The sequence below is a fragment of the Ferrovibrio sp. genome (assembly GCF_019636075.1).
Taxonomy (GTDB): Bacteria; Pseudomonadota; Alphaproteobacteria; order Ferrovibrionales; family Ferrovibrionaceae; genus Ferrovibrio.
On the sequence record NZ_JAHBYG010000028.1, the window covers coordinates 1 to 54975 of the forward strand.

At 62.6% G+C, this 54975-nt stretch carries 47 protein-coding genes and 1 pseudogene; 24 read left to right on the plus strand and 24 right to left on the minus strand.

What is annotated here, in order from left to right; all coding sequences use genetic code 11:
- Positions 1 to 97: 97 nt before the first annotated feature.
- The 3 genes from KF827_RS12415 to KF827_RS12425 all read left to right on the plus strand — a co-directional run bounded on the left by KF827_RS12415 (position 98) and on the right by KF827_RS12425 (position 2477).
- Positions 98 to 1315, plus strand: a complete 1218-nt coding sequence (locus KF827_RS12415) for an MFS transporter (protein WP_291005744.1) — start codon at positions 98 to 100, stop codon at positions 1313 to 1315.
- A 5-nt stretch (positions 1316 to 1320) separates the two neighbouring features.
- Positions 1321 to 1713, plus strand: a complete 393-nt coding sequence (locus tag KF827_RS12420) for a hypothetical protein (protein ID WP_291005749.1) — start codon at positions 1321 to 1323, stop codon at positions 1711 to 1713.
- A 122-nt stretch (positions 1714 to 1835) separates the two neighbouring features.
- Complete coding sequence (locus tag KF827_RS12425; protein ID WP_291005753.1) at positions 1836 to 2477, plus strand: response regulator transcription factor; 642 nt, start codon at positions 1836 to 1838, stop codon at positions 2475 to 2477.
- Positions 2478 to 2508: 31 nt separating this feature from the next.
- Here KF827_RS12425 and KF827_RS12430 read toward each other — a convergent pair whose 3' ends face one another.
- Positions 2509 to 6363 (minus strand): PAS-domain containing protein, encoded by a 3855-nt coding sequence (locus KF827_RS12430; protein WP_291005756.1) that lies wholly within the window; start codon positions 6361 to 6363, stop codon positions 2509 to 2511.
- 121 nt (positions 6364 to 6484) lie between these two features.
- Between KF827_RS12430 and mtgA the strand changes: the two genes are divergently transcribed.
- The 3 genes from mtgA to KF827_RS12445 all read left to right on the plus strand — a co-directional run bounded on the left by mtgA (position 6485) and on the right by KF827_RS12445 (position 9901).
- Positions 6485 to 7159, plus strand: coding sequence for a monofunctional biosynthetic peptidoglycan transglycosylase (mtgA, locus tag KF827_RS12435; protein ID WP_291005759.1), 675 nt, complete (start codon positions 6485 to 6487; stop codon positions 7157 to 7159).
- Positions 7160 to 7235: 76 nt separating this feature from the next.
- A complete protein-coding gene (locus tag KF827_RS12440; protein ID WP_291005762.1) occupies positions 7236 to 8750 on the plus strand; it encodes a malonyl-CoA synthase in 1515 nt (504 codons plus the stop codon).
- Between the two features lie 8 nt (positions 8751 to 8758).
- Positions 8759 to 9901, plus strand: a complete 1143-nt coding sequence (locus tag KF827_RS12445) for an aminotransferase (protein WP_291005765.1) — start codon at positions 8759 to 8761, stop codon at positions 9899 to 9901.
- Between the two features lies 1 nt (position 9902).
- Here the strand turns inward: KF827_RS12445 and KF827_RS12450 are convergent, their stop codons facing one another.
- Entirely contained in the window at positions 9903 to 10814 is a 912-nt protein-coding gene (locus tag KF827_RS12450) for a 2-dehydropantoate 2-reductase (protein WP_291005768.1), read from the minus strand.
- A gap of 2 nt (positions 10815 to 10816) precedes the next feature.
- Positions 10817 to 11461 (minus strand): TIGR02466 family protein, encoded by a 645-nt coding sequence (locus KF827_RS12455; RefSeq protein ID WP_291005772.1) that lies wholly within the window; start codon positions 11459 to 11461, stop codon positions 10817 to 10819.
- Between the two features lie 90 nt (positions 11462 to 11551).
- Between KF827_RS12455 and KF827_RS12460 the strand changes: the two genes are divergently transcribed.
- Together KF827_RS12460 and KF827_RS12465 are read left to right on the plus strand one after the other, a co-directional pair.
- Entirely contained in the window at positions 11552 to 12325 is a 774-nt protein-coding gene (locus KF827_RS12460) for a DUF4197 domain-containing protein (protein ID WP_291005777.1), read from the plus strand.
- 34 nt (positions 12326 to 12359) lie between these two features.
- Positions 12360 to 13565 carry an acyl-CoA dehydrogenase family protein gene (locus tag KF827_RS12465; RefSeq protein WP_291005780.1) on the plus strand — a complete coding sequence of 402 codons (1206 nt, stop codon included), beginning with the start codon at positions 12360 to 12362 and terminating at the stop codon, positions 13563 to 13565.
- A gap of 127 nt (positions 13566 to 13692) precedes the next feature.
- On the opposite strand, the gene KF827_RS12470 is transcribed toward KF827_RS12465, so the two are convergent.
- Both KF827_RS12470 and ccrA read right to left on the minus strand, forming a co-directional pair.
- Positions 13693 to 15390 carry an acyl-CoA dehydrogenase family protein gene (locus KF827_RS12470; protein ID WP_291005783.1) on the minus strand — a complete coding sequence of 566 codons (1698 nt, stop codon included), beginning with the start codon at positions 15388 to 15390 and terminating at the stop codon, positions 13693 to 13695.
- Positions 15391 to 15469: 79 nt separating this feature from the next.
- Entirely contained in the window at positions 15470 to 16783 is a 1314-nt protein-coding gene (gene ccrA, locus KF827_RS12475; protein WP_291005786.1) for a crotonyl-CoA carboxylase/reductase, read from the minus strand.
- Between the two features lie 204 nt (positions 16784 to 16987).
- On the opposite strand from ccrA, the gene KF827_RS12480 reads away from it, so the two are divergent.
- The 3 genes from KF827_RS12480 to KF827_RS12490 all read left to right on the plus strand — a co-directional run bounded on the left by KF827_RS12480 (position 16988) and on the right by KF827_RS12490 (position 21027).
- Positions 16988 to 19033 carry a protein meaA gene (locus KF827_RS12480; RefSeq protein WP_291005790.1) on the plus strand — a complete coding sequence of 682 codons (2046 nt, stop codon included), beginning with the start codon at positions 16988 to 16990 and terminating at the stop codon, positions 19031 to 19033.
- A gap of 211 nt (positions 19034 to 19244) precedes the next feature.
- Positions 19245 to 19544 (plus strand): hypothetical protein, encoded by a 300-nt coding sequence (locus KF827_RS12485; RefSeq protein WP_291005792.1) that lies wholly within the window; start codon positions 19245 to 19247, stop codon positions 19542 to 19544.
- A gap of 1 nt (position 19545) precedes the next feature.
- The gene (locus KF827_RS12490; RefSeq protein ID WP_291005795.1) at positions 19546 to 21027 is read left to right on the plus strand and encodes an AAA family ATPase; all 1482 of its coding nucleotides are present in this window, start codon (positions 19546 to 19548) and stop codon (positions 21025 to 21027) included.
- Here KF827_RS12490 and KF827_RS12495 read toward each other — a convergent pair.
- The gene (locus tag KF827_RS12495; RefSeq protein WP_291005798.1) at positions 21024 to 22409 is read right to left on the minus strand and encodes a leucyl aminopeptidase family protein; all 1386 of its coding nucleotides are present in this window, start codon (positions 22407 to 22409) and stop codon (positions 21024 to 21026) included. The two genes, KF827_RS12490 and KF827_RS12495, sit on opposite strands and share 4 nt — an antisense overlap.
- 82 nt (positions 22410 to 22491) lie before the next feature.
- Here KF827_RS12495 and KF827_RS12500 point away from each other — a divergent pair, with 82 nt between their 5' ends.
- Positions 22492 to 23133 (plus strand): glutathione S-transferase family protein, encoded by a 642-nt coding sequence (locus KF827_RS12500; protein ID WP_291005801.1) that lies wholly within the window; start codon positions 22492 to 22494, stop codon positions 23131 to 23133.
- A 3-nt stretch (positions 23134 to 23136) separates the two neighbouring features.
- Here KF827_RS12500 and KF827_RS12505 read toward each other — a convergent pair whose 3' ends face one another.
- From KF827_RS12505 to KF827_RS12515, 3 genes are read right to left on the minus strand one after another with little or no spacing between them, the layout of a single operon-like run.
- Positions 23137 to 24201, minus strand: coding sequence for a TAXI family TRAP transporter solute-binding subunit (locus KF827_RS12505; protein WP_291005804.1), 1065 nt, complete (start codon positions 24199 to 24201; stop codon positions 23137 to 23139).
- Between the two features lie 56 nt (positions 24202 to 24257).
- Complete coding sequence (locus KF827_RS12510; protein WP_291005807.1) at positions 24258 to 24539, minus strand: SemiSWEET transporter; 282 nt, start codon at positions 24537 to 24539, stop codon at positions 24258 to 24260.
- Between the two features lie 13 nt (positions 24540 to 24552).
- A complete protein-coding gene (locus KF827_RS12515) occupies positions 24553 to 24963 on the minus strand; it encodes an HIT family protein (RefSeq protein ID WP_291005810.1) in 411 nt (136 codons plus the stop codon).
- A gap of 72 nt (positions 24964 to 25035) precedes the next feature.
- Between KF827_RS12515 and KF827_RS12520 the strand changes: the two are divergent.
- Together KF827_RS12520 and KF827_RS12525 are read left to right on the plus strand one after the other, a co-directional pair.
- Positions 25036 to 25242, plus strand: a pseudogene (locus tag KF827_RS12520) (RlmI/RlmK family 23S rRNA methyltransferase); the annotation flags it as partial.
- Positions 25243 to 25311: 69 nt separating this feature from the next.
- Complete coding sequence (locus tag KF827_RS12525; protein ID WP_291005898.1) at positions 25312 to 26232, plus strand: class I SAM-dependent rRNA methyltransferase; 921 nt, start codon at positions 25312 to 25314, stop codon at positions 26230 to 26232.
- A gap of 5 nt (positions 26233 to 26237) precedes the next feature.
- Here the strand turns inward: KF827_RS12525 and KF827_RS12530 are convergent, their stop codons facing one another.
- Positions 26238 to 26660, minus strand: a complete 423-nt coding sequence (locus KF827_RS12530; RefSeq protein WP_291005818.1) for a hypothetical protein — start codon at positions 26658 to 26660, stop codon at positions 26238 to 26240.
- 497 nt (positions 26661 to 27157) lie between these two features.
- On the opposite strand from KF827_RS12530, the gene KF827_RS12535 reads away from it, so the two are divergent.
- Positions 27158 to 28180 carry a hypothetical protein gene (locus KF827_RS12535; protein ID WP_291005821.1) on the plus strand — a complete coding sequence of 341 codons (1023 nt, stop codon included), beginning with the start codon at positions 27158 to 27160 and terminating at the stop codon, positions 28178 to 28180.
- A gap of 108 nt (positions 28181 to 28288) precedes the next feature.
- Here KF827_RS12535 and KF827_RS12540 read toward each other — a convergent pair whose 3' ends face one another.
- The 3 genes from KF827_RS12540 to KF827_RS12550 form a co-directional block, all read right to left on the minus strand.
- The gene (locus KF827_RS12540) at positions 28289 to 28783 is read right to left on the minus strand and encodes a hypothetical protein (protein WP_291005824.1); all 495 of its coding nucleotides are present in this window, start codon (positions 28781 to 28783) and stop codon (positions 28289 to 28291) included.
- Between the two features lie 159 nt (positions 28784 to 28942).
- On the minus strand, positions 28943 to 30130 hold the full coding sequence (locus KF827_RS12545; protein WP_291005827.1) for a pyridoxal phosphate-dependent aminotransferase: 1188 nt from the start codon (positions 30128 to 30130) through the stop codon (positions 28943 to 28945).
- On the minus strand, positions 30127 to 31044 hold the full coding sequence (locus tag KF827_RS12550) for a DMT family transporter (RefSeq protein ID WP_291005830.1): 918 nt from the start codon (positions 31042 to 31044) through the stop codon (positions 30127 to 30129). The genes KF827_RS12545 and KF827_RS12550 overlap by 4 nt, the downstream gene beginning before the upstream one ends.
- A 363-nt stretch (positions 31045 to 31407) precedes the next feature.
- On the opposite strand from KF827_RS12550, the gene KF827_RS12555 reads away from it, so the two are divergent.
- The 5 genes from KF827_RS12555 (at position 31408) to KF827_RS12575 (ending at position 39637) form a co-directional block, all read left to right on the plus strand.
- Entirely contained in the window at positions 31408 to 34074 is a 2667-nt protein-coding gene (locus KF827_RS12555; protein WP_291005833.1) for a glycosyltransferase, read from the plus strand.
- Between the two features lie 34 nt (positions 34075 to 34108).
- Positions 34109 to 35926: a hypothetical protein gene (locus KF827_RS12560; protein ID WP_291005836.1), complete on the plus strand. Its 1818-nt coding sequence runs from the start codon at positions 34109 to 34111 to the stop codon at positions 35924 to 35926.
- Positions 35927 to 36110: 184 nt separating this feature from the next.
- A complete protein-coding gene (locus tag KF827_RS12565; RefSeq protein ID WP_291005838.1) occupies positions 36111 to 37073 on the plus strand; it encodes a TAXI family TRAP transporter solute-binding subunit in 963 nt (320 codons plus the stop codon).
- A 106-nt stretch (positions 37074 to 37179) separates the two neighbouring features.
- Positions 37180 to 39255 carry a TRAP transporter permease gene (locus tag KF827_RS12570; RefSeq protein ID WP_291005841.1) on the plus strand — a complete coding sequence of 692 codons (2076 nt, stop codon included), beginning with the start codon at positions 37180 to 37182 and terminating at the stop codon, positions 39253 to 39255.
- Between the two features lies 1 nt (position 39256).
- Positions 39257 to 39637, plus strand: a complete 381-nt coding sequence (locus KF827_RS12575) for a DUF1850 domain-containing protein (RefSeq protein ID WP_291005843.1) — start codon at positions 39257 to 39259, stop codon at positions 39635 to 39637.
- Between the two features lie 16 nt (positions 39638 to 39653).
- Here the strand turns inward: KF827_RS12575 and KF827_RS12580 are convergent, their stop codons facing one another.
- From KF827_RS12580 to dctP, 3 genes are read right to left on the minus strand one after another with little or no spacing between them, the layout of a single operon-like run.
- Entirely contained in the window at positions 39654 to 40961 is a 1308-nt protein-coding gene (locus KF827_RS12580; RefSeq protein WP_291005845.1) for a TRAP transporter large permease, read from the minus strand.
- 9 nt (positions 40962 to 40970) lie between these two features.
- Positions 40971 to 41504 (minus strand): TRAP transporter small permease, encoded by a 534-nt coding sequence (locus KF827_RS12585; RefSeq protein WP_291005848.1) that lies wholly within the window; start codon positions 41502 to 41504, stop codon positions 40971 to 40973.
- A 13-nt stretch (positions 41505 to 41517) separates the two neighbouring features.
- Positions 41518 to 42513, minus strand: a complete 996-nt coding sequence (gene dctP, locus KF827_RS12590; RefSeq protein WP_291005851.1) for a TRAP transporter substrate-binding protein DctP — start codon at positions 42511 to 42513, stop codon at positions 41518 to 41520.
- Positions 42514 to 42687: 174 nt separating this feature from the next.
- Between dctP and KF827_RS12595 the strand changes: the two genes are divergently transcribed.
- Positions 42688 to 43617, plus strand: a complete 930-nt coding sequence (locus KF827_RS12595) for a DMT family transporter (RefSeq protein ID WP_291005854.1) — start codon at positions 42688 to 42690, stop codon at positions 43615 to 43617.
- Between the two features lie 39 nt (positions 43618 to 43656).
- On the opposite strand, the gene KF827_RS12600 is transcribed toward KF827_RS12595, so the two are convergent.
- Genes KF827_RS12600 through KF827_RS12630 form a run of 7 tightly spaced genes read right to left on the minus strand, consistent with a single transcriptional unit; the run spans position 43657 to position 51003 of the window.
- The gene (locus KF827_RS12600) at positions 43657 to 45633 is read right to left on the minus strand and encodes an acetoacetate--CoA ligase (RefSeq protein ID WP_291005857.1); all 1977 of its coding nucleotides are present in this window, start codon (positions 45631 to 45633) and stop codon (positions 43657 to 43659) included.
- Positions 45634 to 45650: 17 nt separating this feature from the next.
- Positions 45651 to 46226 (minus strand): cupin domain-containing protein, encoded by a 576-nt coding sequence (locus tag KF827_RS12605; RefSeq protein WP_291005860.1) that lies wholly within the window; start codon positions 46224 to 46226, stop codon positions 45651 to 45653.
- 12 nt (positions 46227 to 46238) lie between these two features.
- Positions 46239 to 47273 carry an SMP-30/gluconolactonase/LRE family protein gene (locus KF827_RS12610; RefSeq protein WP_291005863.1) on the minus strand — a complete coding sequence of 345 codons (1035 nt, stop codon included), beginning with the start codon at positions 47271 to 47273 and terminating at the stop codon, positions 46239 to 46241.
- On the minus strand, positions 47270 to 48580 hold the full coding sequence (locus tag KF827_RS12615; RefSeq protein WP_291005866.1) for a TRAP transporter large permease: 1311 nt from the start codon (positions 48578 to 48580) through the stop codon (positions 47270 to 47272). Before KF827_RS12615 ends, KF827_RS12610 begins: the two co-directional genes overlap by 4 nt.
- Positions 48577 to 49083, minus strand: coding sequence for a TRAP transporter small permease (locus tag KF827_RS12620; protein ID WP_291005870.1), 507 nt, complete (start codon positions 49081 to 49083; stop codon positions 48577 to 48579). Before KF827_RS12620 ends, KF827_RS12615 begins: the two co-directional genes overlap by 4 nt.
- 24 nt (positions 49084 to 49107) lie before the next feature.
- Positions 49108 to 50181 (minus strand): C4-dicarboxylate TRAP transporter substrate-binding protein, encoded by a 1074-nt coding sequence (locus tag KF827_RS12625; protein WP_291005873.1) that lies wholly within the window; start codon positions 50179 to 50181, stop codon positions 49108 to 49110.
- A gap of 42 nt (positions 50182 to 50223) precedes the next feature.
- The gene (locus KF827_RS12630) at positions 50224 to 51003 is read right to left on the minus strand and encodes an FCD domain-containing protein (RefSeq protein ID WP_291005883.1); all 780 of its coding nucleotides are present in this window, start codon (positions 51001 to 51003) and stop codon (positions 50224 to 50226) included.
- A gap of 117 nt (positions 51004 to 51120) precedes the next feature.
- Between KF827_RS12630 and KF827_RS12635 the strand changes: the two genes are divergently transcribed.
- From KF827_RS12635 to KF827_RS12645, 3 genes are all read left to right on the plus strand, one after another.
- Complete coding sequence (locus tag KF827_RS12635) at positions 51121 to 51897, plus strand: cyclase family protein (RefSeq protein ID WP_291005885.1); 777 nt, start codon at positions 51121 to 51123, stop codon at positions 51895 to 51897.
- 10 nt (positions 51898 to 51907) lie between these two features.
- Positions 51908 to 52843 carry a fumarylacetoacetate hydrolase family protein gene (locus KF827_RS12640; RefSeq protein ID WP_291005887.1) on the plus strand — a complete coding sequence of 312 codons (936 nt, stop codon included), beginning with the start codon at positions 51908 to 51910 and terminating at the stop codon, positions 52841 to 52843.
- Positions 52844 to 52959: 116 nt separating this feature from the next.
- The gene (locus KF827_RS12645) at positions 52960 to 54159 is read left to right on the plus strand and encodes a DUF4325 domain-containing protein (protein WP_291005890.1); all 1200 of its coding nucleotides are present in this window, start codon (positions 52960 to 52962) and stop codon (positions 54157 to 54159) included.
- A gap of 157 nt (positions 54160 to 54316) precedes the next feature.
- Here the strand turns inward: KF827_RS12645 and KF827_RS12650 are convergent.
- On the minus strand, positions 54317 to 54975 hold a 659-nt coding region (locus KF827_RS12650), incomplete at its 5' end, for an SMP-30/gluconolactonase/LRE family protein (protein ID WP_291005893.1).

Here is a 54975-nt window from a genome sequence, read left to right on the forward strand (position 1 = left end):
GGTTGCGGCGAATTGCACCCCTGCAATTCGGCACTTGCCTGGGCCGGGTAGTCTCCTACATGGTCAGTCGAGAGAAAATCCCGGGAGTTTCGTCGTCATGACCATCGCTCGTCCCATCGGCTGGCGCACGCCCTTGCTGGTTATCCTGGCCGGCTGCACCATCGCGCTGCTGAATTTCGGTGTGCGCTCGGGCTTCGGCCTGTTTCTCGAACCGATCAGCACGGCCAATGGCTGGGGCCGCGAGGTGTTTGCGCTGGCTATCGCCATCCAGACCGTGCTGTGGGGCCTTGGCCAGCCTTTCGCCGGGGCTTTTGCCGATAAATACGGCTCCGGTCGCGTGCTGGCCATCGGGGCGGTTTTCTATGCTGCAGGCGTGGCGCTCACCGCCTATGCCAGTTCGCCGCTGTTGCTGCATGTCACCACCGGCATGCTGGTGGGCATCGGCCTGGCCGGCACCTCCTTCACCGTCGCCTTGGCAGCCATTGCCCGGATGGTGTCGCCCGAGCGCCGCTCCTGGGCTTTGGGCATCGGCACGGCGGCCGGCTCGCTCGGGCAGTTCCTGATGGTGCCGCTGGGTCAGGGCTTCATCGCCGCCTATGGCTGGATGATGGCCCTGGTGCTGCTCAGCCTGTTCGCCCTGGCCATCGTGCCGTTGGCCGGCGTGCTGGCCGGCAAGGCGCCGGAAACCGGTGGCCCGCAGCAATCCATGAGCGAGGCCCTGCGCGAGGCCGGGCTGCAGCGCAGCTACTGGCTGCTGATCGCCGGGTTTTTCGTGTGCGGCTTCCATGTCTCGTTCATCCAAACCCATCTGCCGGCCTATGTGGTGGATCGCGGGCTGGATCCTGCCACCGGCGCCTGGGCATTGGCTCTGGTGGGCCTGGCCAATGTGGTCGGCTCCTACACGGCCGGCGTGCTGGGCGGCACCCGCAGCAAGAAATATCTGCTCAGCTTCATCTACGGCGCCCGTGCCGTGGTGATCACGGTTTTCGTGCTGGTGCCGATGAGCACGACCAGCGTGCTGGTTTTCGCCTTCTGCATGGGGTTGCTCTGGCTGTCCACGGTGCCGCTCACCTCTGGCCTGGTGGCGCAGATTTTCGGTCCGCGCTACATGGCCACGCTGTTCGGCATCGTGTTTTTCAGCCATCAGGTGGGCGGTTTCCTGGGCGTCTGGCTCGGCGGCAGGCTGTTCGATGCCACCGGCTCCTATGATGTCGTATGGTGGATCAGCGCGGCGTTGGGCGTGTTCTCCGCCATCGTGCATTTTCCCATCGACGAGCGGCCGCTGGTGCGCAACGCGGCGCCCAGCCCGGCCTAGGCTATATGCCGGGCCGCCTGCATGGTCTGGCGTTGCTGTTCATGCTGGCTATCGGCCTGGCCTGGGCCGGGCTGATGGCAGCCAGCCTGTTGCGCGCCGAATTGCCCGACGAGGCCGGCGGGCGGCTGCTGGCGGTGTTTCCCTTCAAGGATGAATGGAACAAGGATCGCCGCGGCAACGGCATCCGCGCGGCAGCTTCGGCCGAGGCTGCCATCGTGGGCACGTTGTGGCTGCCCAACATGGTGATCCTGCAGCAGGATATGCCCGGCCTGGCCGGCCGTTTACGCTTGGCCGGCGCGGTGGCGGTTTATCGCGCCGAGGCCTTCGAGACCTTCAGTCTGGCCGGCTGCACCGGCTTGCCCCAGGGCCTGTTTTCGCTGCGCAAGCTGGGGGCCTGAGGCCTAAACCGGCAGGATCGAATGCATTGATCCGTACCCGTCATCGGAGTAGCCTTTCCTCATAAGAATTGGGGCCCGATAAGAGTTGGGGCCCCATAAGAATTGGGGAAGGAACCGGGGCCGTGGCCGAAGCCGCGCTCACTGTGATCGTTGCTGATGATCATCCGCTGGTCCGCGAGGCCCTGGCGCAAGCCCTGCGTTCGGCACTGAACGGCGCCGAGGTGGCCGGTTGTGCCAATCTGCCCGAGGCGCTGGCGGAGCTGGACAGGCGCGAGGCGGTGGATCTGCTGATCCTGGATCTCGACATGCCCGGCATGGATGGTTTTTCCGGCTTGGCCGCGGTGCGTGCCAGCTATCCCGCCGTGCCGGTGGCGATTGTGTCGTCCACCCGCGATCCCGCCGTGATGCGCCGGGCGGTGGAATTCGGCGCCGCGGCCTTCGTGCCGAAATCCGCGGCTTTGGAAACCATCGCTTCGGCGCTGCAGGCGGTGCTGGATGGCGAGGTGTGGTTGCCGGCGGAAGCCGAGGAAGTGGAAACCGCCACCGACGATTTCGCCCGCCGCGTGGCCGAACTGACGCCGCAGCAATTGCGCGTGCTGAACCTGTTGGGCGAAGGCAAACTGAACAAGCAGATCGCCCATGAACTCACGGTTGGCGAGGCCACCGTTAAGGCGCATGTCACTGCCATTCTCAAGAAGCTGAACGTGCGCAGCCGCACCCAGGCGGTGATCCTCTCGCGCCGCTTTTCGCTGCAGGGCGGCTAGTCCAGTCTGCTGCCATTCAGTTCCCAGCTATTCAATCCGCCGCCATCGTGCCGCTTGGCCGCCGCCGCTGGCTGATCAGCGCGCGCAGGGCCGCTGGCCGTACCGGCTTATGCAGCAAGTCCACGCCGGCGGCCTGGCAGCGGGCGCGTAGGCCCTGGCCGCGATCGGCGGTGATCAGCACGGCGGGGATCGACCAGCTTTTGTTTTGCAGCGGCATGGCCCATTCCTGGCGCAGCTTGGCTATCGCATCCAGCCCATCGGGGCCATCGGCGATGCTGTCGCCCAGATGCAGGTCTGCCAGCAGGATATCCGGCGGTCCGCCGGCTTGCATGATGGCCTGGCGCGCGGCCTCCAGATTGCCCACGGCAGCCACGCGGCAGCCCCAGCCTTGCAGCAATGTGCTCATCGCCTCGCGCACGCCGGCTTCGTTATCCAGGCAGAGCACGAAGCAGCCATCCAGATTGCCGCTGGCCAGGCTGGCCGGCGGCGCCAGTTGCGGTGCGGGCAGTTCCACCGGATCGGCCAGCGGAACGGTGATGGAAAATACCGAGCCATGGCCGAAGCGCGAGCGCAGCCCGATGGGGCAATTCAGCATGCGCGCCACGCGCTCCACGATGGCCAGGCCCAGGCCCAGGCCGCGTTCGCCCAGTTCGGCATCGCGGTTATCCAGCCGGGCGAATTCCTGGAAGATGATTTCGCGTTTGTCTTCCGGGATGCCGCGGCCGTTATCCCACACTTCGATCCGCACGGTTTCGCCCAGCCTGCGGCAGCCGATCAGCACGCGGCGGCGCCGGGCATCGGGCCTAGTATAGCGGATGGCGTTGGCCACGAAATTCTGCAACACGCGGCGCAGCAGGGCGGGGTCGCTGCGCAGCACGATGCCGTCGCCGCCGATGGTCTTGATCACGATGCCGCGCCGTGCCGCCAGCGGCGCGAAGGCGGCGGCCAGCGATTGCAGCAGCGGGCCCAGCGCAAACGGGCGCGGTTCGGGCTGCACCGCGCCGGCATCCAGCTTGGAAATATCCAGCAGCGCATCCAGCAAGGCTTCCACGGCATTCAGGCCGCTATCGATACGGGCCACCAGATCGTTATCCGGTTCGCGTTCGCTCAACGCGGCGCTGAACAGCCGGGCGGCATGCAGCGGCTGCAGCAGATCGTGGCTGGCGGCTGCGATGAAGCGCGTCTTGCCCAGATTGGCGGCTTCCGCCTCGGCACGGGATTTTTCCAGCGCGATCACCGCGCGGCTCAGTTCGGCGGTGCGCTCATCCACCCGGCGTTCCAGGTTTTCATAGGCGGCGCGCAGGGCGGCATCGGCGCGGCGGCGCTCGGTGATATCCTGATACATCAGAAAGAAACCCAGCACATTGCCGGCTTCATCCACATGGGGAATATATGTGCCTTGCGCCACTTCGATGGCGGCATCGTTGGTGGGGAATTCGATCTCGAAACTTTGCCGCCGGCCGGCCAGGGCGGCATCTATATTCGGCTTCAGCCGTTCGTAGCGCTCAGCGCTCAGCATCTCGCGCAAGGAGCGCCCGTCGATCTGCTGCTGCGGCAGGTTCAGTGCGCGGCGAAACGGCATGTTGGTGAAGCGATAGCGTTCCTCATGGTCTACATAGGCGATCAGCACCGGCACGTTGTCGGTGTAAACGCGGATGGCGCGTTCGGAATCGCGCAGGGCCTCGGCGGCACGCACGCGCTCGGTGATGTCGGTGCAGGTGGCCACGATGCCGCCATCGGGCATCGGGTCCACACGGATTTCCAGCACCGCGCCATCGGGCCGGCGGCGCTCATGGATGCGGCTGCCGGCTGTCCATTCGCCCAGGATGCCGGCCAGGTCAGGTGCGCCGCCGCCGGATAATTCATCCACCCTGGCGCCGATCGCGGCGCGTTCGCCGGGCAGGCCCAACAAATCCAGGAAGCGCTGGTTCCAGGCGGCCAGGCGGCGCTCGCTGTCGAACACGCCGATACCCTGGCCGATATGATCCAGCGTGGTGCGCAGCAGATCCAGGTTATGGCGGATGGCTTCCGAGGCCTCGCCCAGCACGGCGCGGGCGGCGCGCGGGCTGAGCAAGCCTTTGGCCTGGGCCGAGGCCATCACGATGCGTGCCGAGGCGGCGCCGATGGCGCCCGACAGCAGATGTTCGGTGAAGGCCACGGCCTCCGGCAGGCTCATCGACCGGCCGGCAAAGGCCCGCTGCGTGCGTTCCACGCCCAGGAAGCGCGCGGCCACGGCCTGCAACTGCTCCACGCGCGGATCGTTGGCCGGGGCGGCCTGGGCCGGCACCAGTGCGGCTTCCGCGCCATCCACGAAGATATCGGCCTGCTCGCGGTCGCGTTCGCGCGGCCGCACCAGCAGCGATACGCCGATCAGCAGCAGCAGGGTCACCGCCTGGCAGGCGATGAAGCCTTGCAGGGTTGGATCGAAGCCATTCAGCGGTTCGGGCAGGAAAGGCGCCAGCGGCGGCTCCATGCGCCGGCCCTGTGCGGCGCCTTCGATGGAGGGCAGCAGCAGGGTGTAGAGCCACATGCCGAAGCCCGCCAGCAGGCCGGCCACCACCCCATAGCGATGGGCGCGGCGCCAATACAGGCCCAGCAGCACGGGGGGTGCGAAATTGGCCACCGCGCAGAACGAGATCATGCCGATCGAGGCCAGCGGCAGATAACCCGCCACCCAGGAATGATACACATAGGCCAACAGCAGGATCACCACCACGGCGCCGCGCCGCACATTCAGCACCAACCGCCCCACGCTTTCCGAACCGCCGGCGCGCGAACGCAGCAGCAAGGGCGTGAATAATTCGTTCGATACCATGATGGAGAGCGCCATGCAGGCCACGATCACCATGGATGTGGCCGCCGACAGGCCGCCGATGAACACGAAAACCGACAATGCCTGCTGGTCGGCCAGCATCGGCAGGGTCAGCACGAAGAGATCGGGGTTGGCACCCTTTTCGGCGAGCAGCAGGCCGGCGGCGGCAATCGGCACCACGAAGATGTTGATTGCTACCAGATAGAGCGGAAACAGCCAGCGCGCCTCGCGCAAAGCGCCGGCCTCGCCATTCTCCACCACCGCCACATGGAATTGTCGCGGCAGGCACAGGAAAGCGAAACCGGCCAGCACCGTCATCGGCAGCCAATGCATGCCCCAGCCGCCGCCCAGCCGTTCGGTCAGTTCCGGCACCAGAGCGATCTGGTCGATCAGCACCACCGGGCTGTCGAACAGGCCGAATACCACGAAGGCGCCGGCGGCCAGGAAGGCGGCCAACTTCACCAGCGATTCAAAGGCAATCGCCAGCATCATGCCGCGATGCTGTTCGGTGGCCTGCACATGGCGCACGCCGAACAGGATGGTGAACAAGGCCATGATCGCGGCCACGAACATCGCGGTGTCGCGCCAGGGCGGCGGCAGGCTGGCATTCAGCAATTGCGCCACATCCTTGCCCACCAGCACTTCAAACGTGATGGTGACTGCCTGCATCTGCAGGGCGATATAGGGCAATACGCCGATTACGGCGGTCAGCGTGGCCAGCACCGCCACGGCGCGGCTTTTGCCATAGCGCGAGCCGAGGAAGTCGGCGATCGAGGTTACGTTCTGCCGGCGCGACACCGCGATCATCTTGCGCATCATCGGATAGCCCAGCGTAATCGCCAGGATCGGGCCCACATAGATCAGGATGAAATCCATGCCCACGGTGGCGGCGCGGCCCACCGATCCGTAGAAGGTCCAACTCGTGCAATAGATCGCCAAGGATAGCGCATAGATCGTGGCGCCGCTGCGGCCGCTATACCAGCGCGACGACAGCCGGTCGCCGGCATGGGCAATGGCAAACAGCAGGCCCAGATAGGCCAGCGACAGCAGCAATATGGCAGTGCCGTGCAACATGCGGCCGGCAACCTCCCCAGGGTGATATTTTTTGCCAGTAAACTCCGCTCAACGGCGGCTGTCCAGCTATGTTTGCCTTGAAAAATCCACACAAACCGGCTTGGCTGGGGCAATGCGCCGAATGTTCCAAAAGCTGTTGCGTCTCGTGCTCTATGCCTGTGCCGGGCTATGCCTGTTCTGGCTCGGCGGTCTGGTGGCCTATCGCTGGATCGATCCGCCGGCCACGCCGCTGATGGGATTGCGCGCATTGGAAGGCGAAAGCATCCGCTATCGCCCGGTTGCATTGTCTCGGATTGCTCAGCCTTTGCAACTGGCCGTGGTGGCCGCAGAGGATGCGCGTTTCTGCCTGCATTCGGGCATCGATCTGGGGGCTGTGCGCGAGGCCATCGAGGATTACCAGGAAAGCGGCCGCCTGCGCGGCGCCAGCACGATCACCATGCAACTGGCCCGCAATCTGTTTCTCTGGCCAGGCGGCGGCTTCCTGCGCAAGGGGCTGGAGTTACCGCTGGCGCTGGCCATCGATGCGCTCTGGCCGAAGCGCCGGATTCTTGAGCTTTACCTCAATATTGCCGAATGGGGGCCAGGGGTTTTTGGCGCCGAGGCGGCGGCGCGGCTGCATTTCGACCGCGCGGCGGCCGATCTTGCGCCCAATCAAGCTGCCCGGTTGGCCGTGGTGCTGCCCAGCCCATTGCGCTGGAGCCCCAGCCGGCCCAGCGAGTATATCCAGCGCCGGGCCGCCACCATCCAGGGCCGCAGCAGCCAATTGGCTTTTGAACAGACGGGTTGTTTTAATTAGTGGAATGCTTGCGCCCGCCGCTTCGGGGGGTAAATTGCGCAGCAAGCATCAAAAAATACAGCGTCGGGATTTTTTCATGAATCAAAATCTGGTCAGCCTGATCCGCAGCCGTGTGGGCGATCCGTCGCGGGTTTTCCTGGAAACCGAAACCGGCAAGGTCTTCACCTATGCCGATGCCTTCGCGTTGGCCAACCGCTTTGCCAACACGCTGGTGCGGCTGGGCCTCAAGCCCGGCGACCGCGTGGCCGTGCAGGTGGATAAATCGGCCGAGGCGCTGATCCTGTATCTCGGCGTGGTGGCGGCCGGCGGCATCTATCTGCCGCTGAATGTGGGTTACACGCTGGCCGAGTTGGAATATTTCATCGGCGATGCCGAGCCGCATATCGTGGTGGGCCGGCCGGAAAGCCATGCCGGCCTGGCGCCGCTGGCGCAGAAGCTGGGCGTGGCCCATACGCTCACGCTCGGCACCAAGGGCGAGGGCAGCCTGATTGATGCACTGGCCGGTGCGTCCGATCAATTCACGCCGGTGCAGCGCGAGGCCAACGATCTGGCCGCGATCCTCTACACATCGGGCACCACCGGTCGCAGCAAGGGTGCGATGCTCAGCCATCGCAACCTGTTCTCCAATGCCGAGACGCTGGCCAGCTATTGGCGCTTCACCTCGGCGGATACGCTGCTGCATGCGTTGCCGATCTTCCACACCCATGGCCTGTTCGTGGCCACCAACGTGGTGTTGCTGGCCGGCGCGGGCATGCTATTCATCCCCAAGCTGGATCCGGATCTGATCGTGAAGTTGCTGCCGCGCGCCACCAGCATGATGGGCGTGCCCACCTTCTATGTGCGGCTGTTGCAGCATCCCGGCCTCACCGCCGATCTGGTGAAGCATATCCGTCTGTTCGTTTCCGGCTCGGCGCCCTTGCTGGCCGAAACGCACCGCGAATGGGAAGCCCGCACCGGCCATCGCATTCTCGAACGCTACGGCATGACCGAAACCAATATGAACACCTCCAATCCCTACGAGGGCGAACGCGTGGCCGGCACGGTGGGTTTCCCGCTGCCCGATGTGGCCTTGCGCATCGCCGATCCGGAAACCGGTAAGGTTCTGGCTCAGGGCGAGATCGGCATGATCGAGGTGAAGGGCCCGAATGTGTTCCAAGGTTACTGGCGCATGCCGGAAAAGACGGCGGCCGAATTCCGCGCCGATGGCTTTTTCATCACCGGCGATCTCGGCAAGATCGACGAGAAGGGCTATGTGCATATCGTCGGGCGCGGCAAGGATCTGATCATTTCCGGCGGCTACAACGTGTATCCGAAGGAAGTGGAAACCGAGATCGACGGCATGCCGGGCGTGATCGAAAGCGCCGTGGTTGGCATCGCGCATAAGGATTTCGGCGAGGGCGTCACCGCCGTGGTGGTGAAGGCCAAGGACAGCGCGCTGGACGAGGCCGCCGTGCTGAAGGCGCTGGAAGATCGTTTGGCCAAGTTCAAGCAGCCCAAGCGGGTGCTGTTTGTGGATGATCTGCCGCGCAACACCATGGGCAAGGTGCAGAAGAACCTGCTGCGCGACGCCTATAAGGATTTGTATAAGTAACTGCCATCATGAATCCGATCTTCGCCGATATCCCCACCACGATCTTTGAAACCATGTCGCGGCTCGCGCGCGAGACCGGCGCGGTCAATCTCGGGCAGGGCTTCCCCGATGATCCCGGTCCGCTGGATGTGCGCCAGAAGGCCGCCGAGGCCGTGGTGGATGGCTGGAATCAGTATCCCCCCATGATGGGCATCCCGGAATTGCGCCAGGCGGCGGCCGCGCATTACCAGCGCTTCCATGGCCTCGATCTGGATTGGGAGCAGGAGGTGATGATCACCTCTGGCGCCACCGAGGCTTTGGCGGATTCGCTGCTGGCGTTGATCGAGCCGGGCGACGAAGTGGTGCTGTTCCAGCCGATGTACGATGCCTATCTGCCGCTGGTGAAGCGGGCCGGCGGCGTGCCGAAATTCGTGACCCTGAAGCCGCCGCATTGGCGGTTGCGCGAAGAGGATCTGCGTGCGGCTTTCTCGAAACGCACGCGCGCCGTTTTGTTCAACAACCCGCTCAATCCCTCCGCCAGCGTGTTCCCGCGCGAGGATTTGGAATTGCTCGGCCGTTTTCTGGTCGAGTTCGATGCCGTCGCGATCTGCGATGAAGTATGGGAGCATGTGATCTTCGATGGTCTGCGCCATCAGCCGCTGATCGGCCTGCCCGGCCTGCGCGAGCGCTGCATCAAGATCGGTTCGGCGGGCAAGATATTCTCGCTCACCGGCTGGAAGGTCGGCCTGGTTGTGGCCGCGCCCAGCATCATGCGCGTGCTGGCCAAGGCGCATCAATTCGTCACCTTCACCACGCCGCCCAATCTGCAGGCCGCCGTGGCCTATGGCCTGGGCAAGGATGATGGCTATTACACCGGCATGCGGGCGGAGATGCAGGCCGCGCGCGACCGCTTCACGGCGGGCCTGAAGGCATCCGGTTTCACCGTGCTGCCCAGCCAGGCGACGTATTTCGTGAATGTGGATCTCGGCGAAGGGGCAGACGACGTGGCTTTCTGCGATAGGCTGGTGCGGGAGGCCGGCGTGGCCGCCATCCCGGTCAGCGCGTTCTATGCGCAGAACCATGTGCGCAGCGTGGTGCGCTTCTGCTTCGCCAAGCGCGATGCAACGCTGGATGAGGCGACCAAGCGCCTCAGGGCTTTCGCCGGCCGCTAGATCAGCCTGCCTGCAGGGTGAGCGCTGCGTCGATGAAGCTGTGGGTCGGCGTCGGCACGCCCAGTTGCGCGCCCAAGGCCGCCACCGCGCCAGACAACCAGGGCAGTTCCAGCCGTGCGCCGCGCTCCAGGTCATGCAGCATCGAGGCCTTCATATGGCCGGGCAGCTTGGCGGTGAAGTCGATGGCGCGCTCGGCATGGTTGGGCGCCAGGCCGGCCCCCTTGGCATCGGCCACCGCACAGGCTTCGCGCACGGCGGCAGCGTAAAGCGCGCGGGTTTTCGGCTCGGCCATGATCGGGCCGATGGAGCAGCGGGTCAGTGCCGTCACGCCGCTGAAAGATGCCAGGAAAACGAATTTCTCCCACAGCGCCCGGCTGATGCTGTCGGGTTCGTTGAAATCGAAGCCGGCTTGCTGGGCGGCGGCGGCGAAATCCGCCAGCAGAGGCAAACGCTCGCCGGTCAGCGCGCCAAGCTGCAGGCGTGCCATGGTGCCTGCATGCTTGATCAGGCCGGGTTGGCCGATGCTGGCGCCGATCTGCGCCACGCCGCCCAATGCATGTTCGGGTCCGAAGGCGGCCAGCACCTTGTCGGTGGCCTCGATGCCGTTTTGCAGCGACGCAATCCGGGTATCGGCGCCGACCAGCGGTTTGGCGGCGGCCAATGCGCTGTCGGTATCCCACAGTTTCACGGCGATCAGCACCAGGTCGCAGGGCTTTTCGCCCGCGGCATCGCTCACCGCATGCACGCGCAGGCCCTTGATCGGCTTCACCTGGCTGTCGATGCTCAGGCCATCCTGCTGGATTGCCGCCAGATGCGTCCCACGCGCCACGAACACCACGTCATGCCCCGCTTGCGCCAGCAATCCGCCGAAATAGCCGCCCACGCCGCCCACACCGATGATTCCGATCCGCATTGTCAGGCTCCTTTTTTCGCGTCTTCCCACGCGTAATTGAAACTGATGGAAATCCGCTCGGCGGTTTCCGCCATGCTGCCGCTGGCCGGCACTTCATGGCGCAGCCAGCTTTCAAACAACACCAATTGCCCCGCCTTGGCGCGATGGCTGTAAAATGGCTGCACGCCGGCTGGCGCATCCTTGCGGCGTGGCGGCGCAGCCATCAGCAGGCCAAGGCGCGGATCCTCGAACTTGATCGGCGCAGAGCCGCGCGGCGTCTGCACATAGTATGTGCCGCTGATGAAGGACAGCGGATGCAGATGCGAGCCATGCATCACCTGCAGCGGCATCACATTGGCCCAGCAATCGGTCATCACCAGACGGCGGCCGCGCATGTCGTAATCCAGCGCCTTGGCATAATGCAACGCATGCGGGCGCAATGTGCGCTCCAGCATGGCAAATAACGGCGAGATCAGATGCAGTTTGCAATGCGTGGCATAAGACGTGTAGCCGCCCGGATAATTGCGCGCGCTCCAATCCTGCCCGGCTTCGTCGGCATGCATCAGCCCGGCGATTTCATCGGCCAATTGCTGGTTGAAACGATCCGGCTTGCCGCTTTTCAGCGGTGCGGCATAGATGCTGGTGGCGAAGAGCTTGCGTAAGGGCATGGATGTTTTTCGGCGAGGCGGGCGGTCCTGTCAACCGGCGACGGATCGGCTATACTCGGGCAATGCTATTGCCATGAGGAGGTTTGCGCCATGTTCAGCCGCCGGATTTTCTGCATCGGTCTGGGTCTCTTTTCCGTAAACCAGTTTATGGCCCCGGCCATGGCCCAGGGTTTCGATTTGAAAAAGCTGCAGAACAGCCTGCCCGGTACGGCTGGAAAATCCTCGAGCCTGAGCAACAGCGATATTTCTTCGGGCCTGCGCGAGGCGCTGAAGGTGGCATCCGAACGCACGGTCAGCCAGGTTGGCAAGGCCGGCGGATATCTCAATGATTCCGCCATCCGCATTCCGTTGCCCGGCATGCTGGAAAAGGGCAAGGGCATGTTGCAGGGCATCGGTGCTGGCGGCTTGGTCAGCGATCTGGAAACCCGCATGAACCGCGCCGCCGAGGCGGCCGCGCCCAAGGCTCGCGATATCTTCGTGAAGGCCATCACCGATATGAGCCTGCAGGATGCGCAAGGCATTCTGAACGGGCCGCAGGATGCCGCCACGCAATATTTCAAGCGTACCACCACCCAGCCGTTGAACACCGCCATGCGCCCCGTCGTACAAAGCAGCATGAATGATGCCGGTGTGATGCAGGCCTACAAGGCGGTGAGCGACAAGCTTGGCGGCGCTTCCTCGGGCCTGTCGGCTTTGGGCGGCCTGGGCGGCGGCAATGCCAGCCAGGCTTTCGATATCACCGATTATGTTTTGGAAAAGGCCATGGACGGCCTGTTCTACTATATCGGCAAGGAAGAGGCGGCGATCCGCAGCAATCCGGCCGCCCGCAGCACCGACTTGCTGAAAAAGGTTTTCGGCAGTTAGACTGCGGCAAACCAGAAAGCCGGGAGCAGACGCCATGGACCTTGCCTTCACTGCCGAGGAAACCGCCTTCCGCGACGATGTGCGCGCCTTCATCAAGGACGCCTTCGACGACGAGATGCGCAGCGCCATGGCCCGCACCCGCACCGGCTATATCGCCAAGCACCTGCATATCCGCTGGCAGCAGCGCCTGGCCGCCAAGGGCTGGCTGGCGCCGAACTGGCCGGTGGAGCATGGCGGGCCGGGTTGGACACCCACCCAGCGCTATATCTACGAGCAGGAAATGTCGGCCGCCGGCGCGCCCATCGTGGTGCCGTTCGGCCCGCGCATGTTGGCGCCGGTGATCATGAAATTCGGCACGCCGGAGCAGAAGGAAAAATACCTGCCCGATATCCTCAATAGCCGCATCTGGTGGTGCCAGGGCTATTCCGAACCCGGTGCGGGTTCCGACCTGGCCTCGTTACAGATGAAGGCCGAGGATAAGGGCGATCATTTTCTCTGCAACGGCAGCAAGATCTGGACCTCGGAAGCCCAGCATGCCGATATGATCTTCTGCCTGGTGCGCACCATGCCGGGCAAAAAGCCGCAGGAAGGCATTTCGTTTCTGTTGATCGACATGAAATCGCCGGGCGTGACTGTGGCCCCCATCGTCACCATCGACGAACCCGGCGCGCATATGCAGGAAGTGAATCAGGTTTTCTTCGACGATGTGAAAGTGCCGAAGGAAAACCTGGTGGGCGAACTGAACCAAGGCTGGACCTGCGCGAAATACCTGCTGGAATTCGAGCGCGGCAATGCCTATTCCGGTCATCTCAAGCGCGGGCTCAAGCATGTGCGCCGTATCGCATCGGCCGAAGTGGCCCATGGCCGGCCGCTGCTGGAAGATCCGGATTTCGCTCAGCGCCTAGCCCAGGCCGAGATCGAGATCATGGCGCAGGAAATGACCGAGCTGCGTGTGCTCGGCCAGTTCAGAAGCGGCCAGAATGTCGGCGCCTTCTCGTCGCTGCTGAAAACCCGCGGCACCGAATTGCAGCAGCTTGTCACCGAACTCGCCGCCGATGCCATCGGCTATTACGCGCTGGCTTTCCAGCCCTTGCTGGAAGGCGGCAACGAACCCGATATCGGCCCCGATTACGCCAGCGGCCCGGCGCAGCGCTATCTCAACACCCGCAAGGTGTCGATCTATGCCGGCTCCAACGAAATCCAGCGCAACATCATGTCGAAACTGATGCTGGGCCTGTGAAATTGCCTCTTTGAAAAATCGTCACCACCGGACTTGTTCCGGTGGTCCATGGCTCAGCGGCTTTGCTGTGTCATGCATGGACCCTCGGGACAAGCCCGAGGGTGACGCTTGCGGGGGGAGGCGAGGCCTACCCGTTGCGCTGTTCCAACAGGCGGCGGGCGATCACCTGAGCCTGGATTTCGGCGGCGCCCTCGAAGATGTTGAGGATACGGGCGTCGCACAGCACGCGGCTGATCGGATATTCCTCGGCATAGCCGTTGCCGCCATGCACTTGCAGCGCATTGTCGGCATTCGACCAGGCCACGCGGGCGGCCAGCAGTTTGGCCATGCCGGCTTCCAGGTCGCAGCGGCGGTCGGCATCTTTTTCGCGGGCGGCGAAATAGCTGAGCTGGCGCGCCAGCATGGTTTCCACCACCATCCAGGCGATCTTGCCATGCACGCGCGGGAAGCTGTAGATAGGTTTGCCAAACTGCACGCGATCCTGGGCGTATTTCATGCCCAATTCCAGCGCGCATTGCGCCACGCCCAGCGCGCGGGCAGCGGTCTGGATGCGGGCGCTCTCGAAGGTTTCCATCAACTGCTTGAAGCCCTGGCCCTCGCGGCCGCCGAGCAGGTTGGCGGCCTTCACCTGAAAGCCGTCGAAGCCGATCTCGTATTCCTTCATGCCGCGATAGCCCAGCACCTTGATCTCGCCGCCGCTCATGCCGGGGGCCGGGAAAGGATTGGCATCGTCGCCGCGCGGCTTTTCGGCCAGCAGCATGGAGAGGCCCTTATAGCCCGGTTCGCTGGCATCGGTGCGCACCAGCAGGGTCATCAGGTCGGTGCGGGCGGCGTGCGTGATCCAGGTCTTGTTGCCCTGCACTTTATATACGTCGCCGTCCTTCACCGCGCGGGTGCGCAGGCTGCCGAGGTCCGAGCCGGTATTGGGCTCGGTGAACACGGCGGTGGGCAGGATTTCGCCGGATGCCAGCTTGGGCAGCCAATAGGCGCGCTGTTCTTCGGTGCCGCCGCGCTGGATCAGTTCGGCGGCGATTTCGGTGCGGGTGCCGAGGCTGCCCACGCCGATATAGCCACGGCTGAGTTCTTCCGACACCACGCACATCGCGGTCTTGCCCAGGCCATGGCCGCCGTAATTTTCAGGAATGGTGAGGCCGAACACGCCCAGCTCGGCCATTTCCCGCACCACGCTCATCGGGATGAATTCATCCTTACGGTGCCATTCATGGGCAAACGGAATCACCTTGTCTTCGGCGAAGCGGCGGAATTGCTCGCGCACCATGGCCATGGTTTCATCCAGCCCCAACGCGCCGAAATCGCCGCTGCTCAAGCTATCCTGGATCAGCGTGGCGATGCGGCTGCGCACGGCGGATGTATTGCCCTGTGCGATCAAGGCCAGCACGGCCGGCACGCGATAGGCCGCCAGGGCGGCTTCGTCCAGCCCCAGATCGCGCGGGCGGCAGATTTCCACCTGGCTCATCGGGATGCCGCCTTGCAATTGCGACAGATATTCGCCGAAACCGGCTTGCAGGATCAGGCTTTCCAATTCGCCCAAGGCACCCTCGGCCTGCAGCCGTTCGGCCCAATGCAGGGTCTCCTTCAAGGTGGCCACATAGGTGGCGAACCAGGAAAGCCCATGAGCGGCGAATTGTTCGGCTTCCAGCAGCCCGGCATCAATGCGGCCATCGGCGCCGCGCACCATCTGCGCCACGCCCGCCGTGGCCTGGCCCAGCAGGGCTTCGGCCGCCACCAGCGCGCTGGCGCAGGTTGGCAGCAGGTCGGCGAGCACGGGGCTTTCGGAAACGGGCAATTTAGCGGCGGCTGACATGGGCGGCTCTTGTGTTTTGTCTGAATCGAAGAATCATGCGGCGCGATGAGGCTGTCATCGCGCCGCAACTCTATGGGCTTCAGCTATTGCCGGCCTCGATGGCGTCTTCCACCGTGCGCAGGCCGGGCAGCTTGGCGCTCACCAGCACGGCCATGTTGCCGGGCTTGTGCTGGTTCTTCCACATCTTGGTATGGGCGCGCGGGATATCGGCCCAGGAAAACACTTCCGACATGCAGGGGTCCAGCCGGCGTTCGATCACCAACTGGTTGGCCTGGCTGGCCTGCAGCAGGTTGGCGAAATGGCTGCCCTGGATGCGCTTTTGCCGCATCCACACGAAACGCGCATCGAAGGTGAGGTTGAAGCCGGTGGTGCCGGCGCAGAACACCACCATGCCGCCGCGCTTCACCACGAAGCAGGAGACCGGGAAGGTCTGCTCGCCGGGATGTTCGAATACGAAATCCACGTCGTTGCCCTTGCCGGTGATATCCCAGATCGCCTTGCCGAAGGCGCGGCATTTCTTCATGTAGTCGGCGTATTTTTCCGCATCCAGCACCGGCGGCAACTGGCCCCAGCAATCGAAATCGTTGCGGTTGATCACGCCCTTGGCGCCCAGGCTCATCACGAAATCGCGTTTCGATTCATCCGAGATGATGCCGATGGCATTGGCGCCGGAAATCGCGATCAGCTGGATGGCCATCGAGCCCAGGCCGCCGGCGGCGCCCCAGACCAGCACATTCTGCCCCGGCCGCAGGATATGCGGGCGATGGCCGAACAGCATGCGATAGGCGGTGGCCAGCGTCAGCGTGTAGCAGGCGCTTTCTTCCCAGGTCAGGTGCTTGGGACGCGGCATCAATTGGCGCGACTGAACGCGGGCGAATTGCGCGAAGCTGCCATCCGGCGTCTCGTAGCCCCAGATGCGCTGGGTCGGCGAATTCATCGGGTCGCCGCCGTTGCATTCCTCGTCGTCGCCGTCATCCTGGTTGCAATGGACGATCACTTCATCGCCCACCTTCCAGCGCTTCACGCGCCGGCCCACGGCATACACGATGCCCGAAGCATCCGAGCCGGCGATGTGATACGGCGCCTTATGCACATCGAAGGGCGAGATCGGCACGCCCAGGCCGGCCCATACGCCGTTGTAGTTCACGCCGGCGGCCATCACCAGGATCAACACCTCGTCGGCATCGATCTCCGGCGTCGGCAGCACTTCCAGCTGGAACGAGTCTTCCGGCGGCCCATGGCGCTCGCGCCGGATCGCCCAGCCATACATCTGCTTCGGCACATGGCCCAGCGGCGGGATTTCGCCCACCTCGTAAAGGTCTTTCACGCCACCCTTCACCGGGGCGCCATTCGCCGTCTGTAAAGCCACCACGGACCCACCCGCGTTCGACATGTCGAATCTCCTTGAATGTCCCAAACCAACCCCAGACTGCCTGGCTCTTACCGGCCGGCTGACGCAGACCCGATAAAATCCTTTCCGCACTGCCGAAAAGATGCTTGAATCGTTTTGCGTTGCAACAGAGGTTATGATATTTCGGTTGCACGCTGCAAGAGGGCAATTTAATGTCTCAAAAAATTATCTGGGTGGAATAAAATTATGACCAAGAGCCCTGATTCGACTGCATCCGCCGACGCGTCTCTTCGCAGTAGCAGCAAAGCCGCGCCAGTAAAGGCCGAAAAACCTTGGCTTTTCCGAACTTATTCGGGCCATAGCTCGGCCAAGGCGTCCAATGAGCTGTATCGCACCAATCTGGGGCGCGGCCAGACCGGCTTGAGCGTGGCTTTCGACCTGCCGACCCAGACCGGTTACGACAGCGACCATGTGCTGGCGCGCGGCGAGGTGGGCAAGGTGGGCGTGCCGGTGTCGCATCTGGGCGATATGCGCATGCTGTTCGATGGCATTCCGCTCGGCCAGATGAACACCTCGATGACCATCAACGCCCCGGCGGCCTGGCTGCTGGCGCTGTATATCGCCGTGGCCGAGGAGCAGGGCGCCAAGCGGGCCGAGCTGAACGGCACGGTGCAGAACGACATCATCAAGGAATATCTCTCGCGCGGCACCTATATCTTCCCGCCGGCGGCGTCCATGCGGCTGATCACCGATGTGATTGCCTTCACCTATCGCGAGCTGCCGAAATGGAACCCCACCAATGTGTGCAGCTACCATCTGCAAGAGGCCGGCGCCACGCCGGTGCAGGAATTGGCCTATGCGCTGGCCACGGCGATTGCGGTGCTGGATGCCGTGAAGGAGTCCGGCCAGGTTCCGGAGGCGGATTTCGCCCAGGCGATGAGCCGCATCAGCTTTTTCGTCAATGCCGGCATCCGCTTCGTCACCGAAATCTGCAAGATGCGGGCTTTCGTCGATCTGTGGGAAGAGATCGGCCGCGAGCGTTACGGCGTCACCGATCCGCGCGCCTTGCTGTTCCGCTATGGCGTGCAGGTGAACAGCCTGGGCCTGACCGAGCCGCAGCCGGAGAATAACGTCTACCGCATCCTGCTCGAAATGCTGGCTGTCGTATTGTCCAAGAAAGCCCGCGCCCGCGCCGTGCAATTGCCGGCCTGGAACGAGGCTTTGGGCCTGCCGCGCCCCTGGGATCAGCAATGGTCGCTGCGGTTGCAGCAGATCGTGGCTTACGAAACCGACCTGCTGGAATACGAAGATCTGTTCGACGGCAATCCGGCGATCAATGCCAAGGTGGAAGAACTCAAGGCCGCCGCCCGCGCCGAGTTGAAGCGCATCGAGGATATGGGCGGCGCCATCCAGGCGGTGGAAAGCGGCTATCTCAAGCAGGCTTTGGTGGAAAGCAACACCAGCCGGGTGCGCGGCATCGAAACCGGCGCCATCACTGTGGTGGGCGTGAACAAGTTCACTGAAAGCGCGCCGTCGCCGCTGGTGTCTGGCGACACCGATGCCATTATGACCGTGGATGCCGCTGCCGAGGCCGAACAGATCGAACGCCTCAAGGCCTGGCGTGCGCAACGCGACGCAGCCGCTGTGGAAGCCGCGCTGAAAGACCTGGAAGCCGCCGCGCGCGAGGGCCGCAATATCATGGAACCCAGCATCCAGGCCGCCAAGGCCGGCGTCACCACCGGCGAATGGGCCGGCTGCCTGCGCGGCGTGTTCGGCGAATACCGTGCGCCCACCGGCGTGTCGGCCTCCAGCAATGCGCTGGCCGATGACGGCATGGATGAATTGCGTGCCGAGGTGGCCGCCATCGCCAAGCGGCTCGGTCGCCCGATCAAGCTGCTGGTGGGCAAGCCTGGCCTGGATGGCCATTCCAACGGCGCCGAGCAGATTGCCGTGAAGGCCCGCGATAGCGGCATGGAAGTGGTCTACGAGGGCATCCGCCTCACGCCCGAACAGATCGTGTCGGCGGCCTTGGAAGAGGGCGTGCATCTGGTTGGGTTGTCGATCCTGTCCGGCAGCCATGTGGAACTCGCCACCGATGTGCTGGCCCGCATGCGCGCCGAAGGCATCGGCGATGTGCCGGTGGTGGTGGGCGGCATCATCCCGCCCGAGGATGAGCGCAAGCTGAAGGCGGCCGGAATCGCCGGCGTATTCACGCCGAAGGATTTCAACCTCACGCAGATCATGCACGAAATCGCCCGCCTGGTGGATCGCACTTATTCCCGCGCGGCGTAGGCCGCCAAGAGAATGTCTGCGGCGTGATACTCATAATCGTCACCACCGGGCTTGTCCCGGTGGTCCATGCCTGACGCAGCAAGGCTACTCGACGATGGATGCCCGGAATAAATCCGGGCATGACGATTAGGAGCAGTTGTGAGGGGTGTGACACCCTTGCGAATTCACAGTCTGGCGTTATCCTCGGGCGATATCCATTCTTGAGGCCGCCTTGTCCAGCACCGCAACGTCTTCGCCATTCCTGGGCCGCATCGCCGCCAGCCTGCTCGCTGGCTTTCTGCCGCCCGTGCTGCTGATCGGCATCCTGGCCTATCGCAGTTGGGGCAACGAGCCGCTGGGCCTGTGCTATCGCGTGCCGGGCACCGGCGGCACCCTGCCGATCCGCATGAGCCCGGCGGAAGGTGTGTTCACCTGCGGCCTGCATTGGGATTATGTGGCGCTGAATATCGGCCTGCCGGCGCTGGCGCTCAGCGTGGTTGCCTGGTGGGTGATCGGCCTGCTGCGGCGCTAACGTGTCCGATCCCAATCCCGCCGCTATCGAAAGCCTGTTCGATCCGGCGCCCACGATCATCGAAACCCATATCTCGAAAATCTTCCTGAGCGGCGACCGTGCTTTCAAATTGAAGAAAGCCGTGAAGCTGCCCTTCATCGATTTTTCCACCCTGGCCTTGCGCAAGGAGGCCGCCGAGCGCGAATTGCGTTTCAACCGCCGCTCGGCGCCGGATTTGTATCTCGGTCTGCGCGGGGTGTGGCGCGCTGCCGATGGCCGCCTGCGCCTCGATCCGCCGCCGGGCGAAGCGATTATCGAATGGCTGGTGGAAATGCGCCGCTTCGATACCGAGGCTACGCTGGATCGCCGCCTGGCCCATGGCCTGCTGACGGCAGACGACATGGATGCGGTGGCAGCAGCCGTGTATGACCTGCATGCCAAGGCGGAACGCTCGCCGCGCGATGCCTTCGCCACGGCGGATGATACCGCGCGCAAGAATCTGGTCTGCTTCCAGCGCCTGGAGCCAGCAGCCATGCCCGTCGCGGAAGTGGCGGCCATGCATGCGGCGCTGATGGCTGAAATCGCGCGCCATGATGCCTTGCTCAGACAGCGCGGCCCGGCCGGCTTCGTGCGGCGCTGCCATGGCGACCTGCATCTGCGCAACATCGCCTGGATCGATGGCCGGCCCTTGCTGTTCGATTGCCTGGAATTCGACGATGCCCTGGCCGAGATCGACACGCTCTACGACATCGCCTTCCTGGTGATGGACCTGCTTTCGGTCGGGCGCCGCGATCTCGCCAACCGGCTGCTCTGCCGCTATCTCGAATTGCTGACTGATGATGCCGGCCTGGCCTTGCTGCCGCTTTATGTCAGCCTGCGTGCTGGCATCCGCGCCCATATCGCCGGGCTGAATCCGAAGGAATGGCCGCGCGGCGCGGAATATCTCGCTTTGGCACATCAGGCCTTGCAGCCCGTGCATCCGCGCCTTGTCGTGCTGGGCGGCGGGTCCGGCACCGGCAAAACCCTGCTGGCGCGCGGCCTGGCGCCGCTCTTGCCCGGTGTGGCCGGCGCTGTGGTGGTGCGCAGCGATGTCACCCGCAAGGCGCTGTTCGGCCTGGATGCCTTGCAGCCGCTGCCGCCAGCGGCTTATGCGCCGGAAGTCAGCGCGCGGGTTTTCGCCGCCATGCGGGCGCGGGCCCGCGCGCTGTTGCTGGCCGGGCAATCGGTGATCCTGGATGCCGTGCATGGCAATGTGCAGGAACGCACCGCCGCCGAGGCACTGGCCGCCGAGCTGGGCGTGTCCTGCCAGGGGCTCTGGCTGGTGGCATCCCAGGATGTGCAGATCAGGCGCGTGACGGCGCGGCAGGGCGATGCATCGGATGCCGATGCCGATGTGGTGCGCAAACAGCAGGCGATGCAGCCGCCCGAGGATTGGCCGCATCTGGATGCCGGCCAGGATGCCGCCGCCACATTGGCGGCAGCCTGCGGGGCGCTTGGCCTTTAGCGTTTCCCGAAGCGGTCCTCGACGAAGCGGAACAGCGCGCGCAGGCCGGTGGCTTCGCCGCCCACCGGGCGGCCGGGGCGCGGACGCGGCGACCAGCCGAAGGTATCCAGATGCGCATAGGCGCGCGTCTCGGTCACGAATTCCTTCAGGAACAAGGCGGCGGTGATCGACCCGGCAAAGGGGGTGTCGCCGGCATTGTTGATATCGGCCACCTTGCTATCCAGGTAATCGCGATAGGGCGCATGCAGCGGCAGGCGCCAGAGCGGGTCGGCGGCATTCAAACCGGCCTTCAGTAGAGCTTCCGCCAGCGCATCATCGGGCGAGAACAAGGCCGGCAGGTCGGGGCCCACGGCCACGCGTGCGGCGCCGGTCAGGGTTGCCGCATCCAGCAGCAGATCGGGCTTCTCGGCATCGGCATCGGCCAGCGCATCGGCCAGGATCAGCCGGCCTTCCGCATCGGTATTGCCGATCTCGACGGTGAGGCCCTTGCGGCTGCGGGTCACGTCGCCGGGGCGGAAAGCATCGCCGGAAATCGCATTCTCCACCGCCGGGATCAGCAGCCGCAGCCGCACATTCAGCTTGCGCGCCATGATGGCCTGGGCCAGGCCCAGCATGATCGCCGCGCCACCCATATCCTTTTTCATCAGCAGCATGCCGGAAGCCGGCTTGATATCCAGGCCGCCGCTATCGAAGCATACGCCCTTGCCAACCAATGTGAGTTTCGGCGCCTTGGCCGAACCCCAGGTGAGGTCGATCAGCCGCGGCTGGCGATGGGCGGCGGCAGCCCGGCCCACCATATGCACCAGCGGATAGCCCTTGCGCAGCGGCTCTCCCTGCACGATGCGCAGCTTGGCCTTATGCGCCTTGGCAACCTTGGCAACCGCATCGGCCAGTTCGGCGGGGCCGAGATCGCCGGCCGGGGTGTTGATCAGATCGCGCGCCAGCACGATGGCATCGTGCAGCGCGCGCACGCGGGCCTTGTCGGCATGCTCAGGCCAGACCAGGCGCGGCGCCGCCTTGATGGGCGGCTTGCGATAGCGGCTGAAACGATAATCCTGCAAGGCCCAGCCCAGCGCCGCCAGTTCAGCCTGTTCGGGCTTGAGCGCGGAAGCGAAATGGTAGGTGTTCGAGCCAACAGCGGCGGCAATCGCGGCATAGGAAAACGGATCGGGCTGCGCCGGCAATCCGGCCAGCACGCGGGTTACGCGGCCCTGGCCGTCGGGGATGGTCAGCACCTGGCCCGGCTTGCCCTCGAAGCCCTGCGCCTCGGCCCAGGCCAGCACAGCAGGCGCCTCGCGGCGGCGCTCGTTGTTCCATTCGCCGGGGGCGAACAGCCAGATCGGCAGCGGTTTGGCGGCTTTGTCCAGAAGCGGCAGGGGCATCGCAGGCTCCACTCTCTTTGCAAGCAATCCGTCCACGCTTTATAAGCGGGCCGGCAGCACAACGAAAGCCGGAGCAAATTCCATGGCGCGTCTCACTTTGGCGATTGGCAACAAGAATCACTCCTCCTGGAGCCTGCGGCCCTGGCTGGCCCTGAAAGCCGCCGGCGTGGCTTTCGATGAATATCCGGTGGCGTTGCGCCAGCCCGACAGCAAGGCCCGCATCCTGGCCTTCTCGCCTTCGGGCAAGGTGCCGGCGCTGAAGCATGGCGACCTGCTGCTGTGGGATTCGCTCTCGATCTGCGAATACGTGGCCGAAACCTATCCGCAGACCGGACTATGGCCGGTGGATGCGGCGGCCCGCGCGGTGGCGCGCAGCGTGGCGGCCGAGATGCATTCCGGTTTCATGGGCCTGCGCCGCGACCTGTCGATGGATATCCAGCGCCGCCTGCCGCTGCCCGATCTGGCTGAGGATACCCGCGCCGATATCGCCCGCGTGCTGGCGGTGTGGAATGAATGCCGCGCCACATACGGCCAGGGCGGGGCGTTTTTGTTCGGCCGCTTCAGCGTGGCCGATTGCATGTATGCCCCGGTGGTGACGCGGTTCCGCACCTATGGCTATGGGCTGGATGCGGTCTGCCAGGCCTATTCGGATGCCGTGTTCGCCCATCCGGCGATGGTGGAATGGTGCAAGGCGGCGGAGGCGGAAACCCCGCTGCCGCTGTAATCCCTAGCTCAGCAGGCCGGCTTCGCGGTAATAGCGTTCGGCGCCGAAATGCAGCGGCGTGGAAAGGCCGGTGAGTGCGGTTTGCGGGCGGATCTGCTGGGCTTTCACATGGCCGCCATCCAGCAGCTTGCGGTTGGCCGGATGCCATAGGGCGGCGGTCACCGCATAGATCAGGTCGGGATCGGCGTTTTCCGAAACCACCCATTGCATGCCGATGCCCAGCGTCTCGGTCTCGTTCTTGCGGCCATAAACGCCGGCCGGGATTACCTCGCGGTTGAAAAATCGGTGGCGCCGCAGCGCGGTTTCTATCGCTTTGGTGGATAGCGGCAGAATATCGGCGGCGCCGGCGGCGATCAGGTCTTCCACCAGCGGTGCCGGATGCCCGGCGATCATGAAAAACGCATCCAGTTCGCCGCGCAGCAGCCGGTCTGCCGCCTCGCCGGGCTCCACCTCCGCCACCTTGATCTGGCCCAGCCGCACGCCATAGGCATTCAGAATGATTTCCACGTTGAAGCGGGTGCCGGATCCGGCGCGGTCGATGGAAACCAGCTTGCCCACCAGGTCGCGGATATCCTCGATCCCGCTGCCCTTGCGCACCACCAGATGCACGGTTTCGGAATACAGGTTGGCAATCACCCGCAGCTTGGGCTGTTTGGCGCGGCGGAAATAAAACCCCTCGCCGTTATAGGCGGAATAGACCAGATCGGCCTGGGCAAAGGCGCTTTCGATGCTTTCATTGGATACGGCGGCGATATTGGCCACCGAGCCGGCGCTGGTCAGCGCCACGGCGATCAGGCCGGGCACGCCGCAAGAACCGCCGCGTGCGCAGGGGCGGCTGCCGGTGGGATTGGAAATCGCCGAAGCCACCAGGGTGCCGACCGGAAAAGCGGTGGTGGCTGCCGATCCGGTGAGGATGCGGAAGAATTTAAGGTCTTCCGCCGCCGCGCGCGGTTGCGCCATGGCGGCCTGGGCCGGGCCGGGTAGCATCAGGCCAGACACTGCCATGCCCGGCAGCGCCAGGGCGGAGCCTGCTGCCAGGCTGGACAGGAAGAAGTCGCGGCGGCGCATGGGGGCAGTCTATACCCCGCGCCGATCAGGGCAAGCCGGAAAGCATGACGCTTCGGCTACCGGCCGTATTTCAGCTTGCCGATCAGCACCAGCATGGTGAGCACCAGGGTCACGCTGTTGGCCGCGATCAGGGCCACCGAACCGATCATCAGGCCATAGATCAGCCAGAGCGAGATGCCGCTCACCATCAACAGAAACATGCCCAGCGAGATATCGCGGGCCGAACGGGTGCGCCAGACCTGGATCACCTGCGGCAGGTAGGCCACGGTGGTCAGGGTGCCGGCCAAAAGGCCCACGGCCTCGAAAAGCACCGCGTTGTCGATGAGGGCATTGCCCATGATAGTTTTAGGATCAGAGCCTGGCGATGAAGGCGTTTTGCAGCTTGGTGATGATACCGCGCAAATCGCCCGGGTCATAGGGCTTTGGTTCCACCTTGCCCCAGATCGGGCCCGGCCAGGCCGGGTCTTCCTTGAAGCGGGCGATCACATGCACATGCAGCTGCGGCACCACATTGCCCAGCGCCGCCGCATTCATCTTGTGCGGCTGGAACACATGCTTCAGCACCCGCTCGGCCTGGGCGATCTCGTTGATCAGCAGCTTGCGCTGCTTTTCGCTGAGGTCGCAAATCTCGGTCAGGTTCTCAGCGGCGGGCACCAGAACCAGCCAGGGATACTGGCTATCGTTCATAAGCTGCACGAGGCAGAGTTTCATCCGGCAAATCGGCAGAGTGTCGCGCCGTAATTGCTCGTGCAATTGGAACATGGATACTTCTCGCTTCTAGGCCATTTATGGAGTATCGCTCGCGGTGGATATCCGATTGTCATGAGCCTGTCCATGCCCCTTTCCACCTTGCCCGTCTTACGGGTGAAGCCGCGCGAAGAACGCCGTATCCGTGCCGGTCACCCTTGGATTTACGCAAACGAGCTAACACTCGACGCAGAGGCGAAAAAACTTTCGCCTGGTGAGTTGGTGCGTGTATTCGACGCGCATGGCGGAGGGTTGGGTGTGGGTGGGTTCAACCTTCACTCTCTAATCGCGGTGCGCTTGTTCAGTTCAGACACTGAAACTCATGTCGACATAGAATTTTTGAAAGCCAAAATACACGCGGCATTGGCCGTCCGCACACGCTTCTTCAGTGCGCCTTACTATCGTCTGGTCCATGCCGAGGGCGATGGTTTGCCGGGTTTCATCATCGACCGTGTGGCCGATTCGCTGATTCTGCAGGCCAATACCGCCACGGCCGAACGGCTCACGCCGATGATGATACAGGCGTTGCACCAGGTGCTGGCGCCGCGTGCCATCGTGCTGCGCAACGATTCAGCGGTGCGGCGTCTGGAAGGCCTGGAGGAAAGCGTTGCACTGGTCGATGGCGGCGTGTTGCCGGATGGCGTGTCGGTAGAAGAGGGCGGTGTGCATTTCGCGCTGGATCCGCTCGCCGGGCAGAAGACCGGCTGGTATTACGATCTGCGTTTCGCGCGTGACATGGTGGCTGCGCAATGCAGCGGCGCCCGGGTGCTGGATTGCTACAGCCATACCGGGGCTTTTGCCTTGCGGGCGGCCAAGGCCGGGGCGCGCAGCGTGCTGGCGGTGGATCGCTCCGAACTGGCGCTGCAGCTTGCCGCGCGCAGTGCCAAGGCCAATGGGTTGGATGCGCTTTGCCGCTTCGAGAAGGCCGATGCCTTCGAGGCGCTGGAAAAGCTGCAAGCCGGCGGCGAGCGTTTCGATGTGGTGATCACCGATCCGCCCAACTTCGTCAAAAGCCGCAAGGATCTTGGCGCCGGCGCGCGGGCCTTCCGCAAGCTGGCCAGGCTGGCCGCGCCGCTGGTGGCGCCGGGCGGGCTGTGGTTCGTGGCCTGCTGCGCCCATCTGTTGCCGCAGGAGACGTTCGCCAAGGAAGTGTCGATCGGCCTGTCGGCGGCCGGCCGGCAGGGTCGTATCCTGGCCCAGGGCGGGGCGGGTCCAGATCATCCGGTGCATCCGCAGGTGCCGGAAAGCGCCTATCTGAAATGGCAGCTCTTCCAGCTGGATTGAGGGCGCTAAATCTTCAGCACCTTGTTGATGGCTTCGCGCAGCATCTTCACCACCTCTTTTTCGGTGGTGCTGCCTTCGCCGGTCACCTGCTGGGCCAGCACAACATACATGGCATCCACATGCAGGCGGATCACCTCGAACTGGGCTTCCGTAACGGCGCCCAGCCGCTTGACGAAATCATGTGCCGATTTCGCCAGTATGGTGAGCAGGGGATAGCCGAACATGGTGCCCATGCCCTTGATATCCAAAGCAGCGTAGCCCACCTTGGGCAACATCAGATAACGATCCTGCGGCTCGGCGGCCGCTTCCAGGATCAGCTTTCGCAGGTCGCGCAGCTTATCGAGGATTTCAACGGCAAAATTATCACCATGCGACGCAATCACCTTTTCCAGCTTGGCGGCGGTTTCCGGCGTCAGAACCACCGGCATCCCCACCGTCAGGCTGACGGCCTTGCGTCTGAGGTTTTGTGGGGCGGCTATGAATTCCGGTATAATGACTTTTCTTCGCATGTTTTCCGTTTCATAGCGGGGCGCCCTGGCGCGTATTCGGAGGAATATTACATGCCAGGCGGGCAAACGGCCAATAGGTCCAGGCGGCTGGCCGAGCCGAATTCTGCCGAAAAGAAAGGCAGTACGCGGCATAACTGCCACAGCGACATAATTCTATGGCTAAGCCGGCCAGGAGATTTGCAAATTGCCCAGGCTCACAATAGTGTGACGGCGCACAATGACGACGGGAATAGCTTCTACTCCCGCCGTACCGTTGTACGCGTTAAGGCAACCCGATGATGAAGAAAACGAAGAAGTCGTCGCGCAAGAATATCTCCCCTTTGCTGGAGAAGATTCTGGCAGACCGCTCGAATGTGGTTTTTAACGTCCCGAAAAAAGTCAAAAAAATCGGGCGGGATTTCTTTGACAACTCCCGGTTGAATAAAGCCATCATCTTCAAATATCCGAACTTCGAAACGGATATCGACGAATTCATCGAGGGCGCCGGCCAGAAGAAAGAACGCCCGGTCGAGACCTGCCTCTACTTCCCCTACGATACCAATATGCCGCAGGATGGCGGCCATGGCGTTTATCTGCGTGAGCATGATTTCGCTGAAAAACTGCGCTACTTCATCGGCATCGATCTGAGCGCGCTCACCCCGGAAAACGCCCGCGATCTGGAGCTGCTCTCGCTGCTGGACGACATCCCCTCGCTCGACCCGTTTCTGATGCGGGTGAAATTCGACGAGGCGCGGGTGAATATCGACGCCGAGTTCCTCGGTCTGGATAAGGTGGAAGAGCTCAACATCAAGAGCATCGTCACCCGCGACGTTTATCCGATCATCACCAAGGCGTTTCCGCCGGGGTATATCGAGAAGCGCGCCCGTTCGCTCACCGATTTCATCAACGGCCTGTGGAAGACCACGTCGCAGGAAGCCGAGCTGTTCATCGAAAGCTTCAAGATCGACAAGTCGCTGACCAACCGGATCCTCACCGCCTGGAAGGGCGTGGCCTATTACGAATACAAGTATTCGGAAAATATCCGCCGCAGCACCGAAATCATCAAATGGCTGGCCTCGCCCGATTCCGATCCTTACGACCTGGCCATGGTGGGCCATCTGAAGGATCTCTATGCGATGCACAAGCGCACCACCATCGAGGGCATGAAGGGCCTGACGCGTAGCACCATCAATATTTTCAAGAGCTATCGCGAATGCCACAACCGCTTCATGGAGCATAACGATCCGGGCCCGTTCCGCGACTTCCTGAACAAGGCCAACGAGCGCTTCTGGGTGCTGGGTTTCTGCGTGAACGCGCTGGATCACTGCAATTATCTGTTCGAGATCGACGTGATGGACAAGCCGGGCATGCGCCTGCGCTCGGATCAGTTCGAGATTTTCCTGAACAAGCTGAATTCCACCATCGAGGCCAACGCCAACCCCGAGCAGCAGCTCAACTGAGGCTGTTTGCTATCGGCCGGTTTGGCTGCTGCCGCACATCGGTTTACTGGCGGCCTAGCCGCGCACCGATAGGCTTGGCGGCCTAGCCGCACATCGGTTACTGGCGGCCTAGCCGCCCTCTGCCACCACATCGATGGCGCGATTGAGCATGGCCAGCATTTCAGATTCGCTGGCGCCGCCCTGGCCGGTCACATGCTGGGCCAGCAGGATATACATGGCATCCACATGGATGCGGATCACCTCGAACTGCGCATCGCTGGGCATGCTCAGGCCGCGGATGAAATCATGCAGCGATTTCGCCAGCCGGGTCAGCAGCGGATAGCCGAAAGTGCCGCCCATACCCTTGATCTCGAAAGCCAGTTCGCCGATCGCCGGTAGCATGAACATGCGCGCGATGCTGTCTGGCCCCACGCCGGCAATAGTGGTGCGCATGGTCTTCAGCTTGTCCAGAATCTCCATGGCGAACGTGTCGCCATTGGCGGCTATGGCGGCTTCAAGTTTGGAGGCTATGTCTTCTGTAAGTTGTACCGCCACGCCGGTCTTGAAGTTGACCGCTTTGTTGCGCAGATCCTGCGGCGGATTGATGAATTGGGGTTTCTTCATCGGCCGGCAATCCCGGGCTGTCGAATCCCATATGCGCTTACAACGTTCGTCATGCTCGCTTATAGGGTAGAATAGATTACCGATCAGTTTATTACAATTCGCAGGGATATGCGGTGATTTTTGACGAGGGTTTTATCCCGGAATTTCAAGCTTGGGATGTTATCCCCGACGGGCCTGCCTGGGTAGCCATTCGCCCAGCCGCTGCAATGCCTGGTCGATGGTTCCGGCCTCCACGGAGAAGGAAAACCGGATGAAACGATGGCCTTCCTGGCTGTCGAAATCCACCCCGGGGGCTGCCACCACGCCGGTCTCGTCCAGCATGCGCTGGCAGAACGCCACCGAATCATCGGCCAGATGGCTTATGTTGCAATACAGATAGAAAGCGCCATCGGGCGGCGCGAAGCTGTTCAGCCCCAGGCCGGGCAGGGCCTGCAGCAGCTTTTGCCGGTTGGCGGCATAGAGCGCCAGCCTTTGCTCCATCTCCGGCTCGCATTCCAGCGCCGCTAGGGCGGCCACCTGCGACAGGTAGGGCGCCGAAATCTGTAAACTGCCGGCCAGGGCTTCCACCCGCGGCACCAGCCGTTCGGGCAGCACCAGCCAGCCGATCCGCCAGCCGGTCATACCCCAGTATTTCGAAAAGCCGTTGATCACGATGGCTTCCGGGCCTTGACCCAGAATCGTCGGCGCCGGCTGGCCATAGACGATGCCGTGATAGAGTTCGTCCACCACCAGCCACAGGCCGCGGCGCCGGCAGGCGGCATAGATTTCGGCCAGGTCGGCGGCAGGCAGCAGGGTGCCGGTGGGGTTGGCCGGGCTGGCCAGCACCAGGCCGGCGATATCGGCCGGCAGCGCCTCGATATCCTGCACGCGCGGGCGGAAACCGTTGGCGGCATCGGTGCCGATGCGGTGCGGGGTCAGGTTCAGCGCCTTCAGCGTGCCGCGATAGGCGGGATAACAGGGCTCCACCACCGCCACTTTCTGCCCGGCCTCGAAAGCGGCCAGGAAAGCCAGCATGAAGCCGGAAGACGTGCCGATGGTCACCGCGATCCGTTCGGCGGGAATATCCAGGCCATGGCGGCGGCGATACAGGTCGGCAATACCCTGGCGCAGCGGCCGTATGCCCAGGGTTTCGGTATAGCCCACCGGGCCGGCCATCGCGGCCTGGGCTGCCGCCACCGCCTTGGCGGGCGGCGGAAAGCTGGGTTCGCCCACCAGCAGGTTCACCACCGCACCGCCTGCCCGCAGCCGCTGGTTCACCGCTTTGTAGATCGACCACATGCGGTAGATTTCCACGCTGCTGCGCGAGGAGGGCTGGGGCAGCGGAAATCCGTCTGAACCCGGCATCATAATGGTGCTTTCATGCGGTGGCGCTGCAACAGCATCGCTGCCGCGCCGCTGGCCAGGGCCACGCCGCTGGCCACCAGCAGGATACCGGCCCAGGTGATCGGTTCCGGCCATTCATGCAGCAGCGGAATGCCCAGCAGGGCGGCGATCACCGGGGTGAGCGCGGCGAAGGCGGCGGCCCGTCCGGCCCCCAGCCGGCCCACTGCCAGGCCGAACAGATACAGGCTCAGCACCCCCGTCAGCACCGATTGCAGCAATTGCACGATGATCTCGAATGGCGGCGCATTGGCCAGGTTGGAGGGCAAGGCAACCAGGTAGACCGGCGCGAAAAGCAGCGCGGCGCTGCAATAGATAAGCGCGGTGGCATGCCAGGCGCCGAAGCCGGAACGCCGCATCGCCACTGTGAAGCTCGCCCACATGAAACCGGAGCAGACGAATAACAGATGGCCGCGCCAGACCCCGTGTTCGCTATGCAGGATATGGTAGCCGGCAATGGCGCCGGCGCCCAGCAGGATCAGGCCGAAGCCGGCCAGGCGGTCGCGGCTCAGCTTCTCTCCCAGCACCAGCCAGGACAGCAGGGCGGCGAAAAGCGGCATGGTGCCGGGCATGAAGGCGCCGGCATGCGCCACCGGCGCCAGGCTGAAGCCTATGGTGCTGAGGGTGATGAAGGGCAGGCCAGCACCGATCAGCATCACCACCACGCTGCCGTCATGGCCCCGGCCGAAGCCGATGCCCTGGCGCAGCAGGATCGGCCAGAGCAGCAGGGCCGGAATGCACATGCGCAGGAACATCACGTCCCACACGGTCAGCGATCCAACCACGCCGAAACGGGTGAGCGCCAGGCCGGCGGCCCAGAGCACCACGGTGGCAAAACCGGCCAGCAGTCCGGGCAGGGGGTTGGTTTCGGTGGGGAGCATGCAACTATCTAGCGCGGTTTGGTGCTGCCCGTCACCACCCAGCCCCCGACGCTCTCCGGGGCGCTCTCTGGGCACTCTCCGGAAAGCGGCTCGAACACAGCCCGGTGCTGTTGAAAGATCGGCGCCGGAATACGCGCCTCCCCTCGACTCCCGCGCGGGCTTGGCGCTATAGTCCGCCGTCGCCGTAAAGGCGCCATATTCTTCGGCTATTTCCGATGCTGCTCGATCGGGAGAGGGCCGGTAGGGTGGCTGGTGGCGGCGGCTTCGTGCAGCGGTTTGGTATCGGCGTTCGTATCCTCTTCAGAGCAACAGTCACCAGCAAGTTCGTCAGCTATCCCAGTTCGTCAGCTATCACGGGCCGCCATGCGTTATTCGGGACTTCTCGTCCTTCTGATCGTCGTTGCCGTCAATATCGCCGGCTGGGTTGGCCTCAATCCGCCGGTGGAGCCGCGCCCCTGGGGCGAGTTGATCAACGGCGTGGATTATTCTCCCTTCCAGGCCGATCAGGGCCCGCAGCAGAAGAAATTTCCGTCGGCGGCCGATATCGACCGCGACCTGCAGATTCTCTCCAGCAAGGTGAAGCATCTGCGCACCTATTCCACGCTGGACGGCCAGGGCGATATCGCGCCCATCGCCGGCTATTACGGCATGGATGTGTTGCAGGGCATCTGGCTCGATGGCCGGCTTGAGCGCAACGAGCAGGAGATCGAGAATCTCATCCGCATCGTGCGGGAAAACAAGAATGTCCGCCGCGTGCTGGTCGGCAACGAGACCATGCTGCGGCTCGACATGCCGATCGACGACCTGATCCAGTATATCCGCCGCGTGCGCACTGCCTTGTCTGGCACCGGCGTGGAAATCTCCACCGCCGAAACCTGGGATATCTGGCTGCGCTATCCGCAATTGGGCCGCGAGGTGGATTTCATCGCCATCCATCTGCTGCCCTATTGGGAAGGCCAGTCGCCCGAGAATGCGGTGGATTACGCCATCGCGCGCTATCAGCAGGTGAAGGATGCCCATCCCACCAAGAAGGTGGTGATCACCGAAATCGGCTGGCCGTCCGAAGGCCGCACGCGCCGCGATGCGGTGCCCAGCCTGTCCAGCCAGGCCACCTTCCTGCGCGGCTTCCTCAACATCGCCAACCAGCGCGGCTTCGATTACTTCATCATGGAAGCCTTCGACCAGCCCTGGAAGCGCAATATCGAAGGCAGCGTGGGCGCCTATTGGGGCATCTACAACGCCGACCGCACGCCGAAATTCCCCATGATCGGCCCGGTGGAGGATCGTCCGCATTGGCCCCAGCTTGCCGCCGGCAGCGTTTTGATCGCCCTGCCGCTGATGGTGTGGTTCCTGGCGCGCTGGAGCGATTTGCGCTTCTCCGGCCGGGTGTTCTTTGGCCTGCTGATCCAGGTGGTGGCCTCCGCCATCGTCTGGGTGGTGGATGCCGGCTTCAAAACCTATATGAGCCCCGGCGTGGCGCTGATGTGGGCGATGCTGCTGCCATTGCTGGTGATATTGTTCATCATGGTGCTGGCGGAAGGCCTGGAACTATCCGAGGTGATCTGGTCGAGCCGCCGCCAGCGCCTGTTTCTGGGCCATAAGACCGATGCCAGTCGCACCCATTGGCCCAAGGTCTCGATCCATGTGCCGGCCTATAACGAGCCGCCGGAGATGCTGAAGCAGACCCTGGATGCCCTGGCGCGGCTGGATTATCCGAATTTCGAAGTGCTGGTGATCGACAACAACACCAAAGACGAAAAGGTCTGGCGCCCGGTGCAGGCGCATTGCGAAACGCTCGGCCCGCGTTTCCGTTTCTTCCATGTCGCGCCGCTTACCGGCTACAAGGCCGGCGCGTTGAATTTCGCGCTGCGCAACATGGCCAAGGATACCGAAATCGTCGGCGTGATCGACGCCGATTATCTGGTGGAGCCCGATTGGCTGTCGGCCCTGGTGCCGTATTTCGATAATCCGCAGATCGGTTTCGTGCAGGCGCCGCAGGATCACTACGATTGGAAGACCGACGCCTTCAAGGAGGCGATCAACTGGGAATATGCCGGCTTCTTCCAGATCGGCATGGTGCAGCGTAACGAACGCGACGCCATCATCCAGCATGGCACCATGACCATGCTGCGCAAGGCGGCGATGGATCAGGTCGGCCCCTGGGCGGAATGGTGCATCTGCGAGGATAGCGAGATGGGCCTGCGCCTGCTCGCCGCCGGCTGGAAGTCGGTCTATACCGACCGCCGTTTCGGCTATGGCCTCACGCCCGACAGCTTCGGCGGCTACAAGACCCAGCGCTATCGCTGGGCCTATGGTGCGGTGCAGATCCTCAAGCGCCATTGGCGCGACATGCTGCCCGGCGATACCCGCAAGCTCGATCCGATGCAGCGCTACCATTTCATTTCCGGCTGGATGCCCTGGTTCGCCGATGCGCTGGGCCTGGTCTTTGCCATCGCCTCGCTGTTCTGGACCGTGGGCGTGCTGATCCTGCCGAAATATTTTGAGCTGCCGCTCGGCCTGTTCCTGCTGCCGGTGGTGGCGGTGTTCATCGCCAAAGTGGCGCAGTTCCTCTGGCTCTACAAAATCCGCGTGCCCTGCACGCTGCGTCAGCGCCTGGGGGCGGGCTTGGCCGGTCTGGCGCTCACCTACACCATCGCCAAGGCCATGCTGGCCGGCTTGTTCACATCCAAGCTGCCGTTCATCCGCACGCCCAAGCATGAGGATCAGCCGGCGTTGATCCAGGCCATCATCATCGCCCGCGAGGAAACCCTGCTGGCGCTGCTGCTCACGCTGGCCGGCATCGGCATGTGGAATTTCCAGGGCGGCGAAGATCCCGAAGCCCGGCTCTGGGCGGTGGTGATGTTCGCTCAGTCGGTGCCGTATTACGCTTCGCTGTTGCTGGCCGCGATCAGCACTGCCGAAAGCCGTTTGCGCAAACCCGATGCCAAAGTGGCCAACGTGCCGGTGCCCAGCCTGTTTGCGCTGCCCAAGCCCGGCACTCCCAGCAACCCGCCCGCCGGCGCCGATTGACGCCGCCGCCGTGCCGCAAGGGTAAAGACCGACGATGACAGCGCCGGCCCGCCGTTTCCTGTATCTGCTGTTCTGCCTGGCCATCGTGGCGGCGGTGAATGCCGCTGCCTGGTGGTGGCCCAATCGGCCGGTGGCCGTGGGGTCGGCAGCAGCCGGCCAGCAGGCTGCCGCACCCGGCCTGATCAAAAGCGTATCCTTTGCGCCTTTCCGGCGTGGCCAGGGTCCGTTCACCAAGGTGTTTCCCTCGCCCGACCAGATCGCGGAAGACCTTGCGGCAGTGAGCAGCGTGGCCAAGGGTGTGCGCACCTATACGGCGCGCGAAGGCTTGCAGGCCGTGCCCGAACTGGCGCGGCGCTATAATCTCGATGTCATCCATTCGGCCTGGCTGGGGCCGAAGAAGGATATCAACGACGAGGAAGTGGAGGCGCTGATCGATCAGGCCAACCGCTATCCCGATACCATCAAGCGGGTGATCGTGGGCAACGAGGTGCTGCTGCGCCGCGATCTCACCGCCGATGAAGTGATCGGCTATATCCGCAAGGTGAAGGCCGCCGTGAAGCAGCCGGTCAGCTATGCCGATGTGTGGGAATTCTGGCTGAAGAATCCGCGTCTGCTGGATGAGGTGGATTTCGTCACCGTGCATTTCCTGCCCTATTGGGAGGATATGCCGATCGGCGTTGCGCATTCCATGCCGCATATCATGGATGTGTACGATATCGTGGCCAAGGCGCTGCCCGGCAAGCCGATCCTGATCGGCGAGGTGGGCTGGCCCAGCCAGGGCCGTTCGCGCCGCGAAGCCGTGCCCAGCCTCACCGAGGCCGCGGCCTTCACCACCGATTTCATGCGGCTGGCCGAAACCCGTGGCCTCGATTACAACCTCGTGGAAGCTTTCGATCAGCCGTGGAAAGCCAAGCTGGAAGGCACCGTGGGCGGCGCCTGGGGCGTGCTGGACGAATTGCGCCACCCGAAATTCCTGCCCGGCGGGTTCGGCGTGTCGGGCGCGCAGGCTGGGCAGGCCGGCAAGGTATCCGATCTGCCCAATTGGCCGATCTATGCCGCATTCTCCACGCTGTTTGCGCTGATACTGGCGGTGCTCAATCTGCAGCGCCTGCTTGCATTGCCGTTCTGGCGTCTGCTGGGCGGCGTGGCGTTGGCGCAGGCCGGCGGCGCGGCGCTGGCGGCGTGTGTGGAACATGGTCTCAGCCATTATTTCAGCACGCCGCGCTTGCTCGAATTCATTCTGCTGTTCGTGCTGCAGGCGATGTTCGCCCTGCTGCTGCTGGCCGAGTTGCTCGATCGTCTGGCCGGCAAGCCGGCGCCGCAAGCCGCCCTGGCTGGTGTGAAGGTGCGGCTCGGCGAGATTCGCAGTTATCTGCCGCTCTATCTGCCGCTGGGTAACCACACCGTTTCAGCGGAAAAGCTTGGGCGTTGGAATGCCCAGCGCCGCGCCCGGCTGGCGGAATGGCTGTTCATCGGTTTCGCGCTGTTTGCGTTGTATCAGACCGTGATGCTGGCCGCCGCTGGCCGCTATCGGGATTTTCCGGTGGATTACGCCTTGCTGCCGGTGGCGGGTTTCCTGCTGCTGCGGATTCTCACTTATGTTGCAGGGCAAAAAAACGGCGCGCTGTTTGCGCTGGCCAGCGGCTTCACGCAGCCGTTACCGGGTGCGAACGCTGCCCATCTGCGATGGGATGCCGCGCTTGCCTATCTTTTAATCGCTGCAAGCGTTGTGATGCTGGTGGTGGAGCGGGTGAGCAATCGCGAAGCCGTTGGCTGGGCGTTGATCGCGGTGGCTTATGCCATCCCGTTCCTGGCCAATCTGCATCTGGCCCGCAGCAGCGCTAAACCATGAAGCTGTTTCGGCCATGAAGCCGCCTCGGGCATAAAGCGATTGCCCCTGGCGGCTCAAGCCGTTAAAACCCTTGCAGCAGCGTCTGGTATTGTCCGGCGCAGTGATAACCGGCCGACCCGGCGAAGCATATATTGGCCAGCCCGGTGCGGTCGCATACAAAGACTTCATGCAAGGAGGAATTGGCATGCTTGCTTTCCGCAAGACCTTCGTCGCCGCCGCCGCTCTCGCCACCGGGCTGGTGCTCGCCGGCCCGCAGGCCAAGGCGCAGGATTTCGTGAATATTCTCACTGGCGGCACCTCGGGCGCGTATTACCCGATCGGCGTGGCGCTCTCCAATGCCATCGGCAAGGGTATGCCCGGCGCCAAGCTGCAGGTGCAGCCCACCAAGGCTTCGGTGGAGAACCTCAACCTGCTCAATGGCGGCAAGGGCGAAATCGCCTTCACGCTGGGTGACTCGCTGTCGGATGCCTGGAATGGCAAGGCCGATGCCGGCTTTTCCACCAAGCTGACCGATCTGCGCGCCGTTGCTGCGATTTATTCCAACTATATCCAGATCGTTGCTTCTGCCGGTTCGGGCATCAAGACCCTGGCCGATCTGAAGGGCAAGCGCATCTCGGTGGGTGCGCCGAAATCGGGCACCGAACTGAATGCCCGCGCCGTGCTGGGCGCTGCGGGCCTGAAGTATAGCGACTTCTCCAAGGTCGAATATCTCGGCTTCGGCGAGTCGGTCGATCTGATGAAGAACCGTCAGCTCGACGTGACCCTGCAATCGGCGGCGCTCGGCGTGGCCTCGATCCGCGATCTGGCCAATTCCATCGACATCGTGATCGTGTCGGTGCCGGCCGATACCGTTGCCAAGATCGGCGATGCGGCCTATGTGGCCACCAGCATTCCGGCCGGTACCTACAAGGGCCAGGATGCCGCCACTCCGGCGGTGGCCGTGGGCAACTTCCTGGTCACCAATGCCAAGCTGTCGGAAGACCTGGTCTACAAGATGACCAAGGCCACCTTCGACAACCTGGATGTGCTGCATGCCTCGCATGCCGCCGCCAAGGCCATCACCCTTCAAGCCGCTTCGAAGAATTCCCCGGTGCCGTTCCATCCGGGCGCTGTGAAGTTCTACAAGGAAAAGGGCCTGATGAACTAAGGTTCGGGCCGAACCACACCACAACCAACAGCGCCGGCGCCGCCACTCAAAATCGGCGCCGGCGTTTCGCTTTGCAGGCAGCAAGCGGTAGCGCGGAGATTACGGCATGAGTGCGACAGAGCAGTCGGCTATCATCGACAAGGAAAACCCCACCCATGGCGCCGCCTTGCTGGACGGCTGGCAAGGCAGGACGGTGTTCTTCATCGCCATCGCCTTCACCTTCTTCCAGGTGATCAATGCCGCTTTCAGCCCGCTGCCATCCATCGTGCTGCGCAGCATGCATGTGGGTTTCCTGCTGCTGCTCACCTTCCTGTTGTTCCGCTTTCGCCGCGGCGCCGCCACCAAGGGAATTCCGTGGTATGATTGGGTGCTGGCCGGCAGCGGTTTCGCGCTGGGCTTCTATCATTGGATTTTCGAGGCCGACCTGATTCTGCGGGCCGGCGAACCGACCACGGCCGACCTGGTGGTGGGTGTGATCGTCACCGGCCTGGTGATCGAGGGCGCGCGCCGCATCATGGGCTGGGAATTGCCGGTGATCTGCGGCCTGTTCATCCCTTATGCGATCTGGGGCCGTTCGTTGCCCGGTTTTCTGCAGCATCGCGGTTTCGATTTCGAACAGGTGGTGGATGTGCTCTATCTGGGCACCGAGGGCCTCTATGGCACGCCCACCTTCGTGTCGGCCACCTTCATTTTCCTGTTCATCCTGTTCGGCGCCTTGCTCGAACGCGCCGGTATGATCCAGCTGTTCAACGATATCGCGCTTGGCACCGTGGGCCATCATAAGGGCGGCCCGGCCAAGGTATCGGTGATCTCGTCTGGCCTGATGGGTACCATCAACGGCTCCGGCGTGGCCAATGTGCTCACCACCGGCCAGTTCACCATCCCGCTGATGAAGCGCTTCGGCTATAGCGGCGTGTTCGCCGGCGCGGTGGAAGCCACGGCCTCGATGGGCGGTCAGATCATGCCGCCGGTGATGGGCGCGGTTGCCTTCATCATGGCCGAAACCATCGGCCAGCCTTATTCGGAAATCGCCATCGCGGCGGTTTTCCCGGCGTTGCTGTATTTCGGTTCGGCCTTCTGGATGGTGCATCTCGAAGCCGGCCGCCGCAATCTGGTCGGCATTCCCAAGGCGGAATGCCCCAATGCCTGGGCGGCGATCAAGCGGCAATGGTACCTGATCATTCCGCTGGCGGCGCTGGTCTATCTCCTGTTCACCGGCTTCACGCCGCTGTTTGCCGGCACGGTGGGCATGGCGCTCACCGCCATCCTGATCCTCGGCCAGCATGCCACCGGCGCCACCAAGGTGGTGCTGCTGCGCGTGCTGTTCTGGGTCACGCTGGGGCTGCTTGCCTTCTTGCTGGTGGAAGTCGTCAACATGCGCGTGGAGCAGACCGCGATTGCGCTGATCGTGCTGCTGGTGGTGGTCACCTGGTTCGTGAAGGGCGGCCGTCAATTGCAGCGCCTGATCCTGGAAAGCTTCGCCGATGCCGCCAAGGGCGCGCTCGGCGTGGGCATGGCTTGTGCGCTGGTTGGCATCCTGATCGGCATCTCGCAGATGACCGGCCTGGCCAACGATATCGCGCGCGGCATTCTGGCGGTGGCCGGCGACAACCTGCTGCTGGCCCTGATCATGACCATGATCGCCTGCCTGATCCTCGGCACCGGCCTGCCCACCATTCCCAATTACATCATCACCTCGTCCATGGCGGCGCCGGTGTTGCTGGAAATGGGCGTGCCGCTGATCGTCAGCCACATGTTCGTGTTCTACTTCGGCATCATGGCGGATCTCACGCCGCCGGTGGCCCTGGCAGCCCTTGCGGCGTCTTCGGTGGCGAAGGAATCGCATATGAAAATCGCCATCACAGCCACCAAGATCGGCATTGCCGGCTATGTCGTGCCGTTCATGGCGGTGTATACCCCGGCGCTGATGCTGCAGGGCGGCACCTGGTTCGATACCGGCTATGTGCTGCTCAAGGCCGTTATCTCGGTGGGCCTGTGGGGCGCGGCGGCCAGCGCCTGGCTGTGGGGCCCGCTCAACTGGCCAGAGCGCATCTTCGCCACGGCGGCGGCGTTCATGCTGGTGGTGGCCGCTCCGATCACGGATGAGGTGGGCTTTGCCATGTCGGTGGCCTTCATCGCCTGGCATTGGTGGCGCACCCGCATTCCTGCCAAGCCGGCCTGATATGCTGGGCCTCTGCCTGGCCTTGGGCGGCGCGTTGGTTGCGTTGAACACCAGCCAGGCAGAGCTGCATTGGACCCATAGCGTACAGAAAACCGCGTGGCACGAAATCTGGCGCGCCACGCCCGATGGCCTGTTGCTCACCCGTGCCGCCGTGCAAGGCAGCGGCGCGGGCATGGAGCCCGGCGAAGATGCGGTGTTGAAGGATGGCTTCTGGGTCTGGTCGCCCAAGCGTGCGCCGATTGCCGAATTGCCGCTCACGCGTTCGGAATATACCGGTGCCGATTGGTCGCTCTGTGTCGGCGGTGCCTGCCAGCCGCTCGGGCGGTTTTTCCCCGATGCCCCCAGCGATGCCACCATCACGCTGAAAACCTGCGGCGGCTGATTTCAGCCGCGCGTTTTCAATTGCCCAACTGCATCGTACCCGGCAGCCATAGCGCCAGGCTGGGGATCAGGATGATCAGGCCGATCGCCAGCCCCATCATCGCCATGTAGGGAAGGGCGGCTTTGTCCACTTCCAGCAGCGGGGCGCCGGTAAGCGAGCGGATCACGATCAGGTTCATGCCCACCGGCGGCGAAATCAGCGCCAGTTCCAGGTTGATGGTCAGCATGACGCCATACCAGACCCGGTCGATATCCAATTGCGCCAGCACCGGCAGGATCACCGGCGTGGTGATCAGGATGATCGAGAAGCTTTCCAGGATCAGCCCCAGCACGAACAGCAGCAGCATCATCATGATCAGAAACTGCGTGCGAGATACATTATTCTCCACCACCCAGGCCACCAGCTGGTCGGGCACATGCAGCTTGGTCAGCATATGGCCGAACAGACCGGCCGATACGATGATCATGAACAGCACGGCAGAGATTCGCGCGGCTTCCTGGCCGCCTTCCCAAATCTGTTTCGGCCCCACCTGGCGATAGATGAAGGCCGCGATCAGCAAGGCCCAGAGCGCGCCGGTGGCCGCCGCCTCGGTGGCGGTGAAGATGCCGAAATACATGCCGCCAAGCACGAAAGGCGGCAAGGTGAGCGCCCAGAACGAGCGTTTGATGGCATGGCCCATCTCGCGCAGGCTGGCGCGGGCGGGGCGCACGAATGTGCCTTCCGCGATCAGCTTGGCTTCGCGCCGTCCCTCGGTGAAAAAGCAATAGGCCGCGAAAATCGCCGCCAGCAAGATGCCGGGGATCACGCCGGCCATGAACAGCGCGCCCACCGATGTATCCGAGGCCACGCCATACAGCACCATCGGTGCCGAGGGCGGAATCAGAATGCCCAGCGTGCCGCCGCCGGCCACCACGCCATAGGCGCCGCGCGGGCTGTAGCCGTATTTCAGCATTTGCGGGATGGCCACGGCGCCGATGGTGAGTGCGGTGGCCACCGACGAGCCGGATATCGCGGCGAATACCGCGCAGGCAAACACCGTGGCAATCCCCAAGCCGCCCGGGATGTGGCGCAGGAAGGTGTGGGCGGCGGCGTAGAGGTCGTCCACCACCTTGCCGCGCACCATGAAATGCGACATCAGCATGAACAGCGGAATCGCCACCAGCAGATAGCCATCCAGATGGCCCAGGATGGTTTCGCCCAGGGTGGGCACGCCGCCTTCCACCCAGAACAGGATGCCCACCGAAAACAGGAACATGCCGGCAAACATCGGCAGGCCAGTGTAAAGCAGCGCGATCAGCACTGTCAGAATGATCAGGAAGGTCATGCGCTTTTCTTACTCATGGCTGCGGGTGCCATGGATCGGATCGTCGGTCTTGGGCGGCACCCAGCCCGGCTGCAGGATTTTCAGCAATTGCGCCAGCGCGGTGAGCAGCAGCAGCCCGCCGCCGATCGGCAGCAGGCTTTGCACGATCCACATCGGCATCCAGGCCAGGGTTTGCGCCATGATGCCGATCATCTGCGAAAAGCTTACGGTTTCGATGCCGGCCCACAGCATCAGGGCGCCCACGGCGGCCACGCTGAGAGCCGAGAAGATTGCCAGCAGGCGGCGCCCGCGCGGGCCGAAGCGCAGCACCAGTGCATCCACGCCGATATGATCGTCGCGCAACTGCGCCATCGGCGCTGCCAGCATCACCATGGCGATCACGGTCCAGGTGGCGGTTTCGTCGATCCAGGATTGCGGCATATTCACGAAATAGCGCATCGCCACGCCGGCCCCGACCAGCGCCAGGCAAATAAGGGCCACCAACCCGGCCAGTTTCCCGGCCAGGTTGGCTAATCCCGTGACGATGCGGTCGATGATCTTCAAAGCTTATACTGTCTCAAAGCTTGTTCAGGGCTTCGATCAGCTTCGGGCCATCCTGCGGCACCGCCTTGTTGAAGGCCTCGATCACCGGCGGCTGCAAGGCTTTCTTCCAGGTCGCGGCTTCGGCGGCGGTTTGCATATGGATGGTCATGCCGCGCTGAGGCAGGGTCTTGATCGCATCCTCGGCGGTGGCTTCGGTGAGGCCCACCATATCGGCCTCGGCCTTCTTGGCGGCGGCGGCCAGGGCATCCTTTTCGCCGTTGCTCAGCTTGTTATACCAGGCCGGATTCACGAACATGTGGAAATACACCGAGAAATACGGCGCCACGGTGCCGAATTTCTGCACTTCGTAGAAGCGGCGGCTGACCGCGGCCGATACGTCGGTGAGGCCGGCATCCAGCACGCCCGATTGCAGTGCCTGATACACTTCCGGCGCCGGCGTGGGCGTGGGCGCCGCGCCGATAGCCTTCAGGCCGGTATCCGAAAGCGCGCTCAAGCCGCGTACCTTCAGGCCCTTGAAGTCGTCCAGCGCCACCAGCGGCTTCTTGGCCGAGGTGAAGATCGATTGCCGGGTGATGTAGAACCAGGCGATATTCTTCACGCCCTTGGCTTCCAGCTTCTGCTCCAGGATCTTGGCCGCCGGCGAGCCGGGGAATTTCTTGATCTTTTCCAGATCGGTCAGCAGATAGGGAATGGTCAGCACATTCATCTCGGGCACGGTGTTGCCCCAGGTGAAATTGGTCAGCACACCCGCCTCGAAGGCGCCGCGCGCCACCGAAGGATGGTTTTCCGATTGCTTGGCCAATTGCTCGGCCGGGAAGATCTCCACCTTGAAGCCGCCCTTGGTGCGGCTTTCCAGATCGGCCTTGAAGGCTTCGATGGCCTTGTGCAGATGGTGCGCCGTGGGCACCGGATGGCTGATGCGCATCACGGTTTGCGCCTGGGCGGCGGCGATGCCGAGGCCGGCGGCCAAACCTGTGGTCACCGCAATGGCGGAAAGCAGCTTGAACATGATTGAAGTTCCTCCCGAATAGCGGTCAGAGGGCCTGACCTGCATTTGAGGTGGCATATTAGGGGGTGTGCCGGCTCAGGTAAATTCTTCTCCAGGCAGATTCTTAGGCAGCGGCGATTGCGCCCGGCGCAGCGGCGGATTACCCCTGTTGAGCTGTTTTTCGCCGGGAAACCGATGCCTGCCTCATCTCCGCAAACCGCGCCCCCGCAAGTCACGCCCCCGCGTGCCACGCGCCTACAACACTGGGCCCTGGCCGCGCTGGTGGCCGGTGCGGTTGCCATCGCATTTTCGCCGATCTTCGTGCGTCTGTCGGAAGTGGGGCCCACGGCCACCGGGTTTTACCGCGCCATCCTGGCGGTGCCTCCGCTCTGGCTCTGGATGCGGTTGAAGCCGGAAACCCCGCCCTCTCCGGCCACGGGCGCTCGCCTGCCCATGGCGCTGATCCTGTTGCCCGGCTTGCTGTTTGCCGGAGATCTGTTCTTCTGGCATCTGTCGATCAAATACACTTCGGTGGCCAATGCCACGCTGCTGGCGAATTTCTCTCCCGTGGTGGTCGCGCTCGGCGCCTGGCTGGTGCTGGGTGAGAGGCTGAACCGTCTGTTCCTGTTCGCCATGGCGGTGTCGATCTGCGGCGCGCTGATGCTGGTGGGCTCCAGCCTGCAGCTTGGCGGCGGCAATGTGCTGGGCGACATGTTCGGTTTCATCACCGCCTGTTTCTATGGCCTTTACATGATCGCGGTGGCCAAGCTGCGCGGCAGCCATGGCACGCAGGCTTTGATGGTATGGTCCAGCCTGGTTACCGGGCTGGCTCTGTTGCCGGCGGCTTTGCTGATGGGCGAGGGATTGTTGCCGGCCACCGGCCAGGGCTGGCTCACGCTGTTTGCGCTGGCCTGGATCAGCCATGCATTGGGGCAGGGCCTGATCGCGTTTGCACTGGGCCATCTGCCGGCGTCGTTTTCCTCGCTGGTGGTATTGGTGCAGCCGGTTATGTCGGCCTTGTTCGGCTGGCTCTGGCTGGGCGAGGGTCTCACCATGCTGCAGATCGCCGGCGGCCTGACAGTGCTGCTGGGCATCTATCTGGCGCGCCGGGCGCAACTGCTTTAATCAGGCCGCTATATCGCTATATCGCTATGCCGCCAGCGGCTATGCAGCCGCGCGCTTTCTGGCAAAATCCACATACCAGTCCAGGCTCTGCGGATTGGCCATCGAGCCGAGATTGGCCACTTTCTCCAGCGGCTGGCCGAGCAGCAGTTTTTTCACCGGCACTTCCAGCTTCTTGCCCGAAAGCGTGCGCGGCACATCGGGCACCTGGAAAATGTCGTTGGGCACGAAACGCGCCGAAACCGAATTGCGGATCGCCAGGTTGATGCGGTCCTGCAATGCCTTGTCCAGCGTCAGGCCCGGGCGCAGCACCACGAAAAGCGGCATATAGCTGTCGCGGCCCAGGAATTCCAGATCCACCACCAGGCTATCCAGCACCTCGGGCAGTTCCTCCACCGCGCGGTAGATTTCGCTGGTGCCGAGCCGCAGGCCATAGCGGTTGATGGTGGCATCCGAACGGCCATAGATCACCGCGCCGCCGCGCGGCGTGATGCGGATCCAATCGCCATGGCGCCAGATGCCGGGATAGGTGTCGAAATAGCTTTCGCGATAGCGTTTGCCATCGGCGTCGTTCCACAGGAATAGCGGCATCGAGGGGATCGGCGATACGCAGACCAGTTCGCCTACTTCGTCGGTCAGCGCTTTGCCGTCGTCGTCGAAGGCCTGGATATCGGCGCCCAGGCAGCGGCATTGCATCTCGCCGGCATAGATCGGCTGCAGCACATTGCCGCCCACGAAGGCGCCGGCGAAATCCGTGCCGCCTGAAATCGAGGTAAGCCACACATCCTTGCCAAGCTGCTGGTAGATCCAGGCGTAAGACTCTTCCGAAAGCGGCGAGCCGGTGGACCCCACGCTGCGCAGATGCGACAGGTCGGCCACCTCGCGCGGCACCACGCCGGCCTTTTGGCAATTGGCATAGAAGGCGGCGCCGGCGCCGAAGAAGCTGAGCTTGGCTTCGCCGGCGAAGCGCCAGAGCCGCGTCCAGTCAGGATAGCTCGGTGCGCCGTCATACAGCGCGATGGTGGCGCCCGCCAGCAGGCCCGACATCTGCGCGTTCCACATGATCCAGCCGGTGGAGGAATACCAGTGGAACACATCCTCGGGCGCGATATCGTTATGCAGCACGATCAGCGCCATGATCACCATCACGATGCCGCCATGGCCGTGCACGATCGGCTTGGGCAGGCCCGTGGTGCCGGAGGAATACACCACCCAGAGCGGATGATCGAATGGCACTTGTTCCACAACCAGGGGCGCATGGCCCTCGGTGGCGCGATCCCACGGAATGCAATCCAGCGGACGATCCAGCTTGGGTGCACCGGTGCCCGGCATCAGCACCAGATGCTGCAAGGTCGGCAATGCAGCCACCAACTGGCTCAGCGTGTCGGTTTTGTCGTGATGCTTGCCGTTATAGTCGCAAGACGGCACGGCGATCAGTGCTGCGGGTTCGATCTGGCGGAAACGGTCGAGCACGGATTGCAGGCCCATATCCGGCGAGCAGACCGACCATACCGCACCCAGCGACACTACGGCCAGGAAAGCAATGATGGTTTCCGGCGTGTTGGGCGCATAGCACACCACGCGGTCGCCGCGCTTGATGCCATGGGCCCGCAGATGGGCCGACAGCGCGCCGACCTGGCGTTTCAATTCGGCCCAGCTCATCGAGGCGAGCGGGCGCACTTCCGATGCAAACAGGATGGCCGGCCGTTTGTCGGTTTCATGCTTGAAAATCTGATCGACGAAGTTCAACTCGGCGCCGACGAACCATTCCGCGCCCGGCATGTCGCGCCGGCCCAGCACTTTGGTGTAGGTTTTGCCATGCTTCACGTCGAAGTAGGTCCAAAGCGAAGCCCAGAAGGCTTCGGGCTCCCGCACAGACCATTGCCACAGCGTGTCGTAATCCTGGAAATCCAGGCCGCGCTCGGCGCGCAGCCAGTTCATGTAGAGCTTCAAACGGCTATTGGCTATGCGTTCGGGCGTGGGGGCCCATAGCAGGGCCGGTTGCTGCCGCTCACTCATGATTTCCTCCGGAAGGCTTATTTTTTCAATACAGCCAGTATATCCGGGGCGAATTTGCCGTCTAGCAGGATGAAGCACATGCGCGCCGGTTTGTCGGAGCGGTTGTCCCAGGCGTGATCGGTGCCGCGCTGCACCACCACATCGCCGGCGGTGAGGTGGGTTTCCGAGCCATCGTCCAGCACCAGGGTGATCTCGCCTTCCAGCACGATGCCGTAATCCACCGATTCCGTGCGATGCATCATCAGATGCGGCGAGCCGGGCTTCCAGGTGGCGGCATCGGCGGCATTGATCAGGCCGAAGGCGGCGCGCGCCGTATCCAGATTCATCGGCGGCGGCGGGGCGTCTTTCTGCCTGGGGCCGAAATCCACAAAGCGGATCACGCTGCCCTGCGGCGTGGGATGCAGATGCACCGGACCCGTTGTCGGATCGGCGCCGTTATCCACGCTGGCCGGGCTGCCCTTGGTGCGCCACAATTCCCAGAAGGCCACGCCGATTTCCGGCTTGTGCAGAGTGGGTTCCAGCACGGCATTCATGGCCACCACGGATTGGCCTTTGGCGTTGTGTCCGGTGACGATACGGCGGGGTGCGCGCATGATGTTCTTCCTTCACCAATGAACCATGGGCAGGCCCGCCACGGGTGAGCGGAACCAGGGGATATTGGTGCCGAACAGCGTGCCGATATGGGCATCGCGCAGATCGGCGCCGCCGAAGGTGATGCTGGCCATCCAGGGCGTGACGGCGGATTTCGTTGCGATCATATGCTCCGGCGCCGGTTTGCCGGCCTGATAGGCGGCTTCCAATGCGGCGATGGCTTCGGGGTTGCCATCATCGAACAGGGTGAGCACTTCGCGCTCCGGCGTGATGGCAATCAGCTTTTCCGCCATCACCAAAGTCACCCACAGATTGCCATAGGCATCGAAGGCGAGGCCATCGGGGAAGCCGGCGGGAAAGCCAGCCGAGCCGAAATCCTCCGGCCCATAGGTTTCGCGCGGCCCCAGCTTCGGGCCATCGGCGCCATCGCTGAATTTGAAGCGGCTGATGCGGCGGCCGCAGGTTTCCACGGCGTAGAGATATTCTTCCCTGGCATCGAAGCGCACTTCGTTGGTGAAATGCAGGCCATCGGCCATGATGCGCAGGCCCTTTTCGTCGGCCATGGCGATGAAGCCATCGTTCAGCCCGGGGCGGATCGCTTCCATCCAGTTCTTGATGCGGGTGGAGACGGTGAGCCAGATGCGGTTCTTGCTGTCGCGCAGCACGAAATTCACCTTGCCGATCGGCTGGCCGTCGATGCTGTCATACAGCACGCGGCTATCGCCCTGGCGGGTCATCACTTCCAGCCGGTCGGTGCCGAAATTGGAAATCAGGATATCGCCATTGGCGGCAAAGGCCAGGCCATTGGGCAGGGTGCCTTCGGTGAAGCGTTTCGCCAGATCGTTGGTGCCGGCGAATTGCGTATCGGCGCGCTGGGCGATCAGGCTCTGGCTGCCATCGGGGGCGATCCGCATCACGCCGCCGCGGGCATCGGCAGACCATAGCGTACCGTCGCGTTCGGCCAGGATGCATTCGGGCCGCTGCAGGTCGTGGCCCTTGAAACGCAGGTCGGATTTCTGCAGGCGGAAGCCTTTCAGCGGATTGGTCATAGCAAGGCCAGAGTGAGTTGCGGGAACAGCATCAGGATGATCAATGTGACCAGCATGATGCCGGCAAAGGGCAGGGTGCCCACGAAGATGGTGCGCAGCGATATAGCCGGATCGTTGATCGTGCTTTTGATCACGAACACGCTAAGCCCGAAGGGCGGCGTGAGCAGCCCGATCTCCACCGCCACGATGGTGATGATGCCGAACCAGATCAGGTTCATGTCGAACCCCATGGCGATCGGCAGCATCAGCGGCAGCACGATCAGCATGATCGAACTGGAATCGATGAAGCAGCCCAGCACGATCACCAGCAGGATATACACGAACAGGAATCCCAGCGGCCCCAGCCCGGCATGGCTTATGCCTTCCACCAGGAATTGCGGCACGCCGGATAGCGCCAGCATGCGGGTATACAGGCTGGCGCCGATGATCAGGAAGGAAACCGCCACCGTCACATGGCCGGTCTCGGTCAGCACCTGCCATAGTTTCTTGCTGTCCAGCTTGCGTTTGTAGAGCGCGATCAGCAATGCACCGCCCGCGCCCACCGCACCGGCATCGGTGGCGGTGAACAATCCGCCATAGATGCCGCCCAGCACGGCGCCGACCAGCAGGATGATCGGCCCGATCTTGCCGGCCATCTCCATGCCGCCCATCAGCGCGCCATCGGCATCGCCTTCTTGCCGGCCGCCCACATAGCTGGGCCAGAAACGCGCCATCAGCACGATGCCGATGCCATAGGCCAGGGCCAGCAGCAGGCCCGGCACCACGCCGGCCAGAAACATGCTGCCCACCGATACTTCGGCCAGGAAGCCATACAGGATCATCAGCAGGCTGGGCGGAATCAGCATGCCCAGCACGGAAGAGCCGGCCACCACGCCGGTGGCGAAGCCGGGCTTGTAGCCGAAGCGCAGCATTTCGGGCACCGCCACGCGGGTGAACACGGCGGCCGAGGCAATCGAAATGCCGGTGATGGCGGCGAAGATGGCATTGGCGGCCACGGTGGCCACGCCCAGGCCGCCGCGCAGCCGGCGCAGGCCCTGGTTCGCCACTTCGAAAGCATCCTTGCCGATATCCGCGATCGAAACCAGGAATCCCATCAGCACGAAAAGCGGCACCACGCCGAAGATATGGCTGGCTACGGCGTCGCTTGCGCCTTGCGCCAGCATGCTGGTGGCAACATCGGCGCTGTCTTTCAGCAACCACACGCCCACGAAAGAAGTGAGGCCGAGCGCAATGGCCACATGCAGGCCCAGCCAGATCAGCAGCATCATCACGCCGATGGTGGCGAAGCCGATTTCCAGGCCGGTCATTGCGCCGTCTCCGTTTCACTGCTCAGCACGTGGCGTAAATCGATCCCGGCCAACACCAGATATTGCAGGCAGGTGGCGGCGCTACCGATCAGGATCAGCAGCTTGATCGGCCAGGTCGGGGCGGTGAAATCGCCCGCCGCGCCCACATATTCGCCGATCTCCACCGCTTCCTGGAACGGCGCGATGCTGCCGTAAAATACCAGGGCCAGAAACACCGCGCCCAGCAGATGGAAGATGCCTTGCAACAGCCGGCCGATACGGGGCCTGCGGAGCAGCAAGCCTTCGATCACCATGTCGGATCGTGTCATGCGGCCGATCATCAGGGTATGGCCAAGCTGCAGGAACACGATGCCGACGATGGAAAGCGCCAGCAATTCGGTGGTGCCGCGCACGGGCGCGCCGAAGATTTCACGCCCCACGATGTCGCTGTTGACCAGCAGCATGAGGGCGAAAATCCATAATGTGCCCAGGGCGTTCATCGCGCCCAACAGACGGGAGAACATCGCGGCCACCACCGTTGCCTGGATTTACTCTTTGCTCCAGTCGCGCGGGAAGCTTACGCCGGCGGTCTTGAATTCGCCGATGAAGGTTTCCAGCACCTTGCTGCCCGGCATGCCCTTGCTATCCAGATCCTTGGCCCAGGGCAGGGCCACATTGGGCAGCACGGCGGCCCATTGCTTGCGTTCCTCGGCGCTCAGGTCGCGCGGCTTGGCGCCATTGGCTTCCATCTGCTTCAGCAGGTTGCCGCTGGTGGTGGCCAGCAATTCGTTGAAGCGTGCGTCGTATTCGCCGCCCACTTCCATCACGATCTTCTGGGCATCCTTGGGCAGCTTGTCGAATACCCGCTTGCTCATCACCAGGGCGCCGGCGAATTGCGCGCCGTAATTCACCTTGGTGATATGCGGGGCCACCTCGATCAGCTTGATCGGGAAAGCGCCGGTCACGAAGGTGAGCGCGCCTTCGGTCACGCCGGTCTGGATGTCGTTGTAGTAGGTCTGCAGCGAACCGGCCACGGCCACCGCGCCGGTGCCCTTCACCCAGTTGGCAGACGGCCCGGGGGCGTTGATCTTCTTGCCTTGCAGGTCTTCCAGCTTGCCGATCGGGTTCTTGGTGAACAGGTGATAGGTATCCAGGCCGGTGCCGCCCAGGAAGATCATGTTGTTCTTGGTCCAGGCCTCGGTCATGGCCGGGATTTTCGCCTGCACGCTCTTGATCACCTTCGACATCATGCGCACGTCGTCGGTCATGAACGGCGCCACATACGATACGTTATGCAGCGGGAATTTCGGCGCTTCGAAAATGGTGGAAACGAAGGCCAGTTCGGCCAGACCATCCTTAACCGCGCCGGATTCCGTGCCCAGCTTGGCAACCGTGCCGCCCCAGGCGCGGTTCCATTCGAACTTCGCCTTGCTGTTGGCGGCCGCCAGGCGCTTGTCCAGTTCGGGGATGAAGAATTCGTCGGCCAGCTTCACCCAGGGCAGGGTCACCGGATGCCCGGCCACGGCGGTCATTTTCACGGTCTGCGCCTGGGCCTGCTGTGCCAGGCCGCCGACGAATACTGCGCCGGCCAACAGGCCGAGCATGTGGATTTTTTTGCTCATTGTGTTTTCTCCCTAGGTTGGTTTTGGTTTTTGCCGGTGCTGTCAACTCCGCGCCGGTCGTTTGGTTTTTTGGCCCGTCGATGGCAGCGGGCCGGAATTTTCGGCAGCATTCTTGCCGAAGCAGAATTCGTAGGTATGGCCGAGATGGTGGTGCAGCAGCCGCAAGGCAGCGTCCGCATCGCGCGCCAGCACGGCTTCCATCAAGGCGCGATGCTCGCCCATCAGGTCCACCTCGGCATCGCTCAGGAAACTGTACATCATGCCATGGCGATAGCGTTCGGCCTGGTCGTATAGCCGCGATTGCTCCTCGATCAGACGGGGCGAACCGCAGGCGGCGATTAGGGCGGCATGGAAGGCCTTGTGCAATTCGCTGAACGCGGCCAGATCCTGCACCGGCCGGCCGCCCAGCCGCAGCACATGGCGATCCAGCTTATGGAAGGCGGACAGCACCTCGCCCTCCCAGGCATCGTCGCCCTTACGGATCGCCAATGCCAGGGCCGCGCTTTCCACCACCTGGCGCGCCAGGGTGATGTCGGCCAGGTCTTCCGCGCTCATCGGCGCCACACGGAAACCGCGCTGGCTTTCGCTGGCCACGAAGCCCTGGCTGATCAGCCTGGACAATGCCTCGCGCACCGGGCTGGCCGACAGGCCATAGCGCGCCTTCAGGTCCTCGATCTGCAACTTCGCACCGGAAGGGAAATGGCCGGCGATGATATCCTCGCGCAGCCGGCGATAGGCGAATTCGGTCAGGCTGCCCGCTTCGGCGGCCAGATCGCGTATCTCCTCCCGGTCTTTTTTATCGATGGCTTTTTTATCGTTCATGCTGGTCATCCTGGGGGCGGGGCCCGGCCGGAGTCAACGACAAAAAGAAAAAAAATCGACAAAATGGATAGCTATCGTTATTATCGCCTTCAACCGATAAAAAACGCCGGAGGAAACATGGCCCGCCGTTTCGTGGATCTATCCATCTATCTTGAAAACGACGTGATCTCCGATCCGCCGGGCTTCGGCCCGAAGATCGATTACATCACCCATCAGGACAGCCCGGCCGATATCGCGCGCTTCTTCCCCGGCCTGGCCAAGGAAGACCTGCCGGACGGCGAGGGCTGGGCGGTGGAGAATGTCACGCTCAACACCCATAACGGCACCCATCTGGATGCGCCCTATCATTTCCATTCCACGATGAATCGCGGCGAGCGCGCCTGGACCATCGATGAAGTGCCGCTGGATTGGTGTTTCGGCGATGGCGTGAAGCTGGATTTCCGCCGCTTTCCCGATGGCTATGTGGTCACCGACACGGATGTGGAGGCCGAGCTCAAGCGCGTCGGCTATACGCTGAAGGAAAAGGATATCGTGGTGGTGAACACCGCCGCCGGCGGGGCTTACGGCAAGCCGCATTATGTCTCCACCGGCTGCGGCATGGGCTACAAGGCCACGATGTATCTGCTCGAACGCGGCGTGCGCGTGACGGGCACCGATGCCTGGAGCTGGGATGCCCCCTTCGTGCATACCGCCGAGAAATACAAGGAAAGCCACGATGCCTCGCTGATCTGGGAGGGCCACAAGGCCGGCCGCCATATCGGCTATTGCCATCTGGAGAAGCTGCATAACCTGGAGGCTTTGCCGCCATTCGGTTTCACCATCTCCTGCTTCCCGCACAAGATCCGCGGCGCTTCCGCCGGCTGGACGCGCGCCGTCGCCATCATCGAAGAGTGAGCCAAACGCCATGAAGCTTTGCACCTACAGCCATCCCGGCACCGGCGACATGCGGCCCGGCGCGCTCACATCAGACGGCGCGATGATCGTGGATTTCGGCGCCGTCTTCGCCGATATGCTCAGCCTGATCAAAGGCGGCGACGAAGCCAAATCGGCCGCACAAGGCATTCTCGACAAGGCGGAGGTGCGCGTACCCCTGCTGGATGCCAAGCTGCATGCGCCGGTGCCGCTGCCCGAGCAGATCCGCGACAGCATGCTGTTCGAGAAGCATGTCTTCCAGGCGCGGCAGACCATGATCCGCATGCGCCACAAGCTGCTGGCCCCGCTGCTGCTGGCGGCTGGTGCGGCCAAGGTGCCGGCGGCCTGGTACAAGATTCCGATCTACTACAAATCCAATCGCTTCTCGGTGAACGGCACCAATGCCGATGTGATCTGGCCGCGCTATAGCAACGTGATGGATTTCGAGCTGGAATTCGGCTTCTTCCTCGGCAAGCGCGGCAAGAATATCAAGCCCTCCGAGGCTTTCAGCCATATTTTCGGCTTCACCATCTTCAACGATTTCTCCGCCCGCGACGCCCAGGGCCTGGAGATGCAGAGCATGCTCGGCCCCTGCAAGGGCAAGGATTTCGATACCGGCAATTGCATGGGGCCGTTCCTGGTGACCATGGACGAGATCGGCGATCCCTACAGCCTGCGCATGCAGGCGCGTGTGAACGGCCAGACCTGGTGCGACAGCAACTCCTCCACCATCCATCATAAATTCGAGGATCTGCTCGCGCGTGTCTCCGCCGATGAAACCGTGCATCCCGGCGAATTCTTCGGCTCCGGCACGGTGGGCGATGGCTGCGGCCTCGAACATGGCCGCTTCCTCAAGGATGGCGACGTGGTGGAGCTGGAAGTCGAGAAGATCGGCATCCTGCGCAATCGCGTGGTCCGGCAGAAATAGTTATCTTAATGTGAAAATATTGGATTTTAACTGATAAGAATGGGAGGTATTATTTCACAATGCACCCCCCACCCGAGAATATGCTATCATTTCCGGAAAAATTCAGCATAAGGCACATGCGACAAGCGTGTGTTCAAATAAAAAATCTTATTGAGTTTAGAGGATATGAAACAATAAATTTGGATTTTAGTAAGACTCAAGTCGCGTTTAGTGATGTTTTGGTCCCTTTTTCAATTGTTCTGCAAAAATATATTGATGAATGCGTGAAATTTAAGGTGGTTCTTCCACGCTATGATAAATTTAGAAGGCTTTTATTAAATACTGATTTTTTGCACCATATCGACCCGCGAAGATATCCGAAATCAAGCATTGAAGAAAAATTTCATTTACCAATAAAACGCTTCACTGATCCCAATGCGCAGGATGCGTTGGTGAACTCGATTATAGATAACATACTGCGAGTAATATATTTTCTAGACCGTTCTCATTTGCGCGCTCTTGAGTGGTCTCTAAATGAAATTATGGATAATGTTTTGACTCATTCCGAATCTTCATTGGGGGGGATGGTGCAATTAAGTATTCATTCCGTCTCTAAAGAGATAGCATTTTGTGTGGCGGATGCTGGTATTGGTATTCCTGTCTCATTGAGTGGGGGCCTGCAAAGACATTTAAGTCATGTTGAGGCGCTTGAAGAGTCGATTAAGGAGGGGGTTACCCGAGGAACTGGCCAAGGTAATGGTCTGTTTGGCAGTTCTCAAATTGCTGCAATTAGCGGCGGTGCCTTTTCAATAAATTCAGGAAAAGCCTTCCTTAATTATGACCGCAAAGATAAGGCGATAGCTCGACCAGATGATTCTGAATATTTTGGTACATCGATATCCTGTGCGATAAATTATTCCAAACCACTTATTCTCGAGCATGCGCTTAAATTTAAGGATGGTCCGCATTTGCCAATGGACCTTATTGATATGAAATATGACGGCATGGATGGGGTGTTGAACTTCTTGTTGTCGGCTGAGGCTCCGTCGATCAGTAATCGACCAGCTGGCTTTAGCACTCGAAAAAAATTAGAATATTTAATCTCTCAAATTACACCTAAACGGATTTTTTTAGATTTTAAAGATATTGGTATGATGTCTAGCAGTTTTGCTGATGAACTGATTTCAAAAACGGTAGAGAAGATTGGCATTAATGAATTTAACGATAAGTATATCATAGGAAATATATCTGAAATTAATATAAAAATTATATATAGATCCATTCGGCAGAGATTAAATGTTGATGAGGTAATTTTAAGGCATGCATATACTGATTAATTGATAATGTTATAAATTCGTATCGAAGCCGTGGTGTCTTTTAATCCTTTCATTCCGAGCTCTCTTCATCCGTATGTTTTGGGTGCGCGGTGGCGATGAGTTGTGTTCCCGATAAATTTCATATGTACGCCGATTGCGCGGCGTAAGCCGCCCCGCTTCACCCCTTAAACCTCGGCTCCGGCAATCCTGGCACCGGCAGGTCGATGGCGAACAGGCCGCCGGCCTGCGGCATGCTGGCGAGTTCCTCGTCCGTATGTTTCTGGCGCGCGGTGGTGATGAACAGTGTGCGCAAATCCTTGCCGCCGAAGCAGGGCATGGTGGGCGCCTTGGCTGGCAGCGCAATATCGCGCAGGCGCTCGCCGGCCGGTGAGAATTGCGCCACGCGGCTGCTGCCATACAGCGCGACCCAGTAATTGCCGGCTGAATCCACCGTGGCGCCATCGGGGCGTTCCTGGCTGGCGGCGAGATCGATGAAAACGCGCGGATTGCTGAGGGCGCCGCTCGTCGCATCGAAATCATAGGCCGTCACGCGATGGGTTGGCGTATCGGCGTGATACAGAATTTTGCCATCGGGGCTGAAGGCCAGGCCGTTGGATACGGTGACGCCTTTCACCCGGGCCTGAAAGCCGCGCGCGGCATCGAAGCAGAATAGCGTGGCTTCCGGCCGGCGCGGCTCATGCATGCTGCCGATCCAGAAACGGCCGGCGGCATCGCAGCGGCCATCGTTGAAGCGTTCTTCCGCCGGATCGTAGGGCGCATCGGCGAGTTTCGTGTGCCGGCCACCGGCCAGGTCCAGGCGATACAGCCCATCGCGCA

What these genes read in the sequence shown, in the direction of transcription:
- KF827_RS12415 (WP_291005744.1), top strand. Translation starts at nt 98, where the DNA reads ATGACCATCGCTCGTCCCATCGGCTGGCGCACGCCCTTGCTGGTTATC.
- KF827_RS12420 (WP_291005749.1), top strand. Translation starts at nt 1,321, where the DNA reads ATGCCGGGCCGCCTGCATGGTCTGGCGTTGCTGTTCATGCTGGCTATC.
- KF827_RS12430 (WP_291005756.1), bottom strand. Translation starts at nt 6,363, where the DNA reads ATGTTGCACGGCACTGCCATATTGCTGCTGTCGCTGGCCTATCTGGGC.
- mtgA (WP_291005759.1), top strand. Translation starts at nt 6,485, where the DNA reads ATGTTCCAAAAGCTGTTGCGTCTCGTGCTCTATGCCTGTGCCGGGCTA.
- KF827_RS12440 (WP_291005762.1), top strand. Translation starts at nt 7,236, where the DNA reads ATGAATCAAAATCTGGTCAGCCTGATCCGCAGCCGTGTGGGCGATCCG.
- KF827_RS12445 (WP_291005765.1), top strand. Translation starts at nt 8,759, where the DNA reads ATGAATCCGATCTTCGCCGATATCCCCACCACGATCTTTGAAACCATG.
- KF827_RS12450 (WP_291005768.1), bottom strand. Translation starts at nt 10,814, where the DNA reads ATGCGGATCGGAATCATCGGTGTGGGCGGCGTGGGCGGCTATTTCGGC.
- KF827_RS12455 (WP_291005772.1), bottom strand. Translation starts at nt 11,461, where the DNA reads ATGCCCTTACGCAAGCTCTTCGCCACCAGCATCTATGCCGCACCGCTG.
- KF827_RS12460 (WP_291005777.1), top strand. Translation starts at nt 11,552, where the DNA reads ATGTTCAGCCGCCGGATTTTCTGCATCGGTCTGGGTCTCTTTTCCGTA.
- KF827_RS12465 (WP_291005780.1), top strand. Translation starts at nt 12,360, where the DNA reads ATGGACCTTGCCTTCACTGCCGAGGAAACCGCCTTCCGCGACGATGTG.
- KF827_RS12470 (WP_291005783.1), bottom strand. Translation starts at nt 15,390, where the DNA reads ATGTCAGCCGCCGCTAAATTGCCCGTTTCCGAAAGCCCCGTGCTCGCC.
- ccrA (WP_291005786.1), bottom strand. Translation starts at nt 16,783, where the DNA reads ATGTCGAACGCGGGTGGGTCCGTGGTGGCTTTACAGACGGCGAATGGC.
- KF827_RS12480 (WP_291005790.1), top strand. Translation starts at nt 16,988, where the DNA reads ATGACCAAGAGCCCTGATTCGACTGCATCCGCCGACGCGTCTCTTCGC.
- KF827_RS12495 (WP_291005798.1), bottom strand. Translation starts at nt 22,409, where the DNA reads ATGCCCCTGCCGCTTCTGGACAAAGCCGCCAAACCGCTGCCGATCTGG.
- KF827_RS12500 (WP_291005801.1), top strand. Translation starts at nt 22,492, where the DNA reads ATGGCGCGTCTCACTTTGGCGATTGGCAACAAGAATCACTCCTCCTGG.
- KF827_RS12505 (WP_291005804.1), bottom strand. Translation starts at nt 24,201, where the DNA reads ATGCGCCGCCGCGACTTCTTCCTGTCCAGCCTGGCAGCAGGCTCCGCC.
- KF827_RS12510 (WP_291005807.1), bottom strand. Translation starts at nt 24,539, where the DNA reads ATGGGCAATGCCCTCATCGACAACGCGGTGCTTTTCGAGGCCGTGGGC.
- KF827_RS12515 (WP_291005810.1), bottom strand. Translation starts at nt 24,963, where the DNA reads ATGTTCCAATTGCACGAGCAATTACGGCGCGACACTCTGCCGATTTGC.
- KF827_RS12530 (WP_291005818.1), bottom strand. Translation starts at nt 26,660, where the DNA reads ATGCCGGTGGTTCTGACGCCGGAAACCGCCGCCAAGCTGGAAAAGGTG.
- KF827_RS12540 (WP_291005824.1), bottom strand. Translation starts at nt 28,783, where the DNA reads ATGAAGAAACCCCAATTCATCAATCCGCCGCAGGATCTGCGCAACAAA.
- KF827_RS12545 (WP_291005827.1), bottom strand. Translation starts at nt 30,130, where the DNA reads ATGATGCCGGGTTCAGACGGATTTCCGCTGCCCCAGCCCTCCTCGCGC.
- KF827_RS12550 (WP_291005830.1), bottom strand. Translation starts at nt 31,044, where the DNA reads ATGCTCCCCACCGAAACCAACCCCCTGCCCGGACTGCTGGCCGGTTTT.
- KF827_RS12555 (WP_291005833.1), top strand. Translation starts at nt 31,408, where the DNA reads ATGCGTTATTCGGGACTTCTCGTCCTTCTGATCGTCGTTGCCGTCAAT.
- KF827_RS12560 (WP_291005836.1), top strand. Translation starts at nt 34,109, where the DNA reads ATGACAGCGCCGGCCCGCCGTTTCCTGTATCTGCTGTTCTGCCTGGCC.
- KF827_RS12565 (WP_291005838.1), top strand. Translation starts at nt 36,111, where the DNA reads ATGCTTGCTTTCCGCAAGACCTTCGTCGCCGCCGCCGCTCTCGCCACC.
- KF827_RS12570 (WP_291005841.1), top strand. Translation starts at nt 37,180, where the DNA reads ATGAGTGCGACAGAGCAGTCGGCTATCATCGACAAGGAAAACCCCACC.
- KF827_RS12575 (WP_291005843.1), top strand. Translation starts at nt 39,257, where the DNA reads ATGCTGGGCCTCTGCCTGGCCTTGGGCGGCGCGTTGGTTGCGTTGAAC.
- KF827_RS12580 (WP_291005845.1), bottom strand. Translation starts at nt 40,961, where the DNA reads ATGACCTTCCTGATCATTCTGACAGTGCTGATCGCGCTGCTTTACACT.
- dctP (WP_291005851.1), bottom strand. Translation starts at nt 42,513, where the DNA reads ATGTTCAAGCTGCTTTCCGCCATTGCGGTGACCACAGGTTTGGCCGCC.
- KF827_RS12595 (WP_291005854.1), top strand. Translation starts at nt 42,688, where the DNA reads ATGCCTGCCTCATCTCCGCAAACCGCGCCCCCGCAAGTCACGCCCCCG.
- KF827_RS12600 (WP_291005857.1), bottom strand. Translation starts at nt 45,633, where the DNA reads ATGAGTGAGCGGCAGCAACCGGCCCTGCTATGGGCCCCCACGCCCGAA.
- KF827_RS12605 (WP_291005860.1), bottom strand. Translation starts at nt 46,226, where the DNA reads ATGCGCGCACCCCGCCGTATCGTCACCGGACACAACGCCAAAGGCCAA.
- KF827_RS12610 (WP_291005863.1), bottom strand. Translation starts at nt 47,273, where the DNA reads ATGACCAATCCGCTGAAAGGCTTCCGCCTGCAGAAATCCGACCTGCGT.
- KF827_RS12615 (WP_291005866.1), bottom strand. Translation starts at nt 48,580, where the DNA reads ATGACCGGCCTGGAAATCGGCTTCGCCACCATCGGCGTGATGATGCTG.
- KF827_RS12620 (WP_291005870.1), bottom strand. Translation starts at nt 49,083, where the DNA reads ATGTTCTCCCGTCTGTTGGGCGCGATGAACGCCCTGGGCACATTATGG.
- KF827_RS12625 (WP_291005873.1), bottom strand. Translation starts at nt 50,181, where the DNA reads ATGAGCAAAAAAATCCACATGCTCGGCCTGTTGGCCGGCGCAGTATTC.
- KF827_RS12630 (WP_291005883.1), bottom strand. Translation starts at nt 51,003, where the DNA reads ATGAACGATAAAAAAGCCATCGATAAAAAAGACCGGGAGGAGATACGC.
- KF827_RS12635 (WP_291005885.1), top strand. Translation starts at nt 51,121, where the DNA reads ATGGCCCGCCGTTTCGTGGATCTATCCATCTATCTTGAAAACGACGTG.
- KF827_RS12640 (WP_291005887.1), top strand. Translation starts at nt 51,908, where the DNA reads ATGAAGCTTTGCACCTACAGCCATCCCGGCACCGGCGACATGCGGCCC.
- KF827_RS12645 (WP_291005890.1), top strand. Translation starts at nt 52,960, where the DNA reads ATGCGACAAGCGTGTGTTCAAATAAAAAATCTTATTGAGTTTAGAGGA.